Raw genomic sequence first — 48,424 nt, forward strand, 5'->3', positions numbered from 1 at the left:
CACCAAGCCGTCGGGGACCGGCAGCTCGCTGACCCCGCTGACCAGCATTATCGACAGCCTGGTGAAGGGCATGGGCGGCGCCGGCGGCGGCGCCACCTCGAGCGGTTCCGCCTCCAGCGTCGGCTGAGGGACCGACGGCCGGTGGTTCGGATTCGCGCGGGATCCGAACCACCGGCCGTTCTCGTTTTCGGGGGCTGATTTACGCGGCCCGCTGTTTGAAAGTGGTCGCGTAGCAATCCACATACGGGCGGCCGGAACGCCGCACGATTTCGGCCATGAGTTCATCGGTGGCCCGGCGCACGGCCTGCTGATCGGCCGGAAGGAAATAGCGGGGGCGGCCGAAGGAAACGCGAACCTTGGCCGGGCGCAGGAAACGCCGATTGCGCGGATTGACCCGATCGGTGCCCGAGAGGACGACCGGGATGACCGGAGCGCCGGTCTGCATCGCCACCCGGATCACGCCGGTGCGCCCGCGGTAGATGCGGCCGTCGGGTGAGCGCGTGCCTTCGGGATGGATGCCCCAGATGCCGCCCGACTCCAGGATCTTCACCGCCGCCGCGAGGGAGTCGGATCCGGCGCTCCCGCCGGTGCGGTCCACCGGCACCTGACCGGTCGCGTTCATGACGAAGCGGTTGATGCGGCCGCGGAAGCCGCCCTCGGTGAAGTACTCCTGCTTGGCGATGAAGGTGACCTTCCGGCGCAGCACCAGGCACAGGTAGAGCGAATCCACCACGGCCAGATGGTTGGCCGCGATGATCACCGGCCCCTCAGCGGGAACGTGGTGCAGCCCTTCGACCTTGGGTCGTCCGAGCAGCCGCAGCACCGGCCCCACCAATACGTGCTTGAGCAGCCAGTACCACATGCAATTCCTCCCGGGTCGCGGCCGTAGACAGTGTCTACTCGAAGCCTTTCTACCCCACCGGCGTAGACACTGTCTACCGTTGCGGCGAGAATGTGGCGCATGACTTCGGTTGAGCCACTGCGGGAACGGCTGGTGACGGCGGGCGTCGCCATGCTCGAGCAGGCCAGGGCCGGGCAGCTGGGGCTGCGCGCGATCGCCCGCGAGGCCGGGGTCTCGCACGGCGCGCCGCGGCGGTATTTCCCCACCCACAATTCGCTGCTGGCCGCCATCGCCGCGGTCGGATATCGCGATCTGTGGGCCGAAATCGAAGCGGTCCAAGCGGATTCGCCGCGCGCCCGGGTCGACCGCGCCTGCCTGACCTACGTCGATTTCGCCGTCCGGCGCACGGAGATGTTCACCCTCATGTTCCGCCACGACCTGCTCGAGGGCGCGGGCGAGAACCTGCGCGAGACGGTCTCGCTGCCGCTGTTCCGCTATTGGCGCGAACTCGTCGACGCCTGTGTCACCGACCCGACCGGCGCTCGCGCCATGGGCCTGTGGACCAACCTGCACGGCCTGGCGGTGCTCGCCGGCAATCGCAGCCTCGAGGCCATCGCGCCCGAGGCCGATCTGTCCGCCCTCGTCGCCGCGGCCATCGACCGGTACCTGGGAACACCCGCCTGAGCTGGGACCGGCCGGTCGGACGAATGGGCCGATCGCGTACCCTGGTTCGGTTGCCTCGTCCGCACAAAAGGAGTCCCCCGTGAGTTCCCCGACTGCCAGCGCGACCTCTGCGACCGCCGGGCGGCTGGCCGACGAGGCGGCGCGGCGGCGCACCTTCGCGGTGATCTCCCACCCGGACGCCGGTAAATCGACGCTGACCGAGGCCCTCGCGCTGCACGCCAAGAAGATCTCCGAGGCGGGCGCGATCCACGGCAAGGCCGGGCGCAAGTCCACCGTCTCGGACTGGATGGAGATGGAGAAGGCGCGCGGCATCTCCGTCAGCTCCACGGCGCTGCAGTTCGAGTACGGCGACTGCGTCATCAATCTGGTGGACACCCCGGGTCACTCCGACTTCTCCGAGGACACCTACCGCGTGCTGACCGCGGTCGACGCGGCGGTCATGCTCATCGATGCCGCCAAGGGCCTGGAACCGCAGACGCTCAAGCTCTTTCAGGTCGCGCGCGATCGCGGGATTCCGGTCGTCACCGTCATCAACAAGTGGGACCGGCCGGGCCAGGCGCCGCTGGAACTGCTGGACGAGATCGTCGACCGCATCGGCCTGACGCCCACCCCGCTGTTCCTGCCGGTCGGCATCGCGGGCGACTTCCGCGGCCTGCTGCGCCGCGGCGCGGAGGGCGCGCCCGTCGAGTACATCCACTTCACCCGCACCGCGGGCGGCGCGACCATCGCCCCCGAGGAGCACTACACGCCCGAGCAGGCCGCCGAGCGCGAGGGCGACGCGTGGACCACCGCCGCCGAGGAGAGCGAACTGCTCTCGGCCGCCGGGCAGGACCACGATCAGGAACTGTTCCTGGCCGGGCACACCTCCCCGGTCATCTACGCCTCCGCCATGCTGAATTTCGGTGTGCGCCAACTGCTCGACACGCTCGTCGAGCTCGCGCCGCCGCCGCGCGCCCGCAAGGACGTCAAGGGCGAGCCGCGCGAGACCACCGCGCCGTTCAGCGCCGTCATCTTCAAGGTGCAGGCGGGCATGGACACCGCGCACCGCGACCGGCTGGCGTTCATGCGCATCGTGTCCGGTGAGTTCGAGCGCGGCATGGTGGTGACCCACGCGCAGACCGGACGCCCGTTCGCGACCAAGTACGCGCTGACCGTGTTCGGCCGCGAGCGCACCACCGTCGACACCGCCTACCCGGGCGATGTGGTCGGCCTGGTGAACGCGACCGCGCTGGCCCCCGGGCACACGCTGTACGTGGACAAGAAGGTCGAGTTCCCGCCGATCCCGTCCTTCGCGCCCGAGCATTTCGCCTCGCTGCGCGCCAAGACCGCGGACAAGTACAAGCAGTTCCGCAAGGCCATGGATCAGCTCGACTCCGAGGGCGTGGTGCAGGTGTTGCGCAATGACGCCCGCGGCGACCAGTCGCCGGTGCTGGCGGCGGTCGGCCCCATGCAGTTCGAAGTCGTCACGGCCCGAATGCAATCCGAGTTCAATGTCGAGACCCAGCTCGACCATCTGCCGTACCAGCTGGCCCGGCGCACCGACGCCGAATCGGCCGAGGAGTTGAGCCGCCAGCGCGGCGTGGAGGTCTTCACCCGTACCGACGGCGCGATCCTCGCGCTGTTCAGCGACAAGTGGCGGCTGCAGTACATCAGCAAGGAAATGCCGAAGCTGACCCTCGAAGTGCTGGTCGCCGGAGCCGAATAGGAGTCCTCAGCCCATCGTGCCGGTGCCGTCGGAGCTGGGTTCGATGCGCGGGGAATCGGCCGGGTCGCGGGCGATCAGGCCCCAGCGGCTCGAGGTGAGGCGCAGGCTGGGTAGGTCGGAGAGCGAGAGCACGACCTCGTAGGTGCGTTCGTATCCGGTATGGGCGATGCGCCAGTTGCCGTCGTCGCAGAGCACGTAGCGGTCGGTGTAGAAGGCCGCGCCGCGCAGCAGCATGTTGTGGCCCGGGATCAGGACCGTGTCGGCCAGGTACCAGGTGCCGGTGGCGGTATCGCCGTCGACGTCGATTTCCGGGTGGTCGCAACGGTGTTCGGTGATGACGTGCGGCCCGAGGGTGTTCCGCATGAAGGCGAGGAAGGCGTCGCGCGATTCGAACTGGAGGTACTCGCTGTAGGTGGCGGTGGCCTCCGGAATCATGGTGTCGGCGAACTCCTCCCACGCCTTGGTGTCCAACGCGCGCAGGTACCGGAACTTCAGCCGGCTGATCGCGGCGACGGCATCGGAATCCATACCATCAACAATCCCATCAGGTGTCGGAAACCTTCAGGGTTCGGCACGGATTTGTACCGGATCGCTATCAGCCGGATACCGAGTCAGCCGTTGATCGAGAAGCAGGTGTTGCAGAAATCCTCGCCGAACTCCGTCAGGCGCAGGCTCTTTCGCACGATCTTGGGCACCCGGCCCGCCTTCTTGAGCGCCTGCTCCACCACCGGCTGCACCTCGAGCACCATGTAGCGCGAGAGCACCACCGGATCCTCGGAGGTCATGGTCAGACCCAGACGGTTCAGGTTGATCAGGTAGTGCCGGGCACGGTCCGGGTAGCGGACGCCGGACTGCTCGGGCACCGAGGTCAGATCCCCCGCGACCAGCTCCGATCCGATGCCCAGCGGCCGATTGGTCCGCACGTCCACCGCCGGCTGCGGCCCCTGCAATGCCATGAAGCGCAGGATGCGCGCCTCGTCGGGCGCGAGCTGATCGAGGATCCGGTCGTAGGCCGGGTGCACGTCCTCGGTGAAGTAGACATCGGCCGAGCGCGCCAGCAGCGCGTCGCCGCGGCGGCGCAGATCCTCGGTGGTGGCCGAGCGCAGCAGCCCGGTGGTGGTGGTGATGGCCTGCTGCGGCGCGCCCATGGGAGTCGGTACGTAGCTGACGATCTCGCGCACCGAACCCTCGGTGACGCCGAGCGCGCTGCGCGCGATGGACCGCAGCGCCGCCCCCGTGCGCTCGGCGATATCGGCGGAGGATTCGCCGTCCAGCGCGGCCTGGGTCAGCTGTTTGGTGATCTCGAAGCTGGTGCCGACCGCCCACTCGGTCCCCCGCACCGCGGTGCCCACCGCCAGCCCGGCCGCCCGGAATGCCCCACGGATCAGGCGGGCCTCATTGCTGATCTGCCGCTGCTCCACATCCGAACTGCGTTCCACGGCACGAGGTCCCGGCCGGGCCACGTCCTGCCCCGGGATCCTGTCTTCCGCCACGTCCATCTCCGCTTATCGCCAGGTGAACCCAATCGTTCACAAGATTATTGCCCCCGACGGACCTTCGGGCATGTTGAACCCTCGAGCCAGACGAAAGATTACCCCAGTCCATGTCCGCCGCTGATGACGCACATGACCCCCAACACGCCCGCACTGGACACGATATGGATGTGGTCCCCGCCATTCTCGTGGTCCCATCGGGAGGAAGGAACATCGAGCCCGGCCAGTGTGACCGAGATCTCCGACTCAGACACTCTGTGGCTGGACTCGCTTCCTAAAGAGCCAGTAAGGTCCGAATCGCCGATGGGGTAGTAACGCCGACGGCGGTGCGTTGCGGGTCGGCAGGTCGGCAGGAGGGTGTCGTGCTAGAGAGCGTCTTCGGGGTACATCCGACAATCCTCATGGAATTGATCACCATCCCGTTGTTCACGGGCGTGATCGGCTACATCACCAACTGGACCGGCGTGCTGATGCTGTTCAAGCCGATCCGCTTCCACGGTTTCCGGCTGCCCGGGCTGGCGACGGTTTTTCCGTTGCTGCCCAAGCGGATTCAGGTGCTGCCGCTGCTGCAGCACGACGGGCGGATCGGCTGGCAGGGGATCGTGCCGTCGCGTGCGGACAAGATGGCCAGCATCGCGGTGGACAAGGGGCTGGCGAAACTCGGGAATGTCGCCGATTTCTATCGGGAACTGGAACCCGACAAGCTCGCCGAGCACTTTGTTGAAATAGCCGATCTCCAGATTCGCGACATAGTCGAGGACATCCTCAAACGCGAACATCCGCAGCTCTGGTACAACCTCCCCAACGGGGTCCGGGAGATGATCCACAGCCGGGTGCGCGAGCAACTGCCCGACATTCTGCGCGAGCTCACCGACGAACTCGGCAACAACATCGACCAACTGCTCGACGTGAAGTCGATGACCATTCGCTACTTCCAGGCGCGCCCGCAGATGCTGAACTCGGTGTTCCAGGTGCTGGGCGCCAAGGAACTGCGGTTCATGCAGAACTTCGGCTTCTACTTCGGCGCGCCCATGGGTCTGGTGCTGGTCGCGATTCTGCATTTCACCGGGTGGTCGTCGCTGGTGGTGCTGCCGATCGGCGGGGTGATCATCGGCTGGGTGGTCAACTGGATCGGCATCAACCTGATCTTCGAACCGGCCTACCCGAAGTGGTGGTGCCCGTGGCGGCAGGGCCTGCTGATCAAGCGGCAGGACGAGATCACCGAGGGCTACGCGGATCTGGTGGCCAGCGAGATCATGACCGTTGCCAATATCGGCGACGAACTGCTCAACGGGCCGCGCGCGGACCGCACAATGCAGATGCTCCAGGACACCCTCAAGCCCGCGGCCGACCGTGCGCTGGGACCCGCGAAGTCGGTGGTCAAGTTCGCCCTGGGCGGCCGCGAATACGACTCGCTGCAGGACTCGTTCACCTCCGAGGCGATGACCATCGCGCCCATCGCCTTCGCCGACCCGGCCTTCAACGCCCGCCAGGGCAAGCAGGTGCAGGAGTACATCGCCAAACAAATGTCGGCGCTGCCCCCGCCGGAGTTCGTGGACATGCTGCGATCGGCCATCAAACAAGATGAATGGCTTTTGTTCGTCCATGGCGGCGCGCTGGGGCTCATCGCCGGTTACGCTCACCTCCTGATCTTCGGTACAGGAGTGGCGAGCACATGGCTATAACCGAATCCGGCAGCGGCGACGACGATCCCGACGCGGTCGGCACCGAACCCGGTGTTCGCACAGGTTCGGAACTCGCTGTTCGAGAGCCCGCGCCGCTGCCGGTACCGGTGTCCCCCAACGAGAAAGCCGCGTCGGCCGGGCCGGTGCGCGCCACCGCCGGAGTGGTCGCGGTGGCCGTCTCCGCCGCGGTCGAGGCCGGTTTCTGGAGCCTGCACACCGCGCTGGGCGTCACCTCGGTGGTACTGCGCGGGAGCATGGCCGGACAGCCGCCGCGCGCGATCCTCTCCGATGCCGGTGCGCAGGTAAGGCATTCGGTGCGCCAGGCCCTGGGCGTTACTCCGCCCGAGGCCGCCGAGCACACTCCGGATCCGAGTCCCACCAGCGTCTTACGCGCCCGCGGGGCCGAATTGCTGCGCCGCTCGGCCGATTTCCACGCCGAGGACGACAACCATCACCACACCGCCTACGCCCGCATCCTGAGCGAGCTCGCCCCCGACGAGGCGCGCATCGTGCGTCATCTCTACCTGGACGGTCCGCAGCCCGCGGTGGAGGTCCGCACCGGAAGAACCTCGCCCCGAGGCAGTTTCAACCTGCTCGGCGAGGACGCCGCACTGCGCTACCCGAACCGGATCAACGAGTACCTGGCGAACCTGGACCGCCTCGGCCTGATCCACCTCACCCGTGAGGCGCTGGGCAACCCCAACCGCTACCAGCTGCTGGAAGCCATGCCCGAGGTGCGACGCCTGCTCAAGCGCGCCGGCTTCGGCACCAAGGTCCTCTACCGGACCATCGAATTGAGTTCGTTCGGCGCGGGTTTCGTCCGCACCTGCCTGCCGGTTCCCGTGCTGGACCAGCAGGCCCAGCACGGATAATCAGCCTCGGGCTTTCTCGGGACCGGCCGTCAGGCGTTGTCGGCCAGTTCGAGCCAGCGTTCCTCGGTCGACTCCTTCTCCGCCTGCACCTGCTTCAGCTCGGCGCCCAGCGTGACCAGCTTGTCCGGGTCGGTGGCCGCCTCGGCGAGCGCCGCGTGCAGCTTGTTCTCGCGGTCGGTGAGCTTCTCCAGTGCCCGTTCCAGCTTGGCCAGTTCCTTGCGGGCGGCGCGGTAGGCGGCCGAATCCGTGGCCGGGGCAGCGGAATTCGCGGCGGCGGGGGCGGGGGCCTTGGTCGCCGGTGCGCTCAGCGCTGCGCGTTTGCGCAGGTATTCGTCGATGCCGCCGGGGAGGTTGGTGAGCTTGCGGTCGCCGAACAGTGCCCAGGTCGAATCGCAGATGCGCTCGATCAGGTAGCGGTCGTGGGAGATGACCACGAGGGTGCCCGCCCAGCCGTCGAGCATGTCTTCCAGCTGCTGCAGGGTGTCGATGTCGAGGTCGTTGGTGGGCTCGTCGAGCAGCAAGACGTTGGGTTCGGCCATGAGGATTCGGGTCAGCTGCAGGCGGCGGCGCTCACCACCGGAGAGGTCGCCGACGGGGGTGCGCTGCTTGGCCGGGGTGAAGCCGAGGCGCTCGGCCAGCTGACCGGCGGAGATCTCCTTGTCACCCAGCATCATTCGCTGTGCCACGTCCTGGACCGCTTCCAGCACACGCATGTTCAGCGGCAGATCGTCGAGTTCCTGGCGCAGCCAGCCGATCTTGACGGTCTGGCCCTGAACCCGCTTGCCGGACTTCAGGTCCACGTCACCCGCGAGCGCGCGCAGCAGGGTGGTCTTGCCGGAGCCGTTCACGCCGACCAGGCCGACACGTTCGCCCGGCGCGAGCCGCCAGGTCAGGTCGGTCACCAGTTCCCGGCCGTCGGGGGTGGCGAGGGTGGCGTCCTCGAGCTCGATCACCACGCGGCCCAGGCGCTTTCGCGCGAAGGAGGCCAGCTCGACCTTGTCGCGCGGCGCGGGGACGTTCGCGATCAGGGCCTCGGCGGCCTCGATGCGATAGCGCGGCTTGGAGGTGCGCGCGGGGGCGCCGCGACGCAGCCAGGCCAGTTCCTTGCGGGCCAGGTTCTGGCGGCGGGCCTCGCTGGCGTCGGCCTGGCGGGCGCGTTCGGCGCGGGCGAAGATCCAGTCGTTGTAGCCGCCCTCGTAGGACTCGACCTTGCCGCCCTGCACCTCCCAGGTGCGGTTGGCGATGGTGTCGAGGAACCAGCGGTCGTGGGTCACGACCACCAGCGCGCTGCGGCGGTTCACCAGATGCTCGGCCAGCCACTGCACGCCCTCGACGTCGAGGTGGTTGGTGGGCTCGTCGAGGACGAGCAGGTCGAGGTCGCGGACCAGGGCGGCGGCCAGGGCGGTGCGGCGGCGCTCGCCACCGGAGAGGTTGGCGACGGGGGCGTCCATGCCGAGATCGGCGATGCCGATGCCCTCGACGACGGAACGGATGCGCGGGTTGGAGGCCCATTCGTGTTCGGCGACACCGTCGGTGCGCTGGTCCTCGGCCAGTCCCGCGAGCACAACCTCGCCGACGGTCGCGCCCTCGGGGAGGACACCGCGCTGGGTGACGACGGCCATGCGCAGATCACCGCGACGGCTCACGCGGCCGGAATCCGGCGCTTCGAGTCCGGTCAGGACCTCGAGCAGTGTGGTCTTACCGCCACCGTTGAGACCGACGACACCGATGCGCTCCCCCTCCTGAACGCCCAAGGAGACGTTGTCGAGCAGCGGCTTGATGCCGAAGCTCTTGGAGACCGCTTCAAGGTTGATCAGGTTGGCCATGAATCCTCGTGTCGTCGATGCTTGCCCCGGGCAAGCCTACCGAGCAGCGGAGACGGCCCCGAATCAGCGCTTGGCGGCGTCCGGCTGATCGGTGATGCGCCGCGCGCCCGGCACCGGGCCGAAGGCGGTGCGCACGCTGCGACAGACCCCCGCGCCCGCGAGTTCGGCGGCGACGGTGACCGCGGCCTCCTCGTTCTCGCAGAGGAAAGCGCAGGTCGGGCCGGAGCCGGAGACGATGCCCGCGAGGGCTCCGGCGGTGACGCCCGCGCGCAGGGTGCGGCGTAGTTCGGGTTTCAGCGAGAGGGCCGCGGCCTGGAGGTCGTTGCCGAGCAGCGGTGCGAGCTGTTTGGCCTCGCCGGAGGCCAGCGCCTGCAGCAGGTCCTCGGGGCTGCCGAGGCGCGGGGGATCACCGATCTCACGGAGCCGGTCGAGTTCCCGGAACACGGCCGGGGTGGACAGTCCGTCCTTGGCCAGCGCGAGCACCCAGTGAAAGGTGTTGCGGGACAGCACCGGGAGCAGCTTCTCGCCGCGGCCGCGGCCGAGCGCGGTGCCGCCGTGCAGCGAGAACGGCACGTCACTGCCGAGTTCGGCTGCGATATCGGACAATTCGGCCCGCCCGAGGCCGAGTTCCCACAGGTCGTTCAGCCCGATCAGCGCCGCGGCCGCGTCGGCGCTGCCGCCGGCCATGCCGCCCGCCACCGGAATGCCCTTGGTAATGCTGAATTCCACCAGCGGCGCGCGCCCGGCCAGATCTGCCAGCTTCACCGCGGCCTGCCACACCAGGTTCCCGCGATCGGTGGGCACCTCCTCGGCCCCTTCGCCGGTGACCTTCACCCGCAGCGCCGAGGACGGCGCGATCTGGACGTCGTCGCTGAGCGACAACGCCTGGAACACGGTGGTGAGGTCGTGGTAGCCGTCCTCGCGCAGATCGTCCACCCCGAGGTGCAGGTTCACCTTCGCGGGTGCGCGCACGATCACGGGGCTGGGCACAACTGAGAGCACGCGCACAGCCTAGTCGACAGATTTCCCGTCCGAGTACTTGCGCCAGGTACCCATGGGGGGTATGTTTCTGGATGTCGGGGATACCCCCACACCGTATAAATCAAAACCGCAATCGGATGAACGAACACGAGGAGACCGCCATGGCCACCAGCACCTACACCGTCACCGGCATGACCTGCGGCCACTGCGTCGGTTCGGTGCAGAAGGAGATCGGCAAGATCGACGGTGTCACCAGCGTGGATGTGGATCTCGCGTCCGGCCGGGTCCAGGTCGAGTCCAGCGCCCCGATCGCCGATGCCGATGTGATCGCCGCCGTCGACGAAGCCGGATACGAGGTGGCGGTGTGAACGATCGACTCAGGTTCGCCGCCTTCGGCGTCGGACTGGTCGTCTTGTTCGGAGCCGCGCTCGGAATCGGTGCCCTGGTCGGGGACCGTTCCGGCGCGGCCCCGGCCGGGGCCGGCCACAGCGAACATCAGGCGGCCGCCGCGCCGACGGGTTTGCAAGCCGGTGAATCGGGCTACACCCTCGGCGACATCACCGCACCCACCATCCCCAATCAGCAAGGCGCACTGCAGTTCCGGATCACCGGACCGCAGGGCACGGTTACCCAGTACAACAACCTTCACGAGCAGGACCTGCATCTGATCGTGGTCCGTTCCGACGCCAGCCAGTTCCGGCACGTGCACCCGAAGCGGGCCGCCGACGGCACCTGGTCCATCGATTGGAAGTGGGCCGAACCCGGTAGCTACCGCGTGTTCGCCGACTTCTCCCCCACCGGCGGGCCCGGCGAACTGGTGCTGAGCCGCACCTTCGCGGCCGCGGGCAATGTCACCGACAAGCCCCTGCCCCCGGTGTCCAAGACCGCCGACGTCGACGGCTACCGGGTCACCCTGGCCGGCGACCTGACCACCGCGGGCAGTGAACTCACCTTCACCATCACCCGCGACGGCAAACCGGTGACCGATCTGCGGCCCTACCTGGGCGCGTACGCTCACCTGGTAGCACTGCGGGCCACGGACCTGGCCTACCTGCACGTCCATCCCGAGGGCGAGGTCGGCAAGACCGCACCCGGCCCGAATGTCGTCTTCGCCGCGCAAGCGCCGAGCGACGGGAACTACCGCCTGTACCTCGACTTCGAGCACGGCGGTGCGGTTCACACCGCGGAGTTCACCGATACCGCCACCGCCGCATCCGATTCGAATGCGCCCGCCCACCACGAAGGAGGTCACTCATGAGCGCCGCTGTCAGCTTCGGAGATAGCACGGCACCCGAGCGTTCGATCGAACTCGATATCGGTGGGATGACCTGCGCCTCCTGCGCGGCCCGAATCGAGAAGAAGCTCAACCGGATCGACGGCGTCACCGCCTCGGTCAACTACGCCACCGAGAAGGCGAAGGTCAGCTTTCCGGAGACGGTGACGACCGATGATCTGATCGCCAAGGTGGTCGACACCGGCTACACCGCGGCCGTGCACCACAACGAACCGGTGAAAACCGAGAGCGCCGAGGATGATTCGGCACCCTCACCCGCGGACCTGCTGCGCCACAAACTGTTGGTGACACTGGCGCTGGCCGTGCCCGTGGTCGCCATGGGCATGTTCCCGGTCTTCCAGTTCACCAACTGGCAGTGGCTCTCGCTGACCCTGACCGCGCCCATCGTGGTGTGGAGCGCGTCCCAATTCCACCGGGCCGCCTGGGTGAACGCCAAGCACGGCGCGGCCACCATGGACACGCTGATCTCGCTGGGCACGCTGGCGGCGTTCGGCTGGTCGGTGTACGCGCTGTTCTGGGGCAATGCGGGCATGCCCGGCATGAAGCATCCGTTCAGTTTCGCCATCGAGCGCGGTGATTCGTCCTCTGCGCTGTACTTCGAGGTCGCGGCCACCCTGGTCACGGCGATCCTGGCGGGCCGCTACTTCGAGGTCCGGTCCAAGGAGAAGGCCGGATCGGCGCTGCGGGCGCTGCTGGAGCTGGGCGCCAAGGATGTCGCGGTGCTGCGCGACGGCGTCGAAACCCGCATCCCCGTGGGTGAATTGCGGGTCGGCGAGGAATTCCTGGTCCGGCCCGGCGAGAAGGTCGCCACCGACGGTGTCGTGGTGAGCGGCAGTTCGGCGCTGGACATGAGCATGCTGACCGGTGAATCGGTGCCGGTCGAGGTGGGTCCCGGCGATCCGGTGGTCGGCGCGACCGTGAACGCGGGCGGTCTGCTGACCGTGCGCGCCACCCGGGTCGGCGCGGATACCCAACTGGCGCAGATGGCTTCGCTGGTGGAGGAGGCGCAGAACGGCAAGGCGCCCGTGCAGCGGCTGGCCGATCAGGTGGCGGGCATCTTCGTCCCGATCGTCATCGCGATCGCGGTCGCGGCGCTGGGCTTCTGGCTCGGCACCGGCGCGGCCGTCGCGACCGCCTTCGGCGCGGCCGTCGCGGTGCTGATCATCGCCTGCCCGTGCGCCCTCGGATTGGCCACTCCCACCGCGCTTCTGGTGGGCACCGGCCGCGGCGCGCAGCTGGGCATCCTGATCAAGGGCCCGCAGGTGCTGGAGTCGACCCGGCGGATCGACACGGTCGTGCTGGACAAGACCGGCACGGTCACCACCGGCAAGATGACGCTGGCAGAGGCGATTCCGGCGGGCGGTGTGGATCCCGACGAGCTGCTGTCGGTGGCCGCGGCCGTCGAGCACGGCTCCGAGCACCCGGTCGCCAAGGCCGTGGTGAACGGTGCGGCCGAGCGCGGACTCGACACCGAGAAGGTGGAGCAGTTCGTCAGCCACGGCGGCAAGGGCGTGCAAGGCATGGTCGGCGAGCGCGCGGTGGTGATCGGACGCACCGAGCTGCTGGAGGATTGGTCGATCACGCTGCCGGAGTCCTTGGCGGACGCCAAGCTTCGCGCCGAGCGGGCGGGCAAGACCGCCATCGTGGTGGCGTGGGACGGGCAGGCGCGCGGCGTGCTGGTCATCGCCGACGCGGTGAAACCGACCAGCGCCCAGGCGATCTCGGAGATGAAGGCGCTCGGCCTCACCCCGGTCCTGCTGACCGGCGACAATGCGGCCACCGCCCGCACCGTCGCGGATCAGGTGGGCATCGAGGAGGTCATCGCCGAGGTGCTGCCCAGCGACAAGCTGGATGTCGTGAAGCGGTTGCAGGACCAGGGCAAGGTCGTCGCCATGGTCGGCGACGGTGTCAACGACGCCGCCGCGCTGGCCCAGGCCGATCTGGGTCTGGCCATGGGCACCGGCACCGACGTCGCCATCCAGGCCGCCGACATCACGCTGGTCCGCGACGACCTGCGGGCCGTCCCGACCTCGATCAAGCTGTCCCGGGCCACCCTGCGCACCATCAAGGGCAACCTGTTCTGGGCCTTCGGCTACAACGTGGCCGCCATCCCGCTGGCCGCCGCGGGCCTGCTGAACCCCATGCTCGCCGGTGCCGCGATGGCATTGTCCAGTGTGTTCGTGGTCAGCAACAGCCTGCGCCTGCGCGGGTTCAAGGGATGACCGAATTCGATCACCGCCACAGGGCCGCCCGGATCTCCACGACCGGGCGGCCCTTCCGCATGCGCGCGATCCGCGCCGACCGCATCGTGTTGAATGGCTGGTGACCACCGCCGTCGCCCCGAGGAGACCCGTTGACCACCATCGCCGAATACCTGGCCGCCGCCCAGATCCAGGCCGCCCCGGTCGACCCCGCGGCCCCCGGCGCACCCAAGGTGTCGGTCGGCGTCCCCGAAGGCTGGCAGCAGGTTCCGCCCGGCATGTTCCCCGGCGCCTACGGCGTCTGGACCCAGCCCCCGGTCAACGGCTGGGCCGACAACGCCGTCCTCCTCGTGGCCACCTTCACCCCGCGAGTCGACGCCCGCGAACTCCTCACCCACGCCTTCGCCGACGCCCGCCAACTCCCCGGCTGGCAAGACCTCGAAACCGACACCGAAGACTTCGAGGGCTACCCGTCGGCAGGCATCACCGGCACCTACACGGTCGAATCCCTCACCCTCTGGGCCTACAACCGCTACATCATCGTCGACTCCGACAACGGCCAATACCTGGTCCAACTCACCATCACCACCCGCACCGACAGCGACGGCTCCGCCCCCACCACCCTCCTCCAGGGCTTGTCGGTCTCCGCCTGACGCGGCTCAGCGCACCCAGACCCCACTGGCGAGGAAGCGGTCCCACTGCTCACCGGAAAACACGAGCGCGGGACCGCCCGGATCCTTGGAGTCCCGCACCCCAACCCCGCTACGCAGAAACGCGACCTCGACGCAGTCCTTACCTCCCGCGCTGCGGCTGCTCTTGAACCAGTTGGCCTGGGACAGATCGTCTTTCATGGCGCGAACTCCTTGGCAAGTCGTCGAAGCATGTTCTTGCTGTCGGCCACATCGAGCGCGGCGGCGCGAATAGCCGTGTGCGCCTGCCGATACAGCTCCACACTTGTCGTCCCTTCAAGGTACAAGTCACCGGCGTAGCTCTCGACATAAATAACGGTGGGCTCGACCGGCTCGCCGTCATGGTCGGTCTCGAAGTCCAGGATCGTGAACGGCCCCGGCGCCACACCGAGCGGAAAACCCGCTGCCGCAGGCAGGATTTGGACCGCCACATTCGGTGGCAGCGCGGCCAAATGGCGCAACTGGGCGGCCATGGTCTTCGGCCCGCCGACCACGCGGCGCAACGCGGCCTCATCGATGACCAGGCGTGCCGTAGCGGGCTTTCGCTTGCGCAGGATCAGAGACTGCCGACGCATCCGCAATTGCACGCGACGCTCCACCTCGGTCGGCGACTCGTACGTGAAATACGTGTGATCGAGTGACCGTGCGTATTCCGGCGTCTGAAACAGACCGGACACCATGTCAGGGCGATAGATCGTCAAACGCTCGGCCGCCGACTCCAATCCGACGTAGACGTTGAATCCAGCGGGAATCAAATCCCCGTATTCATGCCACCACGATTTCACATTGGCTTGCTGGGCAAGCCCTTTCAGCGGCCCGAGGTAGTCGGGCGCATCGTAGATTCGGCAGAGCTCCTCGATGTCGCGCAGCTGAATCCGTTCGGTGGCCCCGGTTTCCAGCCGTTGCAGGCTGCCCGAGCTCCGTTCGGCGAGCTTGGCGGCCTGCACGATGGACAGCCCGCACTGCTGACGCAGTTCTCTCAAGTACCGCCCGAGTTGGCGGCGCGGCAGATTGCTGGAGCGCTTCGACATGACCATCTCCTGGTGTCGGCTCCGAAACCCGAATCAAGTTTGCGCCGAAATCGGGTGGCGTGCTGGGAAAACGCGCAGAAATCCTGCGCGCGCAGAAATCTCCGTTCCCCGGACACCATCGCCGATGTCCGATGGACCTCAGCCCGGCCAACCAAACATCCGAAACCCAACCGCAATCCGGGCGCAGCCGACAACGCATTCTCGGGAGGAGACCGTAATGCCTTGGGATATCTGGGCCCTATTGATGATCGCGATCCTCTGCGGCAGCGTGATCCTCTGGTCGTGGTGGGGGTTCCACAGCGAATCCCACCCCACCGACGCCGCCCATCTCCGCCTCTCCATCGTCGGCGGCGGCTACCTGGATGTTCCGCGCCAGAGCAGTCACCCGCCCGGCCGACATCGCCGAATGCCAACGCGCGCAGAGTATCCGCACCGTCTCGCCCGAAGGCCACTCGGATGACCGCCGCCGAGGTCGCGGTCCTCTCCGCCCTGGCCCCCGACCACACCCTGACCACCACCGAAATCCAACAGGCCTCGGCCCTGACCAGCTGGCGCACCAGAAACGCCGTAGCCCAACTCAACTCCCGCGGCCTCATCACCCCTACCCGTCCCCCAGGCCGCTGGCGCATCACCCCGCGCGGGCGCACCGCCCTCGCGGTGAAGGCTCCCCGCTTCCGGTGACATGGCTGGCGGGCCGAATGGGCCTGAACCTACATTTTCATCGGCTTTTCGACAGAATCCTGCCGCCGCGAGCCGGTTTATGTAGCTCCAGGCCCATTCCCGCTTCCGCCGACCACCCAATCAAGATGCGCGGCGGACATAGGCTGGCGCGATGTTCGAGTACCACGGGTGGGTGTCGTTGCGGGCCACCGCCGAGGCGGTCGATGACGAGCGGGCGCTGCGACTCGGGGAGATCGAGGCGGTGATCGAGGAAGTGGCCGGGTATGCGCTGATGGATCTGCGGGCGATGAACGGGGACTACTTCATTCACATGGGTGGGCGGCCGAATCGCCGTGGTGGCCATGGCGATCAGCTGATCGACGCGTTCCACCGGATCGGCCGTCTCGCGCCGGGTTCGTATGGCCTGTTATACGTGCACGATGAGGGAGATCCCATCCATGCGGACGGATTTCGCGTCTACCGGATGGCCCGAGGTGTTGTCACGGAGCAGGCCGACACGCTCCTATCACCGGTTGTCCCGACACTCGAGGACCCCGAACCCGGACGTTGAGTCAGTCGGTCGCGGTGAGGGATTGGTGGCGGCGCTGCTCCAGCTCGATGAATTCATCGATCATGGCGGTGTAGACGCGTTCGACAACGGTTGGCTCTACGCCGTGTTCGAGGGACAGGTCGTGGAGGCGGGCCATCATTTGTTCGCGGCGCTTGGGGGCGCGGACCTCGTCAGGGTTGCGCTTGTAGGTGGCGGCTTGGAAGACGAGTTGTTGGCGGGCTCCCAGCAATTCGACGATTCGGGTGTCGATCGCGTCGATCTTGCCGCGGACTTCCTCCAGGGACATGTGCCTCGATCCTTTCGATTCGAGGCTTCATCAAATCATCTGTGACCGGTCGGTTTACTCGCGGCTGGTTGATGCGCGGTAGCGGAGGAGGACTACGCCGGAGTCGAAGGCGCGGGCCTCGGCCAGGCGCAGCGGGGGCAGGGGCATTCCGTCGGGGAAGAGGCGGGCGCCGCGGCCGAGTACCACCGGGTGCTGGAACAGGCGGTACTCGTTCACCAGGCCCGCGGCCATGAGCGAGTGCACGAGGGAGATGCTGCCGGTGGCCACGATGTCCGCGCCGGGTTCGACCTTCAGGTCGCGGATCTCCGCGGTCAGCGGGCCGCGGAGCACGGTTGTGTTGTCCCACTGCGGATCTCGCAGCGTCCGCGAGGCCACGTACTTGGTGACCTTGTTCAGGTAGTCCGCGACGCCGGTGGTGTCGTCGGTCTGGTGCGGCCAGTACCCGCGCATCTCCTCGAAGGTGACTCGGCCGAACAGTACGGCGTCGGCGGCCTCGAACTGTTCGCGCACGGCCTCCACCTGGTCGGCCTCGGTCTCGTTGTCGGCGGGGCCGAACCAGCCTCCGGTGGCGTCGATGACCCCGTCGACGGTGATGTTCTCGGTGACGATCAGATCTCGCATGATTCGCTCCTCGAAACTCGTAGTCCGTCAGCGGGTACCACGAATTTCGCGAGTCGAACGCACCGTGCGGCCGGGTCAGGGGCGCAGTTACATCAGAGCGCCGCCGTCCACGCGGAGTTCGGTGCCGGTCATGTAGCGGCCGTCGTCGGAGGCGGCCATGGCGACCACTCCGGCGATGTCCTCGGGCTTGCCGAGCGCGCCGCCCTCGATCCAGCCGGGGAGGCGGGCCATGAGCGACCAGTCGGCGTCGGCGGGGAGTTCCAGGCCGGAGGTGATGCCGGTGCTGATGCCGCCGGGCACGATATTGACCGCGCGCAGGCCCTTTTTCACGTATTCGAGGGCAATCGAGTGGGTCAGGGCGTTCACGCCCGCCTTCGAGGCGGAGTACGCGGCCATGTACGGGTTGGAGCCGAAGGCGGCGGTGGAGGAGAAGTTCACGATCACGCCGTGGCCGGATTCGATCAGGGCGGGCAGATTGGCCTGGATCATGAGGAAGGTGCCGGTCAGGTTGACGCCGATGACCTTGTTCCAGGATTCCAGGGGCATGTCGTGGGTGTGGGCGGCGCGCAGGATGCCCGCGGCGTTCACGAGAACGTCCAGGCCACCGAGGAATTCGTGGGCCTCGGCGGTGGCGGCACGTACGGCGTCCTGGTCGGAGATGTCGAGGGTCAGGGTGCGCAGGCGTTCGCGTTGCTCGGCGGGCACGGCATCGACCGTTGCGGCCAGGCCGCTTTCGTTGACGTCCGCGGCGACCAATCGGGCTCCCTCGGCCAGCAGGCGCACGGCGACCGCCTGCCCGATGCCCGATCCCGCTCCGGTGACAATGACGCGACGGCCTTCAAATCTGCTCGACATGACGAGAAATTAGAACAAGTTACAAACCGAGTCAACGGTCGATCCAGCTAATTGCCAGAGTGTTCTCATACTGGTCTGCCGTTCAAATCGATAAACTCGAGCCCCGTAAACGACTGGTTATTTTCGGGTCGGGAAACCCTGATGGAGGATTCATGCGGTTGGTTGGTTGGCGGACGCGTGCTTTCACGGCGGCCGTAGCGTCGGCGGGTGCCCTGCTGGTCCTGCCGGGCACTCCGGCACATGCCGATGCGGCGGGCACCACCATCGCCACCACCCCCGCACCGGACGGCTTCCGGGGTCTCAGCAACGGCACCATCGTCGATTACTGGACCACGCGATCCAACGGCGAACCGGTGAAAGCCAGTGGCGCGCTGTTCGTTCCGTCCGGCCCGGCCCCCGCGGGCGGCTGGCCGATCATGGCCTACGACCACGGCACCTCCGGCATGGGCCCCGGCTGCGGCGGGCAGACCGACACCTCCAAGATGAGCCGCCCCGCGGAAGACAAGGTCATCCAGTACTTCGTGAACAAGGGCTTCGCCGTGGTCGCCCCCGACTACCTCGGCCTGGGCCGCTTCGACACCGGCCCGCACCCGTACCTGGAGATCAGCACCGAGGCGGGCTCGACCATCGACCTGGTCAAGGCGGCCCGCTCCACGAATCCGAACCTGTCGCGCACCTGGGCGGTGATCGGCTTCTCGCAGGGCGGCCAGGCCGCGCTGGGCACCGGGCACCTGCAGTCGGTGACCGCCCCCGACCTCGACTTCCGCGGCACCATCACCGTCGATCCGGAATCCGATCTGGAGAAGATCACCCCGTTCATCGGCCCGTGGGTGCCCGCGATTCCGGGCCAGACCGGTACCGCGGTCAATGGTTTCGTGGTCAGCATGCTCGCCGGGCTGCGGGCCACCCACCCGGAGGTCGATGTCGACAGCTACCTCACCCCGCGCGGCAAGCAGGCCGTGGACGCCTCCCAGAGCCTGTGCTTCGCCGACATCATGAAGGTGGTCGACGGCCTGAGCATCGGCGACATGCTGTCCCGGCCGCTCAACGATCCGACCTTCCAGGCCGCCATGAGCGAGTACATGACCGTGCCGGTGAACGGCTACGACGCGCCGATCCTGTTGCTGGTCAACACCAATGACACCACCGTGCCGTCCCCGCTGCACGCCGCGCTGGCCGCGCAGTTCGCCGCCAATGGCGTGGACTTCCAGACCGTGGTCGGCACCGGCACCCACACCCAGGTGAGTCCCCAGATGTGGGATGCCATCGGCGCGTTCAGCGATCGGATCCTGGCCACGCCCGCGCAGTAACGCGAATTACTGCGGGAACCAGGAGAAGTCGGGCTCGCAGGTGAGATCCTCGGCGGGCCGCACGCCGGTCGCCAGGTAGGTGTTCACGATGCCGTTCACGCACGGGCTCAGGCCCGGGCGGAACGCACCGTGAACCCTGGTGTCCGCCAAGGTGACCAGCCGCGACTCCGGCAGATCCCGGTGCAGCGCAAGGCCTTCCTGATACGCGGTGCGGGTGTCGTGCACGTTCGCCACCATCAGAACCGGTGTGGCGTTGTGGATCTCGGTGGCCGGTTCGATCGGATCCGGCCAGAACGCGCACGCGGTGATGTTGTTGGCGAACGCGCCGAACACCGGCTGCGTCGGGCGCGCGGCCTCGACATTCGCGTAGTACCAGGCGGGGTCGCGCGGCGCGGCCCGGTCGCCGCACATGATCGCCGCCATGGCCGCCGCGTCCAGCGGCACCGCGGCGATGATCTTCGCCTTCAGCGCGTCCATATCGATGGGCCCGCCCGACACCCCGGAATCCACCATCCGCACCACCTCGGCGAGGTTGGTGTTCAGCTTCGGATTCGGCAGCAGCGCAAGCAGCATCATGGGAATCGTGTGCTCGTCGACGAGGTATCCGCTGCCGTAGATCTCGTGGCCCGCGGCGCGCCGGATGAGATCCTCGATGAATCCGCGCACCTGCTCGGGAGTCGCGCCGAAGTGGTACTCGTCGTCGTGGCGGGCCGCCCATTTCGCCCAGTCGTCGAGGGCGTACTCATTGATCGGGCCCATGTCCTGGTAGAGGCCGACGTAGTACCGCTCCGGGTCGATCGGGCTGTCGAAGACCATCCGGTCGACATGGTCGCCGAACATCTGGCTGTAGACGGACCCGAGGTAGGTGCCGTAGGACGCGCCGAAGTAGTTGATCTTCGATTCCCCGAAAACGCCTCGGATGACATCCATATCGCGCGCGGTATTGCGAGTCGTGATGTGCCGGGCCTTCTCCGCGTCGGTGCCGACGCACGCGGTGGCCAGCGCCGCGGCGACCGCGGTATCGCGGGCGTAGCCGAAGAGATCGAATCCGGCCGAGAACAGCATGGTGGGCACCGGAATCGTGCAGCTCACCGGATCGGAGCGGCCGATGCCGCGCGGATCCATGCCGATCTGGTCGTATTGCGCGCGGACGTCGGGGCTGAAGAGTTCGTTGGACAGATTGCCCGAGTACTTCAGGCCCTGACCGCCGGGGCCGCCCGGATTGGACAGCAGGATGCCGCGCCGCCGGCTCGGATCGGCGGCGGGAATCCGGGAGATGGCGACGGTCAGCGTGCGTCCGCCCGGATTGTCGTAGTCGAGCGGAACCCGCACGCCGGAACACAGCCCGCCGGCGGCATCGAGGGCCGGGATGTCACACGGCTTCCACTCCAGATCCTGGTGATAGAACCGGTCCAGGCTCGCGGCGGCATCCGCGCTCGCCGGTCCCGCCGGTAGGACGACCGCCGAGGTGAGCAGGGTCGCGCCCAGGGTGGCGTGGACTACAGCGACGAGCCGTCGAATCCGCTGAGCCGGCATGCATTCTCCTCACGGTCTGGTTCCCGAGGGGCGACGCTACCCGGCAGCCGGGTGAAAAACCGTGGGAGATGGCGGATTTGGTCGGCGACGCGTGCCGCCGCCACGCCCGCCACATACCTAGCAAATCTCCGGCGATCAAGGTCGATAGACTTTCCGCCCATCGAAGGCCTTCGCCCCCGTGGAGGAATCATGCGGATTGCAGGTGCATTTGCTCTTACCGTCGCGACGGTGGCGGCGGGTGTGCTGCTGAGCGTTCCCGGGTCGGCGCAGGCCGAACCCTCGGGATCGCTCATTTCAGCAACCAGCCAGCCCGACGGTTGGCACAACCTCTGGGGCGGGTCCGCCGTCGAATACTGGACCACCCGTTCCAACGGTGAGCCGGTGAAAGCCAGCGGAGCCGTATTCGTTCCGGCCGGGCAGCCCCCGGCGGGCGGATGGCCGATCATGGCCTGGGATCACGGCACCACCGGACTGGGCCCGGGCTGCGGCTGCCAGGCCGACCCGGAACGCGAGGTGCTGCCGTACCGGCGTCGCGAGGAAGACGCGATCATGCGGTTCTTCCTGTCCAAGGGCTACGCGGTTGTCGCGCCCGACTACGTGGGCCTCGGGCTCTTCGACACCGGGCCGCACCCCTACCTCGAACTGAGCACCGAAGCGGGCGCGACCATCGACATGGTCAAGGCGGCCCGCGCCGCCAAGCCCGAACTCTCGCGCACCTGGGCGGTCAGCGGCGCTTCCCAGGGCGGGCATGCGGCGCTGGGCAGTTCGAGCTATCAGGTGTGGACCGCGCCCGAGCTGGATTTCCGGGGCACGGTCGCCATCGACCCGGCCTCCGACGTGGAGAAGGTGCTGCCGATCGCCGGACCGTGGGTACCCGCGCTGCCCGGACCGTCCGGGCAGGACACCGACGCCTTCTTCGTATCCATCCTGATCGGCATGCGCGCGGCGCGGCCGGACGCACAGGTCGACAGCTATCTCACCGACTACGGCCGCCGGCTGCTCGACAGCGTTCAATACGACTGCCTGGGCGAGCTCACCGACAAGATGGCGGGCGTGGTGGCGGGGTCGGTGCTGTCCCGCCCCCTCTCCGAAGGGCCGTTCTCCGCCGTGCTGCGCGACTACATGACCGTGGCCACTCGCGGCTATGACGCGCCGATCCTCTTGCTGCTCAATGCGACCGACACCACCGTCCCGTCGCCCCTGCACGCCGCGCTGATGGCGCAGTTCGCCGCGAACGGCGTCGGCTTCGAGTCCGTGATCGGCACCGGCGGCCACACCGAGCTCAACCCGCAGATGTGGGCGGCGATGGACGACTTCACCAACCGCATCTTCGCCGCGCCCACTGTGCCCTGACCGGTTGTCCGCCGGTTCGCCCAGCTTGATAGGTTTTTCAGAATGTCCGAACCCGAAGTCGCCGGTCGTGGAAAAGCCGCCCTGCTCGGCCCCGTCGAAGTGCGTGAGCTGGCCGAGCGCTTCGGCGTCCGCCCGACCAAGCAGCTCGGACAGAACTTCGTCCACGACGCCAACACCATGCGCCGCATCGTGGCCACCGCGGGCGTCGGCCGCGACGACATCGTGCTGGAGGTCGGGCCCGGGTTGGGGTCGCTGACCCTGGCCGCGCTGGACGTGGTCGACCGGGTGATCGCCGTCGAGATCGATCCGACGCTGGCGAAGCACCTGCCGGAGACGGTGGGCGTTCGTGCCCCCGAGCTCGCGGACCGGCTGACGGTCGTCCCCATGGACGCCATGAAGGTCACCCACGCTGATCTCCCGGCCGAGCCGACCGCCCTCGTGGCGAACCTGCCCTACAACGTGGCGGTGCCGGTTCTGCTGCACCTGCTGGCCGAATTCCCCAGCATCCGAACCACTCTCGTGATGGTGCAGCTGGAGGTGGCGGACCGGCTGGCCGCCACGCCCGGCGGCCGCATCTACGGCGTGCCGAGTGTGAAGGCGGGCTTCTACGGGACCGTCCGGCGCGCCGGAACCGTTGGCCGCCAGATCTTCTGGCCGGTGCCGCAGGTGGAATCCGGGTTGGTGCGCATCGATCGATTCGCGGAATCCCCTTGGCCGCAGGACGAAGAGTTCCGCCAGCGCGTGTACGCCGTGGTCGACGCCGCCTTCGCGCAGCGCCGCAAGACCCTGCGGGCCGCCCTAGCGGGGTGGGCGGGTTCGCCCGCGGAGGCCGAAAGGCGGCTTGTCGCAGCCGGAATCGCGCCGACCGCCCGGGGCGAGACCCTCGATACCGCCGCCTTCGTCCGGCTGGCTCAGCAGGACTGAGTCAGCGCGTCGTACAGCCAGTGGTGGGCCTGGCCTACTGTGACGCGATCCCCGAAGAACTGATCCGTCAGCGCCCAGTAGCGAAGAATCCGTTGGTCGGTGTCGGTCGAGTCAGACAGTAGTTGCTCGCGGAATTGCGTCGAATCGCGGAACCCTCGCGCGCCCGCATGGGCGCGGACGTATCGGTCGAGTTCGCCACCGCAATAAGGGTGTACGCCCGCCGCGACGAGTGGCACGACCTCGGTCATGACGTCACCCACGTCGGCGTAGAGCCCTTGCGGATCTCTGATCAGCTCCGACTGATTCCGCCAGAACTGGCGTCGGACAGCACTTTTCATCTCCGGGTCCGCAGCCAGGGCGGCCAGCTCGGCGTACGCGACAACGTCGTCGACGGTCGGATCGGCAGGCGGCTCCGGCACATTCCAGCACACCCAGTCGCGGTGCTGAATCGGCGACAGGATGCGCTGCCAGAATCGGATGAGGCAATCGTGCACCGCCCCACCGTCTTGCGCGGCGGCCAGCAGTCCGAGTCGCTCCTCCCGCTGTAGCGGGGCCGCCGTCTCCACGGCCCGCACCGACGCGCGCCGCCAGGCCAGTGACCTGAATTCGATGTCCAGCCGGGCACTTTCGGCGGCGATGACCTCCTCGATCGACCGCTCGCCGCGCAGCACCTCGGTGATCGATTCCAGCCCGAGACCGAGCGCCCGCAATCGCCGCACCAGCAGCAATCGTTTGGTAGCAGTGTCCCCGTCGAATATCCGATGCCCACCCGGACTGCGCTGGGATTCCAGAATGCCCTCGTCGCAATAGAACCGGATCGTGCGCACCGAAAGCCCCGTGGCCCGCGCCAACTCCCCGATGCTCACCAGCGCCCGCGCCTGTGTGTCCTCGGTCACAACTTCTTGAACCTCCACCCCGCTGGAGCTTTTAGCGTACTGCGAACAACTCATCCACCGAGGAAAGGCCAATCCGTGGCAACCACGCAGGAAGAAATCGTCGCAGGCATCGCCGAGATCATCGAGGAGGTCACCGGAATCGAAGCGCACGAGGTGACATTCGAGAAATCCTTCGTCACCGACCTGGACATCGACTCGCTGTCCCTGGTCGAGATCGCCGTCCAACTCGAGGACAAGTACCAGGTGAAGGTCCCCGACGAAGACCTGGCCAGCCTGCGCACCGTCGGCGACGCCGTCACCTACGTCCAGAAAATGGAAGCCGAAAAGCCCCAGCTCGCAGCGGAAATGGAGGCCAAGTTCAAGGAAGCCCAACCCGAATGATCGCCGACACCCACCTGAACCCCGCCGCCGTCGAACTGGGCTCCTTCTTCCCCCAGCCTCCGGAAGCCGTCTGGCGCGCCCTGACGGACCCGGACCTGTTGCAGCGCTGGCTACTCCGCCCCACCGGCTTCCAGCCCGTCCCCGGAATCAACTTCCGCTTCACCACCCCCGAGTCCCCGATCGACGAAATCCTCTGCGAGGTCCGCACCGCCCGCCCCCACGAACCACCCACCTACACCTGGCTACATCCCCATGCCGTCGACCCCATCCGCTTGCTCATCGACTGGACCCTCCACCCCCAGGGCCACGGCACCCGACTCCTGCTCACCCAAACAGGTTTCGACATCGAAGACCGCCGCCAGAAGATGATCCGCAACGCCACCGAGCGAAGCTGGAAACGTCGGGTCCTCCCCAAACTGACGGAGGTCATCCACCACTGACAGGATCGAGGTCATGTCCCTCGAAGAAGTCCGCCGCGAAATCGACGCGATCGACGATTTCATCGAACTGGAGCAGCGCCGCCACCGCGCCCTCACCACCCCCGACCAGCCGTAATCCCTCACCTGGCTGTTGGAGCGCCCCTATTTATGGGACTCCCGGCAGCGCGGGCCGATCGATAGCGTCGGTGGCGGTTCATTGTTCGCTGTCATTCGAAGGGGATTCCTCATGCTGCGATCGCGCAGGTCCGCGGCGGCCGCGATTTCCACAATGGGCGCGATGGCAGCCACCCTGGTGCTGACCGCCCCCGCCGCGTCTGCCGGGATCACGGATTTCAAAGTGACGGCGCCCTGGGATCCGGGGGTCTTCGTCGCCGGCTGCACCTATTTCGCGCAAGCGACGACCGAGCCCGGCGCCTACGTCAGCTTCTACGACAGCCAGGACGGCGAATTCGATCCGCCGAGCGCGATCGAGGCCGGCGTCAACGGTCTCGTCGTCGCCACGTGGACGCCGCACACCGCTGGTTCGCATCTGGTGCACGCCGTGCAGATCGGCGGTGAGCAGTCGATCAGGATCGAGGTCCGTCCCGGCGGGCCCGAGGACTGCGCCGGGATCGCCATAATGCATGTGGATCACTGATAACCCTGGACCCCAATCTGTTTCAGCGGTGTAGCGAGGTCTCGGTGTGGAGGCGGGAGAGTTTGTGGGGGTTGCGTAGGGAGTAGAGGGCGGTGATGAGGCCGTTGTCGACGCGGACGGCGAGCATGGTGTCGATCTCGTTGTCACGGCGGAGGATCAGGGCTGGATGGCCGTTGACCTGGGCGGGTTCCAGGGCGCGCGAGGCCAGGTTGGGTAGGCCGACCGAGAGGAGGGCGGCGACGGCTTCGGCTCCGATGATGGGGGTCAGGGCGGCCTGGGCGATGCCGCCGCCGTCGCCGAGGAAGACGACGTCGGGGGCGAGGATGTCGACGAGGTGTTGGAGGTCGCCGGTTTCGATGGCGTGTTGGAAGGCGGCTAGCGCAGCGCGGGTATCGGACTGGGAGACAACGCCTCTGGGGCGGCGGGCGGCGACGTGGGAGCGGGCTCGGTAGGCGAGTTGGCGGACGGCGGTGGGGGTTTTCGAGACGGCTTCGGCGATTTCGTCGTAGTCGAGGGTGAAGACCTCGCGGAGGACGAAGACGGCTCGTTCGAGTGGGGCGAGGGTTTCCAGGCAAAGAAGCATTGCCATGGAGAGGTTTTCGGCCAGCTCGAGGTCGTCGGCCACGTCGGGGGCGGTGAGCAGGGGTTCGGGGAGCCAGGGGCCGACGTAGGACTCCTTGCGGCGGCCCAGCGCGCGCAGGCGGTCGAGGGATTGGCGGGTGGTGATGCGGACCAGGTAGGCGCGGGGGTCCGCGATGGTCGCCAGGTCGACGCCGATCCAGCGCAGCCAGGTCTCCTGCAGCACGTCCTCGGCGTCGGCGGCGGAGCCGAGCATCTCGTAGGCGACCGTGAACAGCAGATTGCGGTGCGCCACAAAGGCTTCGGTGGCGGGGTCCGGGATCGCGGACATGGCGGCTCCTGATCTGTTGCGGTCTCCCCCACCAGACGCCGGAACCGGCCGTCGCATAACACCGAACGGCAGTGGTTCACGTCACATCGCTGACGCTGTTACGGCAGTTGGGGTCTCGCCGTCTTGTGGTCGTTCGAATTCAGCACCGCAAGTGAGGACCACATCATGGAACCCCGTTTCAACCTGAACGCCAACGACCTCGGCGCCAAGCTCGGCAAGCGCTTCGCCAACACCAGCGTGGCGATCATGCAGTCGGGTCTGCCGAAATCGCTGATCGAGATGGTGGAGTTGCGCGCCAGCCAGATCAATGGCTGCGGGTATTGCGTGGACGCGCACACCAAGGAACTGGCGGCCGCGGGCGAACCCGCCGTCCGGATCAACCTGGTCGCAGCCTGGCGCGAATCCACCGTCTTCACCGAGGCCGAGCAGGCCGCCCTGGCACTGGCCGAGGAGGGCACCCGCATGGCCGACGCGAATCACGGTGTGTCGGACCGGACCTGGGAGCTGGTGCGCAAGCACTACGACGACGAGCAGATCACCGCGCTCGTCTACCTGGTCGCCATGATCAATGCCGCCAACCGCCTGGCCGTGATCACTGAAACCAAGGGCGGCTCCTACCAGGCGGGCGCGTTCGAGGCGATCGCGAACTGAGCCGCGAACACCGGCGCCGGGGTGTCTAGCTGATGCCGAGCCGCGAGGTGCAGGCGGGCCAGGCGCCCCAGCCCTGGCGGGCGCGGGTGACCTCGGCGATGGCGATCTGCTCCTCGCGGGTCGCCAGGTCCGCGCGCGGCGCGTACTTGGTGCCGCCCTGGCGTTCCCAGGTGCTCTGGTCGAACTGGATGCCGCCGTAGTAGCCGTTGCCGGTGTTCACCGCCCAGTTGCCGCCGGATTCACACTTGGCCAGCGCGTCCCAGGTGGCGCCGTCGCGGACCTCGGGCACCTCGGTGCCGGGCTTGGCGCCCTTGCGAACGGTCTTGGGCTGGGCGGGCACGATCACGGTGGACTTGAGCGGATCCTTGGCCGCCTCATGCCCGTTCACGATGGACACCGCGAAAGTCACGTCCTGCGTGCCCGGTACGCCGGGATTCTCGACGATCGTGCGGCTCATATTGAGCGTCGGATCCTCGATGATGTTCTCCGTCGGATCCAACGGCACCCGCTCCGTGCGGTTCTCGACCACCTTGCGGGTGACGGTGATCTTCATGCCGTCGGTGAGCGGCGTGTTCGCGGCCGGCTGCACGAAGTCCTGGTTGACCAGCGGGCGGCCCTGCACCCGTAGCAGCTCGCCGACGGTCGGCGCGGCCAGGCGGACCAGCGAGGCGGGAACTCCGTTGTCGGACAACTCGACCGTGCGCGGATTGGTGATCAGCAGCTGCGCGCCCTCGAGCGGCAGCGGGCTGGGCCGGGCGGGCGAGGTGAAGACGTCGCCCGGAAAGTTCAGCTTGGTGACGGCCTCGGCCACGGTGAGCGCGGTGGTCCAGGCCTTGGACGGGGTGCCGTCGACGATGAGCGAGACCTCGCGGGCCCGGTTCAGCGTGATGGTCTCCCCGTCGCTGATATGCGCTCCGGCGGTGGGTGATACGTCGTCGCGACTGGTGAGCAGGTAGCCCGCGTCCTTGAGCGCGCCCCGCACGTCGCCGCGCATGGTGGATTCGACGAACTTCTTGCCGTCGACGACGAAGGTGACCTGCTTCTTGCTCATGATGGCCACGCCCGCCCCGACGATGAGCGTGACGAGCATCGCCGCGATGGCCCCGTACAGCATCGGGGAACGCGACGAGTTGATCTTCGCCAAAGCGTGCATCGGAAATCCCGGCATGGTCACAGTACGATAACGAGGGGGTCAGGGATTGACAACCACTACCGGCGGAACTGCGGGGACGAAAATTACGACCCGATATCGAACCGCAGGTAAATCACGATCGCGGCAGATCATAGTGAGCCATGCCACACCATCACAACTCGTGTCGCGAACACGCAGGAATGGTGCGAACACGAAAAAACGTGTGAGAGATCAGATTCCGTAGACGCGCCTCGCGTTGGCGGTGGTGATCTTGGCGAGTTGCACCGGATCCTGTTCGCGTAGTTCCGCCAGAGCCCGCACGGTGAACGGCAACATGTACGACTCGTTGGGCGCACCCCGGAACGGATGCGGGGTCAGGAATGGCGCATCCGTTTCGACCAGAATCAGTTCGTCGGGAACGAGTTTCGCCGCCTCGCGCAATTCATGCGCATTCTTGAAACTGACCGTGCCCGAAAAGCTCAGCACATAGCCCTCTTCCACGCAGGCCTGCGCCATGTTCGCGTCCGAGGAGAAGCAGTGGAAGATCACCGTCTCGGGCGCGCCCTCGTCCAGCAGCACGGTCAGCAGATCGTGATCGGCCTCACGATTGTGGATCATGAGCGGCTTGCCGAGGCGCTTGGCGAGATCGATGTGCCAGCGGAAGCCCTCGACCTGATCCTCGATCTCGGCGCAGCCGTCGAGCTTGCCGGGCCAGTAGTAGTCGAGACCGGTCTCCCCCACCGCGACCACGCGCGGGTCCGCGGCGAGCTGTTCCAGCTCGGCCTTGGCGGCGTCGTCGAGGTGATTGGCGCGGGTCGGGTGCAGCGCGACCGCCGCGTAGACCCGATCGTCCCAGTTCGCGGCCCGGACCGCGAAGCGCGCGGCCTCCAGATCGTCCGCGACGGTGACGATCTCCCGCACCCCCACCGCGCGGGCCCGCTCCACCAGCGCCGCAACCGATTCCGGATCGGTCGCCCCGCAGGCGTCGATATGGGTGTGCGCGTCGATCAGCGGCGACAGCGGCTGCGGCGGCTCGGGCGCGGGTCGGCGGCCGCTCATGCGCGCACTCCGAGAGAGAGGCGGGCGACACTTGCCACGGGGATATTCACGCGAGCGACGAAGGACACGCAGATAGAGTAGACACACCATGAGCGCATCCGAACGCCCCGCCTTTTACCTCACCACGGCCATCGCGTACCCGAACGGCGCCCCGCACATCGGGCACGCCTACGAGTACATCTCCTCCGATGCCCTGGCTCGCTTCAAACGGCTGGACGGCTTCGATGTGTTCTATATGACCGGCACCGACGAGCACGGCCAGAAGGTGCAGCAGGCCGCCAAGGCCGCCGGTCTCCCGGAGCAGGAGTACGCCTCACGCAACTCCGATGTCTTCGAGGCCATGGACAAGGCGCTCGACATCTCCTTCGACCGGTTCATCCGCACCACCGACGAGGATCACCTCGCGGCGTCGGCCGCGATCTGGAACCGCATGGTCGAGGCGGGCGACATCTACCTCGACACCTACGCCGGCTGGTACTCGGTGCGCGACGAGGCCTTCTACACCGAGGAGGAGACCACCGTCCTCTCCGACGGCACCCGCATCTCCACCGACACCAAGACCCCGGTGGAGTGGACCGAGGAGTCGAACTACTTCTTCCGCCTGTCCAAGTACCAGGACAAGCTGCTCGACCTGTACGAGACCCATCCGGAATTCATCGCGCCCGCGACCCGGCGCAACGAGATCGTCTCGTACGTGAAGGCCGGGCTGAAGGATCTGTCGATCTCCCGCACCACCTTCGACTGGGGTGTGCCGGTGCCGGGGCATCCCGAGCACGTCATGTACGTGTGGGTGGACGCCCTCACCAACTACCTGACCGGCGCGGGCTTCCCGAACACCGATTCCGCGTCGTTCCAGAAGTATTGGCCCGCGGATCTGCACATCATCGGCAAGGACATCTCGCGGTTCCACACCGTGTACTGGCCCGCGTTCCTGATGAGCGCCGGAATCGAGCTGCCCAAGCGGGTTTTCGTGCACGGCTTCGTCAACTACAAGGGCGAGAAGATGTCCAAGTCGGTCGGCAATGTGGTCGATCCGATGGATCTGGTGGAGACCTTCGGGCTCGACGCCGTGCGCTTCTTCCTGCTGCGCGAGATCTCCTACGGGCAGGACGGGTCCTACAGCGAGGAGGCGATCATCGGCCGGATCAACTCCGATCTGGCCAATGAGTACGGCAACCTCGCGCAGCGCTGCCTGAAGATGGTGGGCCGCGACTTCGGCGGCGTGGTGCCGACTCCCGGTGAGTTCACCGAGGACGACAAGGCGCTGCTGGAACGCGCTGGCAACTTGCTAGCGAACGTCCGCGCCGAATTCGACCAGCAGCAGATCCATCTCGGCCTGGAACAGCTGTGGCTCACCCTCGGCGAGACCAACCGCTACTTCTCCGCCCAGGCCCCGTGGACGCTGGCCAAGTCAGGCACGCCGGAGGACGTGGCCCGCGAGGGCACCATCCTCTACGTGACCATGGAGGTGCTGCGCATCGTCTCGATCCTGGTCCAGCCGGTCATCCCGGCCTCCGCCGCCAAGATCCTGGACCTGCTCGGCGCCACCGACCGCACCTTCGCCGACATCGCCACCCCGCTCGTCCCCGGCGTAGCCCTGCCGGAGCCGGAAGTGGTCTTCCCGAAGTACGTAGCCCCCAAGGCATAAGAAGAGTCCGGCGCCGCCCGCCCCCCTTCGGCGGGCGGCCACCGAGTCACACCCGCAAACCCGCGGGTGGAGATTCCCCTCCGAACTCCACCATCGGAACGGGAATACCGTGAACACACCACTGCCCGATCCGCGGAAATCGGATCGGGCAGCAGTTGATCTCGCCGAACCAGGATCCGATCCACTTGCGCCCCCGGTCAACCCGGAGAACCGGCACGAATTGGGGCACCGAGTCTCACCAGCGGATCCCGGTGGAAATTATTCGCACACGACGGATCGGTCGGCGTTCTACGGATCCACCGACGGGCTCGGGTCCGCTCGCGGGGTCAGCACGAACAGCTGATACGGGCAGTTGTCGGGATGCCAGGCGTTGTACGAGCGCATGGTCAACGAGATCTGACCGCCGGACTCGGGATCGCGAACCAGCACCAGCGAATCGTTGAACGCCTCCTCGCTGAGATCGGTGGTCCACAACCGCTCGAAGTCCGGATTGGACCGGCAGGTATCGAGAATCTGCGCGAGCCGCTCAGGCGCGACGGTACCCGGCGCGTTCACCCGCAGGATGAACAGGAGCCGATGCACGATCAGCTCCCAATTGATCAGCACCTCACGCGCGATCGGCACCGTCATCATCTGCTCGATGACGTTCGCCGGCCGTTCGGCATCCGCATCCGCCGGGATGAGCCACGGAAAGGCTTCCCGCGCGGCCTGATTCGCCGCGAGAATCTCGTACTCGGGCGTCCGGTGATAGAACGCCGGAAACGGCAGCGCCTCCAAATGCTCGATATCCTCGGCCCGCAACACCGGCGGCCACACCCCCGCCTCCACCGCCGACGGAATCGGCATCGCCAGCGAAGCCATCTTGCGCAGCAGCCACACCGGAGCCTGCATAGCCCGCGACCAGTCCACCAGCCGGTCCGGGGATAACGGGCGTTCGCCGTTCTCGAGCTTCCGATACAGCGACAGACTCACGAACATCCGCCGCGCGACTTCCTCCTGAGTCAACCCCAGCGCCTCACGCCGATACCGCATGAACATCCCGAGCAGGGGCTGCTCCGGAACGGGCTCGACAGAACCGAACATCACAGCGCCTACCCTCCGGCCGAGAGCACGAAGGGGTCCACCGTCGGGGTGCCGGGGGATCGCGGGGTGAGCATGAACAGCTGGTACGAGCAGTTTTCGGGGTGATAGACGTTGTAGACGCGCATGGTCATGCTGATGAGCTCGCCGGAGTCGGGAACGCGGACCAGGATGGCCGAATCGTTGTAGAGGTCCTGGTCGACCGGGGTGTTCCACATACGCTCGAATTCCGGGTTCACGCTGCAGGTTTCGATGATCTGCGCCAGGCGCTCCGGGGCGACGACGCCCGGCGCCAGGATGCGCAGGCTGAACAGCAGCCGGTGCACGATGGTGTCCCAGTTGACCAGCACCTCACGTGCCTCGGGCACGGTCATCATCTGCTCGATGACGTTCACCGGGCGCTCGGCGCCCGCGGGCGCGGGGGCCAGCCAGGGCATCGCGGCGTTCGCGGCCGGATTCGCCGCCAGCACTTCGTATTCGGGAAAGCGGTGGAAGTAGGCCGGATACGGCAGCGCGTTGAGGTGATCGAGGTCCTCCTGGCGCAGCATGGGCGGCCAGGCGCCCCGGGCCAGCATCGAAAGCCTCGGCATCGTCAGGGAGACCATCTTCTCCAGCATCCACACCGGTGCGTCGATGGCGGCGAACCAGTCCTCGAGCCGCTCGGCGGCCAATGCGCGCTCACCGTTCTCCAGCTTGCGGTACAGCGAGACGCTGATGTACATCCGGCGCGCGACTTCCTCCTGCGTGAGCCCTAGCACCTCGCGCCGGTATCGCATCGTCATACCGATCAAGGGTTGTTCGGGAACCGGATCGACACCTTTGATCACCACGACCGCCCTATCTTCCGCAACCTTCTCGCAAATATTTAGCCAGCACACCGCGAGGATTCAATTCCCGAGACTGGGCAAGCCTACTGAGCAGGGGCTATCGGGGCGACGGCGGATCCGCGGCCGCGTAGTTGCAGCGGTGGCGCAAGTAAGGAGTCGGGTGACTGAGGTCGGGTGCCTGCAATGCCGATCCGTCGGGATGGGGGGCAGCGACTGATAATGGCCATCTGAAGCGATCGCGGTTCAACGAGAGGGAATGGATGCTGCAGCGCACCAACTTCGACGAACGGCATCGCGCCGCGCGTGACGCGGTACTCACTTCGCAGCGGGGGCGGCTCATCGAGGCGATGGTGGAGTGTGTCGAGGCCAAGGGGTACAACGCGACGACGTTGACCGATATCGTCGGGCGCGCTCGGGTGTCGCGCAGCACCTTCTACGAGCATTTCGCGAACAAGGAGCAGTGTTTCGTCGAGGCGGTGCGGACCGGGTCGGACATCATCGCGACCCGGATCGCGGAGGAGCTGGCGCAGCTGCCGACCGATGCCGGGGCGCACGCGCGCATCGAGTCGATCGTGGTGACGTTCTGCGAAACCGTCGCCTCCGAACCGGATTTCACGCGCCTGATGCTGGTCGAGGCGTTCAAGGTGGATCAGGAGTCGGTGGCGCTGCGGGATCTGGCGGTGGACCGGTTCGCCGATCTGTACCGGGTCTTCTACGCCCAGGCGCGGGAGACCGATCCGAGCCTGCCGGTGATCGCCGATGAACTGTTCGCGCTGATTCCGGACGCCATCGGCGAGCGGACCCGGCGGGTGATCGTGGCCGAGGGCGCGCACCGGGTGCCCGAATTGGCGCCGCTGTTCGTCGAATTCGTCATCGCCGTGCTGGGCCTGCCGCCGCTCACCTAGCGAAATCGACTGCCGCTCAGACAGTTTGCGGATCGACTCGGCGGAGGCCCGAGAATGTGACGCGCTCAGGTGAACTCACTCACAGGGAGACCCTCGGTTCGTCATCCTCGGGCCATACGGATGACACATAGCGCGAGATAGCCAGGCGTTGACCGGCATCCAGTACTTTCCCGTACCCCCCACCTCAGGCCACGGGTACGGCCGCACGCTGGGTGCCCGGGCTGTGCCGTACCCGGCGTAACACTAAGCACGCGTTCACGATTCGTCTCAGACAGCTACACGGAACGCTCCAGTTCCCCAAGCTAGTTACTCTCCGGTAGCCTCATCGCATCGGAGTTCGACGATCATTTCAGTTCCTGTTTCAGCCACCCAGTATCAGGAGTTCGCCGTGCCTCAATCTCGATTCGAGTCGATCGGCGCTTATCTACCCGAGAAGCGCGTCACCACAGCCGAATTGCTTTCGCAATTGAAGGAAGTCCCCGAGTTCGATCTCGAACGAATCACGGGGGTCAAGGAGCGCCGGTTCCGCGACACCAGGCCGGAGAGCCGCGAGGATTCGTTCGTCCTGGCCATGAAGGCCGTCGAGGACAGTCTGTCCAGGTCATCCTATGCCGCAGGCGATCTCGACGTCATCATCTCCACCTCCATCACGCGCAGCAAGCACGGCACCCGCATGTACATGGAGCCGTCCTTCGCCGGGGCCATCGGCCGCGCAATCGGCGCCCGCGAGGATGTCATCGCCTTCGATCTCTCGAATGCCTGCGCGGGCATGATGAGTGGCGTCTACATTCTCGACCGCATGATTCGCAGCGGTGCGGTGAAACGCGGCATCGTGGTCAGCGGCGAGGCGATCACGCCGATCGCCGAAACGGCCGTGAATGAGATTTCCAGTAAATACGATTTGCAATTCGCGTCCTTGACCGTCGGCGATTCCGGCGCCTGCGTGGTGCTCGACGAGGCCGTCGACGACAACGACAAGATCCACTACATCGAGCTGACCACCGCGTCGGAGTTCTCGCACCTGTGTCTGGGCATGCCCAGTGACAAGACCAATGGCGTGGCGCTCTACACCGACAACCGGAAGATGCACAACGAGGCGCGGTTCCTGCTGTGGACCGACACCCAGCGCAACTTCATGGAGGAGCGCGGAATCGACTTCGCCGGTGAGGGTTTCGACTACATCATCCACCACCAGTTCGGCGCGGCGGCGATTCCGTTCATGAACGCCATTGCCGAGCGCGAGTTCGGGCACCCCATGCCGCCGGACCTGAATGTCATCGAGAAGTACGGAAACACCTCCAGCACTTCGCATTTCATCGTGCTGCACGATCAGCTGAGCCAGCAGGCGATCGCGAGCGGATCCAAGCTGCTGATGATCCCGGCCGCCTCCGGCGTGGTCGGCGGCTTCCTGTCCACCACCATCTCGTCGCTGAAGGTCTGAGGTCTACGAACATGGGCGTGCGCATCAAATCCACCGGAATCAGCCGGGACACCGACACTTTCAGCATCGTGGAGCTCAGCGGCCGGGCCGCGCGGCGGGCCATGGAGAGCGCGGGCATCGAGCCCGGCCAGGTCGGGGTCATGATCAACGCGGGCATCTTCCGCGACAGCAATACCGTCGAGCCGGCGGTGTCGGCGCTGATCCAGAAGGCCGCGGGCATCGGGCTGGATTATGTGAAGGAGGACCCGCGGTCGTTCTCCTTCGACCTGATGAACGCGGGCACGAGCGTGGTCAACGCGGTCCAGGTGGCGCAGGCGGTGCTGGCCACCGGGAGCGCGCAGCACGTGCTGATCGTGTCCGGCGACACCCATCCCTCGCTGACCCGTTCGGCGGCCGATGACGAATTCCCTTACGCCACAGCGGGTGCGGCGCTGCTGCTGGAGCAGACCGATGAGCCGGAGGGCTTCGGCCGGGTGCACACCCGCGCCGCCGAGGGCACGCCGGGCCTGGAGTCCTACGTGGACGTCGAGACCATGGGCAACCGCGGCCGCGGACTGATGACCGTGGAGCGCGAGCCGGACTACCTGGACCGGCTGCTGGTCGTCGCCGCCGAGGCCGCCCGCGCCGCGCTGGCGAGCAGCGATATCGACGAGACCACCACCGCGCTCATCGCTTCCACCCCGAGCGGGGAGTTCCCGGCCCTGCTGGCCGCCGAACTCGGCATCGCGCCCGAGGCGGTCTTCACCCCGGATCTGTCCCAGGGCGACCCGCACACCGCCTCCCTGCCGCTGGCGTATCACGCTGCCGCCGAGTCGGATTCGCTCGCCGCCTACCGCGATGTGCTGTTCGTGGCGGCGGGCGCGGGCCCCTCGGCCGCCGCGGTCGTCTACCGGCTCCCGGCCCTCGCCGGAGCCCTGGGCAGCGGGAAAGGCTGGGCGTGACCACCGCGACCTATTGGCAGGCCATCGACCGCTTCCGCGCGGTGGTGGCCGCCGATCCGGACCGCGAGGCGGTCATCTACCCCGCGGGGAAGACCGCCTCCGGCCTGCCGGACTACCGCCATCTCACCTACCGTGAGCTCGACGAATGGTCCGACACCATCGGCCTGCACCTGGCCGCGGCCGGCGTGGGCCGCGGCACCCGGACCATCGTGCTGGTGCTGCCCAGCCCGGAGCTGTACGCGATCATGCTGGGGCTGTTGAAGATCGGCGCGGTCCCGGTGGTCATCGATCCGGGCATGGGTCTGCGCAAGATGCTCAACTGCCTGCGGGCCGCCGACGCCGAGGCGTTCATCGGGATTCCGCAGGCGCATGCCGCGCGGGTGCTGTTCGGCAAGTACTTCCGGAACGTGCGGGTGACTCTCACCGTCGGCCCGCGCTGGTTCTGGGGCGGCCCGACACTGCGCGGGTGGGGTGCGCCGGCGACCTCGGGCCGCCTCGGCAACAGGCTCAGCGCCGAGCTGGGGTCGCACGGCCCGGCCAGCGCCAAGGTGGCCGCGCGACTCGACGAGCTGCTGGCCACGCTGGAGTCGCGAAAGATCGAGCACCGAGCCCCATTCGACGCGTTCACACTCAAGGAGCGGGTACCCGCACCCGCCGACGAGCTGCTGCTCATCGCGTACACGACCGGCAGCACCGGGCCCGCCAAGGCCGTGGAGATGACGCACGGGAATCTCAGCTCCATGGTCGAGCAGGTGCACGCCGCCCGCGGCCGGGTGGATCCGGGCACCTCGCTGATCACCCTGCCACTGGTGGGAATCCTCGACATGCTGCTCGGATCCCGTTGTGTGCTCCCGCCATTGGTGCCGAGCAAGGTCGGCTCGACCGATCCCGCGCATGTGGTCGACGCCATCAACCGGTTCGGCGTGAAGACCATGTTCGCCTCGCCCGCCGTGCTGATCCCGCTGCTGCGGCACCTCGAACAGCACCGGACCCCGGTGCCCACCCTGCACAGCATCTTCTCCGGCGGCGCACCGGTCCCGGACTGGTGCATCGCCGGGCTGCGGCAGGTGCTCGCCGAGGACGCCGAGGTGTACGCGGGCTACGGCTCCACCGAGGCGCTGCCCATGTCCACCATCGAATCCCGGGAACTGCTGGGCGGTTTGGTGGAGCGGGCGCATCTGGGCGACGGCACCTGTGTGGGCCGTCCGGCCGAGGGCGTGCGGGCGAGGCTGGTCGCCATCACCGACGATCCGATCCCGACCTGGGAGCAGGCCGAGGCCCGGGCGTCCGAGCTGGCGGGCACCCGGGGCATCGGTGAGCTCGTTGTGTCGGGGCCGAATGTCAGCACCCGGTACTACTGGCCGGAGTCGGCGAACCTCGCGGGCAAGATCCAGGACGGCGAGACGGTGTGGCATCGCACCGGCGATCTGGCCTGGATCGACGACGAGGGCCGAATCTGGTTCTGCGGCCGCAAGAGTCAGCGCCTGCTGACCGCCGACGGCCCGATGTTCTCGGTGCAGGTGGAACAGGTCTTCAACACCGTGCCCGGGGTCGCGCGGACCGCGCTGGTCGGGGTCGGCACGCGCGGCACGCAGTTGCCGGTGCTCTGCGTCGAGGCCGAGCCGGGCGCGGACACGGTGAAGCTGACGGCGCAGCTCCGCGAGCGTGCGGCCGAATTCGATGTCACCGCACCGGTTTCCACCTTCCTGTTCCATCCGGGATTCCCCGTCGACATCCGCCACAATGCCAAGATCGGCCGCGAACAACTCGCGGTCTGGGCGGCTGAACGGCTCGATAAGGGAGATGGACGATGAAGGTGACTGTGCTGCGGGCGATTCCGGTGCTGGGCTGGCTCTACCTGGCCCTCGGCCTGCTGCTGGCGGCGGGTGATCGCGCACCCGCCAATCGGCTGCTGCGCGCAATGTTCTGGATCGACGCCTTCCTCAGCATCGTGGTGCACGCGGCGCAGATCCCGGCCGCGCTGAAGGCCACCGCCGACACCGAGCACTCGGCGGTGAAGACGGCGGCCATGACTCAGATCTTCGGCATCACCTGGTGGAAGACGCAGGAAGCCGCATGACCGGAAAGGGTAGAGCGTGAAGGCACTTGTGACGGGCGCGTCCGGATTCCTGGGCGGAGCGCTGGTGCGCCGCCTGGTCCGCGACGGCGACTACGAGGTGGCGATCCTGGCGCGGGCCACCAGCAATCTGCGCGACCTGGCCGAGGTGATCGACCGGGTCGAGGTCATCACCGGCGATCTCACCGATCAGGTGTCGCTGGAACGCGCCACCAAGGGCGTGGACGTCGTGTTCCACAGCGCCGCGCGCGTCGACGATCGCGGCACGCGGGAGCAGTTCGTGGCCGAGAACGTCACGGCCACCGACAATCTGGTGCGGGCGGCCAAGCGCAACGGCACCACGCGATTCGTATTCATCTCCAGCCCCAGCGCGCTCATGGACCGCGACGGCGGCGACCAGGTGAACATCGACGAATCGGTGCCGTACCCGCGGCGCTACCTGAACCTGTACTCCGAGACCAAGGCGGCCGCCGAGCGGCTCGTACTCGCCTCGAACACAGCGGAATTCAGCGCCTGCGCGCTGCGGCCGCGCGCCATCTGGGGTGCGGGCGACCGGTCCGGGCCGATCGTGCGGCTGCTGGGTCGGGCCGCGGCGGGCACGCTGCCGGATCTGTCCTACGGCAAGCAGGTCGAGGCCTCGCTGTGCCATGTGGAGAACATCGTCGAGGCGTGCGTGCTGGCGGGTTCCGAAAACATCGGCGGCAAGGCGTATTTCATCGCCGATGCCGAGCAGACCGATGTCTGGGGCTTCCTCGGCGACGTGGCCACCGGCCTCGGCTATGCCAAACCGACCAGGCAGCCGAACCGACGGGTACTCGACGCGATCGTGGCCACCATCGAAACCGTCTGGCGCATACCGTTCGTCGCCACCCGGTGGTCGCCGCCGCTGTCGCGGTACGTGGTCGCGCTGATGACGCGCACCGCCACCTACGACACCTCGGCCGCCACCCGCGATTTCGGCTACCACCCGATCGTGGACCGCGACACCGGGCTGGCCGACTTCCTGGCCTGGCTCGAAACCCAGGGCGGGGTCGTCGCTTTGAACGAGAAGATCTAGGCAGGTAACCATATGTTCCGCCGTCCCATCTCCCCCACCGAACTCATCTACTTCCCGATGCGGGATCTGGCTCCGCCGTTCCTGATGCAGCTCGTGGTGGAGGGCCAGGGCAGCATCGACGCCGAGGCGCTGCGCCGCGCGGTCACCCGGGCCGCCGAAGCCAATCCGGGCGCGCGGCTGGTGCGCGACGGCAAGGACTGGGTGGACAGCGGCGTCGCGCCGAGCGTCCGGGTGGTCGACCACGCGCTGCAATACCCTGCGCTGGAAGCCGATCCGGTGCTGACCAGCCCGATGGGCCCGACCCCGGACACCACCGTCGAGGTGCTGCTGCTCACGGCCGCGCCGACCACCCTGGTGTTCCGGGTCTTCCACGGCGTCATGGACGGCATGGGCATGGTCATCTGGGCCACCGACGTGCTGCGCGTGCTGCGCGGCGAGGAGCCGGTGGGCGCACCCGACCCGATCGCCGATGCCGAACTGGTGCGCAAGGTCGGCGCGCCCGGGCGGCCCACGCTCATGCTGCCCCGGTTCCGTTCGGCGGTCGGGCACGGGCGTCAGGAGCGGGGCGAACACCGGCACCTGTTGCGCACCCGCACCATTCACGCGACCGGGCCGGGCGCGCTCATGCGGGTCGCGGCGCTGCTCGCGGAGGAGGGCGGGCCGCTCTCGCGCATCATGATCCCCGTCGACATCCGCCGCCATGATCCGACATTGCGCTCGACCGCGAATCTGGCGCTGCCGCTGTTCCTGGACGTGCGGCCGGGCGTGGATTGGCAGCAGCTCAACGAGATCAAGCGCGCGGGCCTGAAAGAGAACCGCGAACTCAACCAGATGGACAACGGCGGCCTCAAATACCTGCCCCAGGCGGCCGGGCGCGGCCTGCTGCGCACCCTGAACGTGCTGGGTGCGCGCACCGGCCTGAACCTGGCCTCCGCCACCGTCTCCCACATGGGCCGCTACGACCTCGACGAGCTCGCCGTCCCCGGTTTCACCCCGACCGCCATCAAGGTCATGCCCCAGCACAGCGTCGCCATGCCGCTGCTCATGGGCATGACCGAATGCGGCGGCCGCACCGAACTGACCGTCTCGGTGCGCAACGGCCGCGGCATCCCGGAACGGCTGGACGCCCTGCTCGATCGCATCGTTCGCACGCTGGAATCCGAACTGACACCCGCGAATTCGAACGCCGAACACTGAACTCCTCGCCTCTGACCCGATCGGAGACCGCTATGACCGACATCGAAATCGCCCCCGGCGCAGTGGAATCTCCGTCCAGGACAGTGGAACCGGGCGGCGTGATGGCCGCATGGGCTCGGATCGTGGTGGCGCGGCCCAAGACCGTGCTGGCGGTGGCGGTGCTGTTCGCGCTGCTCTGCGGTCTGTTCGCGGCAGGGCTGCAGCAGCGGGTGAGTGCGGCCGGATTCGTTGTGCCGGACGGTGAATCCGCGTCGGTGGATGCTTGGGTAACCGAGCGGCTGGGTCCGCAGAATCCGGACGTCATCGCCATTTACACCGCGCCCGAGGGGCAGTCGCTCAGCGATATCGGGCCGCGGGTGACCGCGGCGATCGGGAAGATCGATCCCGCCCTGCTGGACCGGCCGGTCGAAAGCTATTGGAACAGCCCGCGATCGAATTACCTGCGGTCCTCGGACGGCCGCCAGGCGGTGGCCGTGGTGTTCTCTGCGGGCAATGACAATCAGCGGGTCGCCGAGTATCCGAAGATCGCCGCCGCACTGCGGGTTCCGGGACTCGACACCAAGCTGACCGGGTACAGCGCGCTCGCCGACACCATCAGCGAGCAGTCAAGACACGATCTGGTGCTGGCCGAATCGATTTCGATCCCGCTCACCGCCCTGGTGCTGGTGCTGGTGTTCGGCGGGGTGGTGGCCGCCTCACTACCGGTGCTGATCGGCACGCTGGCGGTGGTGGGCGCGCTGGGCACGGTCGGGATCATGGCGCGGCTGACCGAGGTCAGCGTGTTCGCCATGAACGTGGTGTCGCTGCTGGGGCTCGGATTGGCCATCGACTACGGGCTTTTCATAGTCGGACGATTCCGGGAGGAACTGGGACAGGGACGCTCGACCGAGGAAGCGGTGACCCGGACCCTGCAGACCGCCGGGCGCACCGTGCTGTTCTCGGCCGCGCTGCTCATGTGCGCGTTCGCGGGCACCTTCGTGTTCCCGCTGGCCGTGCTGCGTTCGCTCGGCATCGGGGCCATCGCCGCGGTCGGGCTGGCCGCACTGCTGTCGGTGACCGCCCTGCCCGCCATCCTCGCCCTGCTCGGCCCGCGCATCGGCAAGTGGAGCTGGCGCGCGGACGCCTTCGAACGCTCCGAGCTACGGGCGCAGCAGTTCTGGGGACGGGTCGTCACGGCGGTCATGCGGCGGCCCGGCGCGGTGGCGATCGCCGTCGGCGCGATCCTGCTCGTGCTCGCCGCCCCGCTGACCGGCGTGCGCCTCGGCGATATCGACCACACTGCCCTGCCCGCGGGCAATGAAACCCGCACCGCCGTCGAGGAATTGAGCGCGCACTTCCCGGCCGCCAACAGCGGCGCCACCATCCTGCTGCGCGAAACAGGCGGCGGTGCAGCGAGTTCGGCCGCGATCAGCACGGCATTGCGGGAGATCGGTGCGGTGCAGGGCGTGCGCCAGGCGACGGCCCTCGACACCAAGGACGGCACCACCGTCATCCACGCCGCGCTGGCCGCCCCGGATCGCTCGCCGCGTGCCCAGGACATCGTGCACGACCTGCGCGACCTGCGGCTGGATGGGCTGGAGCTGAAGGTGGGCGGCGAGAGCGCCTCCACCGTCGACTCCATTGCCGCCGTACTGGACCGGCTGCCGCTCATGATCGCGGTCATGGTGGCGGTGACCCTGCTCATGCTGGCCCTGGCCTTCCGCTCGGTCGTGCTGCCGCTCAAGGCCGTGCTCATGGCATTCCTCAGCCTGACGGCCACCTTCGGGGTGCTGACCTGGATATTCGATCAGGGACATCTGGCGGGCGTACTGCACATCAGCGTCGGGCCGCTGTCGGCGGGAATGCTGGTGCTGATCATCGCCGTGGTCTTCGGGCTGTCCACCGACTACGAGGTGTTCCTGCTCTCGCGAATGGTGGAGGCGCACAACGCCGGAGCCGACACCGAGGAATCGGTGCGCGTCGGCACGGTGCAGACGGCTCGTGTGATCACCGCCGCCGCAACGCTTCTCGTGCTCATCACCGGGGCGTTCACCCTGTCCCCGCTCACCCCCATGCGATTCCTCGGCCTGGGCATGGTGATCGCCCTGATCATCGACGCCACCCTGGTCCGAATGCTGCTGGTTCCGGCCCTGGTCAAGCTGATGGGGCCCGCCAACTGGTGGGCCCCGGGCAATCGGAAGAAGATTCAGCCGAAGAACTCGATCAGCGCGGGGGCCAGCACCGGAGCCTTGACCAGGTGAGTCTGGCCGGGCAGGACCTTATACGTCGCTCCCGGAATCGCCTGGGCCAGTGCCTCATTGGCATTGCGCATCCAGGCCGGGCTCTTGCTGCCCGCGATCACCGCCACCGGCGCGCCGAGGTCGGTCCACCGATCGGCGGGCAGCTTCTGCCCCTTCTGGAACTGCGCCACGTACTGGAGGTCGTAGGCCATGGTCGGCGCGACCTGCTTCAAATGACTCCAGCCCGGGAAGAGCGGGAACGCGGCCACCAGCAGTGCGGGCAGGCGGACGCCGTACCGCATGAAGTACTTCACCGCGTCACCGTTCTTCCCCTGCGCCAGTAGCGAAGTGATGTGCTCGACGTAATCGTCCGGCGCGGGCGGGCGGGTCCCGTCGTCGATCACGAAGGGCACCTCGTAGAGCGCGACCTTGCGGACCCTGCGGCCACTGCGCAGGTAGTCCAGGATCATTCCGCCGCCGGAGGAGATGCCGTACAGCATCACGGGCTCCCCGGCCAGATCGGACACCGCGTCGAGATCCTCGAATTCGCGCTCGATGTCCAGCGGAAGATTCTCGCCGCTGCCGCCGCGGCCGCGCCGGTCGTAGGTGAAGACGGTGTATCGGCTCGAAAGCGCCTCCGCCAGTGCCTTGTTGGGGCCGAAGTCCTGGGTGGCGAGTCCGCCGTCGACCAGCACCACCGCCGGGCCCGAACCGTATCGGGTGTAGGCGATCCGGGTGCCGTCCTTGGAATCTACGAATCCTTTGATGGTGTCCATGATGTGTCCCTCCTTGTTGGATCTACGGTCGCAGTTCCGGCGGCCCCGGGGAATTGCCGGGATATCAAGACAGCTATGCCGCTGCGGCATCAATGCGCGGCGGGCATACTCGGGCGCATGGTCGAGCCGCCACGGACCCCGGAGGGCGTGGAACTGCGGCATCTGCGCGCCTTCGTCGCGGTGGCGGAGGAATTGAACTTCGGGCGGGCGGCACAGCGGCTGTATGTCACCCAGCCCGCGCTCAGCCGGACCATCCGGGGGCTGGAAAAGCTGGTGGGCTGCGATCTCTTCCATCGCAATACCCGCAGCGTGAGCCTGACCGCCGCCGGGAAGGCGATGCTGGATCGAACCCGGGACGTGCTCGCCGACCTGGATGCCGCGATGACCGCGGCGCAGGCGGCGGGTGGCGAACTCTCGGCCCGCATGGATCGGATCTGGAGTCCGGTGCAGGAGAGTTTCGACGGTGAGCTCGCGCCCATGCGGGAGGCGTTCGAGGCCATGCACGCGCAGTTGCCCACGCCCGAGGGCGTATTGCTGGAACCGGTGAATGCCGGTGGGGTGCCGGGGATTCAGCTGGTGCCCGCCGACGCGTCCGAGCTGACCGTCGTCTACGCGCACGGCGGCGGGTTCATGATGGGTTCGGCCTACGGCTATCGCGGGATGGCGGGCGCGGTGGCCCGGTCGGCACGCGCCCGGGTGCTGACGCCGGAATTCCGGCTCGCGCCCGAGCATCCGTTCCCGGCGGCCCGCGACGATGTGCTGACCGTGTACCGCTGGCTGCTGGATTCCGGCCACGCACCGGACCAGATTGCGCTGATGGGTGATTCGACCGGCGCGATGCTCACACTCTCGGTCCTGCTGCGGGCCCGCGACGACGGCCTGCCCATGCCGCGCGCGGCCGTGCTGCTCTGCCCCTCCGTCGACTTCTTCGCCCCGGCCGAGTCCGCACCCACCGAGGTCGAGCTGCATCTGCGGTTCCAGTCCGCCTACCTGGGGCAGCTGCCGGCGCACGATCCGGAGGCCAACGCGCTGTGCGCGGATCTCGGCGGGCTGCCGCCGACCCTGGTGCAGTCGGCGGAATTCGATGACATGGGCCGCGGGACCGGCACGCTGGTCAGCGGGCTGCGCGAGGCCGGAGTCGCGGTGCGGCACGACAGCTTTCCGGTCGAAGGCCATGCCTTCCAGCTGTACTGGTCATTCCATCCGGAGGCCGCCGAGGCGGTGCGCCGCATCGGGGAATTCCTGCGCGATCCCGTGATCCGGTGACGCAGCTGCGTGCCGCGGAATTCGCTCGCGGACACACAGCTGCGCTTCACCGGGTCGCCATCGTTCGCCATTGAACGCGGCGCACCTGCGAACCGGTGTCGGCCCGCGGAGATGAGCGCACAACCCCCTTCGTCATGCGCGCATCTCGGCCGGCCGACGCGCGGCCTCAGGGGCGGAGTCGTACCGGCAGACCGGTCAGACCCCGCACGATCAGGGATTTGCGCCAGGACAACTCGGCATCGGCGGCGAGCTCCAGGTCGGGATAGGCCGCGAGCAGGCGGGTCAGCGCGACCCCGCCCTCCATGCGGGCCAGTGGCGCGCCGACACAGCGATGGATGCCGTAGCCGAAGGCCAGGTGGTTCTTGTCGGCGCGATCCAGGTCGACGGTGTGCGGATCGGTGAAACGGGCCGGGTCGCGGTCGGCCGCGGCCATCGACACCAGAATGCGCTGTCCCGCGGGGATTTCCACGCCGCCCAGGGTGACGGGGACCGTGGTGTAGCGGAAGGTGGCCTCGCTGGCCGGCGATTCGTAGCGCAGCACCTCCTCTACGAAATCCGGTACCCGGTCCGGATCCTGGGCGAGGGCGGCGCGAACGGTCTTGTCGCTCAGCAGGATCGCGACCGCGTTCGAGATGAGGTTGACGGTGGTCTCGAAACCCGCGACGAGCAGCAGGAACACCATGCTGATCAGTTCGCGGTGCGACAGCTTGTCGCCGTCCTCGCTGACCGAGATGAGTTCGGACAGCAGATCATCGGCGGGCTCGCTGCCCTTGGCCCGGATCAACTGGTCGATGTAGCCGACGAACTGCTGCACCGCGGCGGTGCGGGCCTCGATGGTCTCGTCATTGGAGACCAGGGTGGTCGACCAGGCGCGGAAGTTGTCGCGCTCCTCGTTGGGCACCCCGAGCAGCTCGCAGATGACCAGCATGGGCAGCGGAAAAGCGTAGCGGTCCAGCAGATCCTGATCGGTGCGCGCGTCCGCCGCCAGGTCTTCGAGCAGGGCGTCGGCCAATTCGGTGATGCGCGGGGCCAGTTCGCGCACGGCGCGGCTGCTGAAGGCCCGGTTCACCAGGGTCCGCAGGCGGGTGTGCTCCGGCGGGTCGTAGAAGACCATCATGTCGCCGAACATGGCGCTGGCCACCTGACCGCCGCCCGCCTCACCCGCGAGTGCGGCCCGCGCGCCCTTCGATTTGAGCGCCTTGCTGATGGTGGGGTCCAGGAACGCGGCCTTGGCGACCTCGTAATCGGTGATCAGCCAGCCGGTGCCGCCGTCGGGAAAACGCACGAGATGCGCCGGGCCGCGCCCGCGCAACTCGTCGTAGGCGGCGTGGGGGTCCTGGTAGAAGTCGTCGGTCAGCACGAACGGCTCGGTCGCCAATTCGCTTGCCGTGACGGCGGTCTCATGCCCCATGATCGGCGACTCTAACAGTGCGCCACGCCACCGGTCCCGCCGCCGACCACCCCCGCCACTGCATACACTCGCAGTGCACACACTAGGCAGAATGCGAACCACCGACACCATGCACGAACCCGAAAACCCCACGCTGGGACGGTTTTTCACGTTCCTGCGGCAACGCGAGGAACAGCGCCGCCACGACGCCGGAACGCTGCCCCGCAACCGCAAGCTGAGCCGCGAGAAGGCGGCCGGCGAAGCCCACATCACCGCCAGTTACCTGACGAAACTGGAGCGGGACGAGGTCGGGCGGGTGGATATCGGGATCCTGCGCCAGCTCACCGACACCTACCGGGCCAATGACGAGGAATGGCGCTACGCCTGCGATCTCGCCGGGTACGCCTCACCGTATCCGGTGTGGCCCGGGCTGGATCCGGCCTCGCACATGCCCGCGCTGGAGGTGTTCCAGGAGGCGCTGACACCGATCATGCGCACCGAAATGGCCGAGGCCACCGGCGATCTGGTGTCCTTCTACACCCCGCAGCGGCGACTGCTCGCCGCCAACCAGGCCTATTACGACACCTTCCCCACCCATGAGCCCGGCCTCTACTTGTTGGAGTGGTCGTTCACCGACGAGGCCAAAGAGGTGATGGTCAACTGGGACGACCAAGCCGACGTGGGCGTCGCCTGGCATCGCGGCATGATCGGCCGCTACGGCCACACCGACTGGGCGCAGGAACAGCACCGCAGGCTCTGGGAGTTCCCCGAATTCCGGAAGAAGTGGGAGAACGTCGAAGTCGCCTACGCCCGAGCCCTCAGCGCCGAAACCCTGGTCCGCAAGCCCGACGGCGACTACGTGATGATCATGGAGAATTGGCAGCTCCAGCACCATCTGCCGATCACCAGGTCCCGCGGCCGACTACACCGCCTGTAGCCCCCACGCCGGTCAGCCGTGGCGCTCGGTCCTAGTCTGCGGACCGTGCCGCGAGCACCGCGTCGTACAGCTCGCGGCGCGAGGCGCCGGTGGCGGCGGAAACCTCGGCGCACGCATCCTTGAGCCGCAACCCGGACTCGATCAACGCCTCCACCTGCCCGACCAGATCGGCAGGCTCCGCCGAAACCGGCTGCGCCCCTTCGAGAACAACGGTGATCTCCCCCCGCGCCCCCTCCACGGCCCACGCGGCCAGTTCGCCCAGCGTGCCGCGCACGACCTCTTCATACGTCTTGGTGAGCTCCCGGCACACGGCTGCCCGCCGCCCCGCCCCGAGCACCTCGACCGCATCCGCCAGACAATCGGCCAGCCGATGCGGAGCCTCGAAGAACGCCACCGCCCGCGGCTCCGACGCCAGCGTCCGCAGCCACTCCTTCCGCTGCCCCGACTTCCGAGGCGCGAACCCATCGAAACAGAACCGCTCCACCGGCAACCCCGACAACGCCAACGCGGTGGTCACCGCCGACGGCCCGGGCAAACACGTGATCGGCAGCCCGGCCTCCACGCAGGCCGCCACCATCCGATACCCCGGATCACTCACCGACGGCATCCCCGCATCGGTCACCAGCAGCACGGTCCGCCCGCCCTGGATCTCCTCGAGCAACATGGGAATCCGAGCGGTCTCGACGTGGTCATAGAAGCTGACCACCCGCCCGGTGATCTCCACATCCAGCGCCTTGGCCAGCGACCGAGTCCGCCGCGTGTCCTCCGCCGCCACGATCTCGGCCGTCCCCAGCGCATCCCGCAACCGCTGCGAGGCGTCCCCGATATCCCCCATGGGCGTAGCAGCCAAGACCAGCCGTCCGCCAGCACTCGGCTCCGCACTCATGTGACTCCTCCGCCTCGATTCCACCCAACTCCTCCCCCGACTCTATCGACGCCACCCCGACGCCACGACCTCCCCACCGCTGACCTGGTTCGCCGAGTGGCACACCAGCGAGGGGATTTGTCGGGATCGACCGCGCTGGTGTGCCACTCGACGGCAATGCGACGTCTCCGATGAGCTTCCGGCGGATCGGGCTGAGGCGCGTGGCAACACCGCCGCCCACGCGTGGTCGGTGACGGACCGGTCCATGGAGGGG

General features: G+C 67.6%; 48 protein-coding genes. 28 read left to right on the forward strand and 20 right to left on the reverse strand.

Annotation, left to right across the window (positions count from 1 at the left end; all coding sequences use genetic code 11):
* Window positions 1–199: 199 nt before the first annotated feature.
* Window positions 200–862: a lysophospholipid acyltransferase family protein gene (locus tag ACAM49_RS13995; RefSeq protein ID WP_369635917.1), complete on the reverse strand. Its 663-nt coding sequence runs from the start codon at window positions 860–862 to the stop codon at window positions 200–202.
* Window positions 863–961: 99 nt separating this feature from the next.
* Here ACAM49_RS13995 and ACAM49_RS14000 point away from each other — a divergent pair, with 99 nt between their 5' ends.
* Window positions 962–1,525 carry a TetR/AcrR family transcriptional regulator gene (locus ACAM49_RS14000; protein ID WP_369635918.1) on the forward strand — a complete coding sequence of 188 codons (564 nt, stop codon included), beginning with the start codon at window positions 962–964 and terminating at the stop codon, window positions 1,523–1,525.
* 79 nt (window positions 1,526–1,604) lie between these two features.
* Window positions 1,605–3,230, forward strand: coding sequence for a peptide chain release factor 3 (locus ACAM49_RS14005; RefSeq protein ID WP_369635919.1), 1,626 nt, complete (start codon window positions 1,605–1,607; stop codon window positions 3,228–3,230).
* Window positions 3,231–3,236: 6 nt separating this feature from the next.
* Here the strand turns inward: ACAM49_RS14005 and ACAM49_RS14010 are convergent, their stop codons facing one another.
* Window positions 3,237–3,758 (reverse strand): nuclear transport factor 2 family protein, encoded by a 522-nt coding sequence (locus ACAM49_RS14010; protein ID WP_369635920.1) that lies wholly within the window; start codon window positions 3,756–3,758, stop codon window positions 3,237–3,239.
* A gap of 83 nt (window positions 3,759–3,841) precedes the next feature.
* On the reverse strand, window positions 3,842–4,729 hold the full coding sequence (locus ACAM49_RS14015) for a DUF4393 domain-containing protein (protein WP_369635921.1): 888 nt from the start codon (window positions 4,727–4,729) through the stop codon (window positions 3,842–3,844).
* A 356-nt stretch (window positions 4,730–5,085) separates the two neighbouring features.
* On the opposite strand from ACAM49_RS14015, the gene ACAM49_RS14020 reads away from it, so the two are divergent.
* Complete coding sequence (locus ACAM49_RS14020) at window positions 5,086–6,408, forward strand: hypothetical protein (protein WP_369635922.1); 1,323 nt, start codon at window positions 5,086–5,088, stop codon at window positions 6,406–6,408.
* The gene (locus ACAM49_RS14025; protein ID WP_369635923.1) at window positions 6,399–7,280 is read left to right on the forward strand and encodes an Abi-alpha family protein; all 882 of its coding nucleotides are present in this window, start codon (window positions 6,399–6,401) and stop codon (window positions 7,278–7,280) included. The genes ACAM49_RS14020 and ACAM49_RS14025 overlap by 10 nt, the downstream gene beginning before the upstream one ends.
* A gap of 29 nt (window positions 7,281–7,309) precedes the next feature.
* On the opposite strand, the gene ACAM49_RS14030 is transcribed toward ACAM49_RS14025, so the two are convergent.
* Window positions 7,310–9,106, reverse strand: coding sequence for an ABC-F family ATP-binding cassette domain-containing protein (locus ACAM49_RS14030; protein ID WP_369635924.1), 1,797 nt, complete (start codon window positions 9,104–9,106; stop codon window positions 7,310–7,312).
* A 63-nt stretch (window positions 9,107–9,169) separates the two neighbouring features.
* Complete coding sequence (locus tag ACAM49_RS14035) at window positions 9,170–10,108, reverse strand: 4-(cytidine 5'-diphospho)-2-C-methyl-D-erythritol kinase (protein WP_369635925.1); 939 nt, start codon at window positions 10,106–10,108, stop codon at window positions 9,170–9,172.
* 140 nt (window positions 10,109–10,248) lie between these two features.
* Between ACAM49_RS14035 and ACAM49_RS14040 the strand changes: the two genes are divergently transcribed.
* The 4 genes from ACAM49_RS14040 (at window position 10,249) to ACAM49_RS14055 (ending at window position 14,235) form a co-directional block, all read left to right on the forward strand.
* Window positions 10,249–10,455, forward strand: coding sequence for a heavy-metal-associated domain-containing protein (locus ACAM49_RS14040; protein ID WP_369635961.1), 207 nt, complete (start codon window positions 10,249–10,251; stop codon window positions 10,453–10,455).
* Complete coding sequence (locus tag ACAM49_RS14045) at window positions 10,452–11,345, forward strand: hypothetical protein (RefSeq protein ID WP_369635926.1); 894 nt, start codon at window positions 10,452–10,454, stop codon at window positions 11,343–11,345. The genes ACAM49_RS14040 and ACAM49_RS14045 overlap by 4 nt, the downstream gene beginning before the upstream one ends.
* Window positions 11,342–13,603, forward strand: a complete 2,262-nt coding sequence (locus tag ACAM49_RS14050; RefSeq protein WP_369635927.1) for a heavy metal translocating P-type ATPase — start codon at window positions 11,342–11,344, stop codon at window positions 13,601–13,603. Before ACAM49_RS14045 ends, ACAM49_RS14050 begins: the two co-directional genes overlap by 4 nt.
* Before the next feature lie 131 nt (window positions 13,604–13,734).
* A complete protein-coding gene (locus tag ACAM49_RS14055; protein WP_369635928.1) occupies window positions 13,735–14,235 on the forward strand; it encodes an LpqN/LpqT family lipoprotein in 501 nt (166 codons plus the stop codon).
* A 6-nt stretch (window positions 14,236–14,241) separates the two neighbouring features.
* Here the strand turns inward: ACAM49_RS14055 and ACAM49_RS14060 are convergent, their stop codons facing one another.
* Both ACAM49_RS14060 and ACAM49_RS14065 read right to left on the reverse strand, forming a co-directional pair.
* Window positions 14,242–14,433, reverse strand: a complete 192-nt coding sequence (locus ACAM49_RS14060; protein WP_369635929.1) for a DUF397 domain-containing protein — start codon at window positions 14,431–14,433, stop codon at window positions 14,242–14,244.
* Window positions 14,430–15,302, reverse strand: a complete 873-nt coding sequence (locus ACAM49_RS14065) for a helix-turn-helix domain-containing protein (protein WP_369635930.1) — start codon at window positions 15,300–15,302, stop codon at window positions 14,430–14,432. The genes ACAM49_RS14060 and ACAM49_RS14065 overlap by 4 nt, the downstream gene beginning before the upstream one ends.
* A gap of 456 nt (window positions 15,303–15,758) precedes the next feature.
* On the opposite strand from ACAM49_RS14065, the gene ACAM49_RS14070 reads away from it, so the two are divergent.
* Window positions 15,759–15,983 (forward strand): hypothetical protein, encoded by a 225-nt coding sequence (locus ACAM49_RS14070; RefSeq protein ID WP_369635931.1) that lies wholly within the window; start codon window positions 15,759–15,761, stop codon window positions 15,981–15,983.
* A 151-nt stretch (window positions 15,984–16,134) separates the two neighbouring features.
* The gene (locus ACAM49_RS14075) at window positions 16,135–16,533 is read left to right on the forward strand and encodes an Imm7 family immunity protein (protein ID WP_369635932.1); all 399 of its coding nucleotides are present in this window, start codon (window positions 16,135–16,137) and stop codon (window positions 16,531–16,533) included.
* A 1-nt stretch (window position 16,534) separates the two neighbouring features.
* Here ACAM49_RS14075 and ACAM49_RS14080 read toward each other — a convergent pair whose 3' ends face one another.
* The 3 genes from ACAM49_RS14080 to ACAM49_RS14090 form a co-directional block, all read right to left on the reverse strand.
* Complete coding sequence (locus ACAM49_RS14080; protein WP_369635933.1) at window positions 16,535–16,819, reverse strand: chorismate mutase; 285 nt, start codon at window positions 16,817–16,819, stop codon at window positions 16,535–16,537.
* A 54-nt stretch (window positions 16,820–16,873) separates the two neighbouring features.
* Window positions 16,874–17,440: a dihydrofolate reductase family protein gene (locus ACAM49_RS14085; protein ID WP_369635934.1), complete on the reverse strand. Its 567-nt coding sequence runs from the start codon at window positions 17,438–17,440 to the stop codon at window positions 16,874–16,876.
* Between the two features lie 87 nt (window positions 17,441–17,527).
* Window positions 17,528–18,295 (reverse strand): SDR family NAD(P)-dependent oxidoreductase, encoded by a 768-nt coding sequence (locus ACAM49_RS14090; protein WP_369635935.1) that lies wholly within the window; start codon window positions 18,293–18,295, stop codon window positions 17,528–17,530.
* Window positions 18,296–18,447: 152 nt separating this feature from the next.
* Here ACAM49_RS14090 and ACAM49_RS14095 point away from each other — a divergent pair, with 152 nt between their 5' ends.
* Window positions 18,448–19,605: an alpha/beta fold hydrolase gene (locus ACAM49_RS14095; protein ID WP_369635936.1), complete on the forward strand. Its 1,158-nt coding sequence runs from the start codon at window positions 18,448–18,450 to the stop codon at window positions 19,603–19,605.
* 6 nt (window positions 19,606–19,611) lie between these two features.
* On the opposite strand, the gene ACAM49_RS14100 is transcribed toward ACAM49_RS14095, so the two are convergent.
* A complete protein-coding gene (locus tag ACAM49_RS14100) occupies window positions 19,612–21,141 on the reverse strand; it encodes an alpha/beta hydrolase (RefSeq protein WP_369635937.1) in 1,530 nt (509 codons plus the stop codon).
* Window positions 21,142–21,330: 189 nt separating this feature from the next.
* Here ACAM49_RS14100 and ACAM49_RS14105 point away from each other — a divergent pair, with 189 nt between their 5' ends.
* Together ACAM49_RS14105 and rsmA are read left to right on the forward strand one after the other, a co-directional pair.
* The gene (locus tag ACAM49_RS14105; RefSeq protein WP_369635938.1) at window positions 21,331–22,494 is read left to right on the forward strand and encodes a lipase family protein; all 1,164 of its coding nucleotides are present in this window, start codon (window positions 21,331–21,333) and stop codon (window positions 22,492–22,494) included.
* A gap of 42 nt (window positions 22,495–22,536) precedes the next feature.
* Window positions 22,537–23,418, forward strand: coding sequence for a 16S rRNA (adenine(1518)-N(6)/adenine(1519)-N(6))-dimethyltransferase RsmA (gene rsmA / locus ACAM49_RS14110; protein ID WP_369635939.1), 882 nt, complete (start codon window positions 22,537–22,539; stop codon window positions 23,416–23,418).
* Here the strand turns inward: rsmA and ACAM49_RS14115 are convergent.
* A complete protein-coding gene (locus ACAM49_RS14115; RefSeq protein WP_369635940.1) occupies window positions 23,406–24,314 on the reverse strand; it encodes a MerR family transcriptional regulator in 909 nt (302 codons plus the stop codon). The two genes, rsmA and ACAM49_RS14115, sit on opposite strands and share 13 nt — an antisense overlap.
* 75 nt (window positions 24,315–24,389) lie before the next feature.
* Between ACAM49_RS14115 and acpM the strand changes: the two genes are divergently transcribed.
* From acpM to ACAM49_RS14130, 3 genes are all read left to right on the forward strand, one after another.
* Entirely contained in the window at window positions 24,390–24,695 is a 306-nt protein-coding gene (acpM, locus tag ACAM49_RS14120) for a meromycolate extension acyl carrier protein AcpM (protein ID WP_040812659.1), read from the forward strand.
* A complete protein-coding gene (locus ACAM49_RS14125; RefSeq protein WP_369635941.1) occupies window positions 24,692–25,135 on the forward strand; it encodes an SRPBCC domain-containing protein in 444 nt (147 codons plus the stop codon). The genes acpM and ACAM49_RS14125 overlap by 4 nt, the downstream gene beginning before the upstream one ends.
* Window positions 25,136–25,412: 277 nt before the next feature.
* On the forward strand, window positions 25,413–25,772 hold the full coding sequence (locus tag ACAM49_RS14130; protein WP_369635942.1) for a hypothetical protein: 360 nt from the start codon (window positions 25,413–25,415) through the stop codon (window positions 25,770–25,772).
* 22 nt (window positions 25,773–25,794) lie between these two features.
* Here the strand turns inward: ACAM49_RS14130 and ACAM49_RS14135 are convergent, their stop codons facing one another.
* The gene (locus ACAM49_RS14135) at window positions 25,795–26,682 is read right to left on the reverse strand and encodes an RNA polymerase sigma-70 factor (protein ID WP_369635943.1); all 888 of its coding nucleotides are present in this window, start codon (window positions 26,680–26,682) and stop codon (window positions 25,795–25,797) included.
* Window positions 26,683–26,847: 165 nt separating this feature from the next.
* On the opposite strand from ACAM49_RS14135, the gene ACAM49_RS14140 reads away from it, so the two are divergent.
* Window positions 26,848–27,333, forward strand: a complete 486-nt coding sequence (locus ACAM49_RS14140; protein WP_369635944.1) for a carboxymuconolactone decarboxylase family protein — start codon at window positions 26,848–26,850, stop codon at window positions 27,331–27,333.
* A gap of 25 nt (window positions 27,334–27,358) precedes the next feature.
* On the opposite strand, the gene ACAM49_RS14145 is transcribed toward ACAM49_RS14140, so the two are convergent.
* Window positions 27,359–28,486, reverse strand: coding sequence for a transglycosylase family protein (locus ACAM49_RS14145; protein ID WP_369635945.1), 1,128 nt, complete (start codon window positions 28,484–28,486; stop codon window positions 27,359–27,361).
* A 210-nt stretch (window positions 28,487–28,696) separates the two neighbouring features.
* Complete coding sequence (locus tag ACAM49_RS14150; RefSeq protein WP_040812668.1) at window positions 28,697–29,524, reverse strand: TatD family hydrolase; 828 nt, start codon at window positions 29,522–29,524, stop codon at window positions 28,697–28,699.
* Between the two features lie 88 nt (window positions 29,525–29,612).
* Between ACAM49_RS14150 and metG the strand changes: the two genes are divergently transcribed.
* The gene (gene metG, locus ACAM49_RS14155; protein WP_369635946.1) at window positions 29,613–31,172 is read left to right on the forward strand and encodes a methionine--tRNA ligase; all 1,560 of its coding nucleotides are present in this window, start codon (window positions 29,613–29,615) and stop codon (window positions 31,170–31,172) included.
* Window positions 31,173–31,460: 288 nt separating this feature from the next.
* Here metG and ACAM49_RS14160 read toward each other — a convergent pair whose 3' ends face one another.
* Together ACAM49_RS14160 and ACAM49_RS14165 are read right to left on the reverse strand one after the other, a co-directional pair.
* Window positions 31,461–32,255 carry a helix-turn-helix domain-containing protein gene (locus tag ACAM49_RS14160; RefSeq protein WP_369635947.1) on the reverse strand — a complete coding sequence of 265 codons (795 nt, stop codon included), beginning with the start codon at window positions 32,253–32,255 and terminating at the stop codon, window positions 31,461–31,463.
* 8 nt (window positions 32,256–32,263) lie between these two features.
* Complete coding sequence (locus tag ACAM49_RS14165; RefSeq protein ID WP_369635948.1) at window positions 32,264–33,034, reverse strand: helix-turn-helix domain-containing protein; 771 nt, start codon at window positions 33,032–33,034, stop codon at window positions 32,264–32,266.
* A 305-nt stretch (window positions 33,035–33,339) separates the two neighbouring features.
* On the opposite strand from ACAM49_RS14165, the gene ACAM49_RS14170 reads away from it, so the two are divergent.
* From ACAM49_RS14170 to ACAM49_RS14205, 8 genes are all read left to right on the forward strand, one after another.
* Window positions 33,340–33,984: a TetR/AcrR family transcriptional regulator gene (locus ACAM49_RS14170; RefSeq protein WP_369635949.1), complete on the forward strand. Its 645-nt coding sequence runs from the start codon at window positions 33,340–33,342 to the stop codon at window positions 33,982–33,984.
* A 388-nt stretch (window positions 33,985–34,372) separates the two neighbouring features.
* Window positions 34,373–35,425, forward strand: coding sequence for a 3-oxoacyl-ACP synthase III family protein (locus ACAM49_RS14175; protein WP_369635950.1), 1,053 nt, complete (start codon window positions 34,373–34,375; stop codon window positions 35,423–35,425).
* A gap of 11 nt (window positions 35,426–35,436) precedes the next feature.
* Window positions 35,437–36,366, forward strand: a complete 930-nt coding sequence (locus ACAM49_RS14180) for a hypothetical protein (RefSeq protein ID WP_369635951.1) — start codon at window positions 35,437–35,439, stop codon at window positions 36,364–36,366.
* On the forward strand, window positions 36,363–38,180 hold the full coding sequence (locus tag ACAM49_RS14185; RefSeq protein WP_369635952.1) for a fatty acid CoA ligase family protein: 1,818 nt from the start codon (window positions 36,363–36,365) through the stop codon (window positions 38,178–38,180). The genes ACAM49_RS14180 and ACAM49_RS14185 overlap by 4 nt, the downstream gene beginning before the upstream one ends.
* The gene (locus ACAM49_RS14190) at window positions 38,177–38,446 is read left to right on the forward strand and encodes a hypothetical protein (RefSeq protein ID WP_369635953.1); all 270 of its coding nucleotides are present in this window, start codon (window positions 38,177–38,179) and stop codon (window positions 38,444–38,446) included. Before ACAM49_RS14185 ends, ACAM49_RS14190 begins: the two co-directional genes overlap by 4 nt.
* A 16-nt stretch (window positions 38,447–38,462) precedes the next feature.
* Window positions 38,463–39,500 (forward strand): SDR family NAD(P)-dependent oxidoreductase, encoded by a 1,038-nt coding sequence (locus ACAM49_RS14195; protein ID WP_369635954.1) that lies wholly within the window; start codon window positions 38,463–38,465, stop codon window positions 39,498–39,500.
* A 12-nt stretch (window positions 39,501–39,512) separates the two neighbouring features.
* Entirely contained in the window at window positions 39,513–40,697 is a 1,185-nt protein-coding gene (locus tag ACAM49_RS14200) for a peptide synthetase (protein WP_369635955.1), read from the forward strand.
* 101 nt (window positions 40,698–40,798) lie between these two features.
* Window positions 40,799–42,937 carry an MMPL family transporter gene (locus ACAM49_RS14205; RefSeq protein ID WP_369635962.1) on the forward strand — a complete coding sequence of 713 codons (2,139 nt, stop codon included), beginning with the start codon at window positions 40,799–40,801 and terminating at the stop codon, window positions 42,935–42,937.
* On the opposite strand, the gene ACAM49_RS14210 is transcribed toward ACAM49_RS14205, so the two are convergent.
* Window positions 42,883–43,692 (reverse strand): alpha/beta fold hydrolase, encoded by an 810-nt coding sequence (locus ACAM49_RS14210; RefSeq protein WP_369635956.1) that lies wholly within the window; start codon window positions 43,690–43,692, stop codon window positions 42,883–42,885. The two genes, ACAM49_RS14205 and ACAM49_RS14210, sit on opposite strands and share 55 nt — an antisense overlap.
* Window positions 43,693–43,809: 117 nt before the next feature.
* On the opposite strand from ACAM49_RS14210, the gene ACAM49_RS14215 reads away from it, so the two are divergent.
* Window positions 43,810–44,958: an alpha/beta hydrolase fold domain-containing protein gene (locus ACAM49_RS14215; RefSeq protein WP_369635957.1), complete on the forward strand. Its 1,149-nt coding sequence runs from the start codon at window positions 43,810–43,812 to the stop codon at window positions 44,956–44,958.
* Window positions 44,959–45,124: 166 nt separating this feature from the next.
* Here ACAM49_RS14215 and ACAM49_RS14220 read toward each other — a convergent pair whose 3' ends face one another.
* Window positions 45,125–46,369: a cytochrome P450 gene (locus ACAM49_RS14220; RefSeq protein ID WP_369635958.1), complete on the reverse strand. Its 1,245-nt coding sequence runs from the start codon at window positions 46,367–46,369 to the stop codon at window positions 45,125–45,127.
* Between the two features lie 91 nt (window positions 46,370–46,460).
* On the opposite strand from ACAM49_RS14220, the gene ACAM49_RS14225 reads away from it, so the two are divergent.
* Complete coding sequence (locus ACAM49_RS14225) at window positions 46,461–47,285, forward strand: helix-turn-helix domain-containing protein (protein WP_369635959.1); 825 nt, start codon at window positions 46,461–46,463, stop codon at window positions 47,283–47,285.
* Window positions 47,286–47,316: 31 nt separating this feature from the next.
* On the opposite strand, the gene rsmI is transcribed toward ACAM49_RS14225, so the two are convergent.
* Complete coding sequence (gene rsmI, locus ACAM49_RS14230; protein ID WP_369635960.1) at window positions 47,317–48,171, reverse strand: 16S rRNA (cytidine(1402)-2'-O)-methyltransferase; 855 nt, start codon at window positions 48,169–48,171, stop codon at window positions 47,317–47,319.
* Between the last annotated feature and the right edge of the window lie 253 nt (window positions 48,172–48,424).

The sequence above is a fragment of the Nocardia sp. JMUB6875 genome, from assembly GCF_041154655.1.
In the GTDB taxonomy this organism is placed as follows: domain Bacteria; phylum Actinomycetota; class Actinomycetes; order Mycobacteriales; family Mycobacteriaceae; genus Nocardia.

What these genes read in the sequence shown, in the direction of transcription:
- ACAM49_RS14135 (WP_369635943.1), bottom strand. Translation starts at nt 26,682, where the DNA reads ATGTCCGCGATCCCGGACCCCGCCACCGAAGCCTTTGTGGCGCACCGC.
- ACAM49_RS14070 (WP_369635931.1), top strand. Translation starts at nt 15,759, where the DNA reads ATGACCGCCGCCGAGGTCGCGGTCCTCTCCGCCCTGGCCCCCGACCAC.
- ACAM49_RS14090 (WP_369635935.1), bottom strand. Translation starts at nt 18,295, where the DNA reads ATGTCGAGCAGATTTGAAGGCCGTCGCGTCATTGTCACCGGAGCGGGA.
- ACAM49_RS14060 (WP_369635929.1), bottom strand. Translation starts at nt 14,433, where the DNA reads ATGAAAGACGATCTGTCCCAGGCCAACTGGTTCAAGAGCAGCCGCAGC.
- ACAM49_RS14100 (WP_369635937.1), bottom strand. Translation starts at nt 21,141, where the DNA reads ATGCCGGCTCAGCGGATTCGACGGCTCGTCGCTGTAGTCCACGCCACC.
- ACAM49_RS14000 (WP_369635918.1), top strand. Translation starts at nt 962, where the DNA reads ATGACTTCGGTTGAGCCACTGCGGGAACGGCTGGTGACGGCGGGCGTC.
- ACAM49_RS14205 (WP_369635962.1), top strand. Translation starts at nt 40,799, where the DNA reads ATGGCCGCATGGGCTCGGATCGTGGTGGCGCGGCCCAAGACCGTGCTG.
- ACAM49_RS14170 (WP_369635949.1), top strand. Translation starts at nt 33,340, where the DNA reads ATGCTGCAGCGCACCAACTTCGACGAACGGCATCGCGCCGCGCGTGAC.
- ACAM49_RS14085 (WP_369635934.1), bottom strand. Translation starts at nt 17,440, where the DNA reads ATGCGAGATCTGATCGTCACCGAGAACATCACCGTCGACGGGGTCATC.
- ACAM49_RS14215 (WP_369635957.1), top strand. Translation starts at nt 43,810, where the DNA reads ATGGTCGAGCCGCCACGGACCCCGGAGGGCGTGGAACTGCGGCATCTG.
- ACAM49_RS14190 (WP_369635953.1), top strand. Translation starts at nt 38,177, where the DNA reads ATGAAGGTGACTGTGCTGCGGGCGATTCCGGTGCTGGGCTGGCTCTAC.
- ACAM49_RS14225 (WP_369635959.1), top strand. Translation starts at nt 46,461, where the DNA reads ATGCGAACCACCGACACCATGCACGAACCCGAAAACCCCACGCTGGGA.
- ACAM49_RS14010 (WP_369635920.1), bottom strand. Translation starts at nt 3,758, where the DNA reads ATGGATTCCGATGCCGTCGCCGCGATCAGCCGGCTGAAGTTCCGGTAC.
- rsmA (WP_369635939.1), top strand. Translation starts at nt 22,537, where the DNA reads ATGTCCGAACCCGAAGTCGCCGGTCGTGGAAAAGCCGCCCTGCTCGGC.
- ACAM49_RS14105 (WP_369635938.1), top strand. Translation starts at nt 21,331, where the DNA reads ATGCGGATTGCAGGTGCATTTGCTCTTACCGTCGCGACGGTGGCGGCG.
- ACAM49_RS14180 (WP_369635951.1), top strand. Translation starts at nt 35,437, where the DNA reads ATGGGCGTGCGCATCAAATCCACCGGAATCAGCCGGGACACCGACACT.
- ACAM49_RS14200 (WP_369635955.1), top strand. Translation starts at nt 39,513, where the DNA reads ATGTTCCGCCGTCCCATCTCCCCCACCGAACTCATCTACTTCCCGATG.
- ACAM49_RS14145 (WP_369635945.1), bottom strand. Translation starts at nt 28,486, where the DNA reads ATGCACGCTTTGGCGAAGATCAACTCGTCGCGTTCCCCGATGCTGTAC.
- ACAM49_RS14040 (WP_369635961.1), top strand. Translation starts at nt 10,249, where the DNA reads ATGGCCACCAGCACCTACACCGTCACCGGCATGACCTGCGGCCACTGC.
- ACAM49_RS14210 (WP_369635956.1), bottom strand. Translation starts at nt 43,692, where the DNA reads ATGGACACCATCAAAGGATTCGTAGATTCCAAGGACGGCACCCGGATC.
- ACAM49_RS14220 (WP_369635958.1), bottom strand. Translation starts at nt 46,369, where the DNA reads ATGGGGCATGAGACCGCCGTCACGGCAAGCGAATTGGCGACCGAGCCG.
- ACAM49_RS14080 (WP_369635933.1), bottom strand. Translation starts at nt 16,819, where the DNA reads ATGTCCCTGGAGGAAGTCCGCGGCAAGATCGACGCGATCGACACCCGA.
- ACAM49_RS14030 (WP_369635924.1), bottom strand. Translation starts at nt 9,106, where the DNA reads ATGGCCAACCTGATCAACCTTGAAGCGGTCTCCAAGAGCTTCGGCATC.
- rsmI (WP_369635960.1), bottom strand. Translation starts at nt 48,171, where the DNA reads ATGAGTGCGGAGCCGAGTGCTGGCGGACGGCTGGTCTTGGCTGCTACG.
- ACAM49_RS14160 (WP_369635947.1), bottom strand. Translation starts at nt 32,255, where the DNA reads ATGTTCGGTTCTGTCGAGCCCGTTCCGGAGCAGCCCCTGCTCGGGATG.
- ACAM49_RS14125 (WP_369635941.1), top strand. Translation starts at nt 24,692, where the DNA reads ATGATCGCCGACACCCACCTGAACCCCGCCGCCGTCGAACTGGGCTCC.
- ACAM49_RS13995 (WP_369635917.1), bottom strand. Translation starts at nt 862, where the DNA reads ATGTGGTACTGGCTGCTCAAGCACGTATTGGTGGGGCCGGTGCTGCGG.
- ACAM49_RS14015 (WP_369635921.1), bottom strand. Translation starts at nt 4,729, where the DNA reads ATGGACGTGGCGGAAGACAGGATCCCGGGGCAGGACGTGGCCCGGCCG.
- ACAM49_RS14140 (WP_369635944.1), top strand. Translation starts at nt 26,848, where the DNA reads ATGGAACCCCGTTTCAACCTGAACGCCAACGACCTCGGCGCCAAGCTC.
- metG (WP_369635946.1), top strand. Translation starts at nt 29,613, where the DNA reads ATGAGCGCATCCGAACGCCCCGCCTTTTACCTCACCACGGCCATCGCG.
- ACAM49_RS14165 (WP_369635948.1), bottom strand. Translation starts at nt 33,034, where the DNA reads ATGACGATGCGATACCGGCGCGAGGTGCTAGGGCTCACGCAGGAGGAA.
- ACAM49_RS14075 (WP_369635932.1), top strand. Translation starts at nt 16,135, where the DNA reads ATGTTCGAGTACCACGGGTGGGTGTCGTTGCGGGCCACCGCCGAGGCG.
- ACAM49_RS14025 (WP_369635923.1), top strand. Translation starts at nt 6,399, where the DNA reads ATGGCTATAACCGAATCCGGCAGCGGCGACGACGATCCCGACGCGGTC.
- ACAM49_RS14050 (WP_369635927.1), top strand. Translation starts at nt 11,342, where the DNA reads ATGAGCGCCGCTGTCAGCTTCGGAGATAGCACGGCACCCGAGCGTTCG.
- ACAM49_RS14150 (WP_040812668.1), bottom strand. Translation starts at nt 29,524, where the DNA reads ATGAGCGGCCGCCGACCCGCGCCCGAGCCGCCGCAGCCGCTGTCGCCG.
- ACAM49_RS14095 (WP_369635936.1), top strand. Translation starts at nt 18,448, where the DNA reads ATGCGGTTGGTTGGTTGGCGGACGCGTGCTTTCACGGCGGCCGTAGCG.
- ACAM49_RS14065 (WP_369635930.1), bottom strand. Translation starts at nt 15,302, where the DNA reads ATGTCGAAGCGCTCCAGCAATCTGCCGCGCCGCCAACTCGGGCGGTAC.
- ACAM49_RS14130 (WP_369635942.1), top strand. Translation starts at nt 25,413, where the DNA reads ATGGCAGCCACCCTGGTGCTGACCGCCCCCGCCGCGTCTGCCGGGATC.